A 57208-nucleotide genomic window follows, 5' to 3' on the forward strand; every position below is an offset into this window, starting at 1 on the left:
TCGTTTCGTTTAGCTTTTTACAAGCTCTAGTTGAAACACTTGAATGGAGTGATGAAATGACTAAAGATCAGTTCAAAGAGTTTCAAAATGGAATTCACATTGGAGAAGAGTACAATTTCCATTATGGAAATAATGAATATTGGATTAGCCAAGATGAAGAGAGATTTTACTTAACAAAAGTAAAAGGCTCAGTTACTCAAGAGTTTAGTACAGCGAAACAATTGTTCGAAGACGGTAAAGTGGATGGAAGATTTATCTCTGATATTTATGAAGATATTGAGTGGTGAATTCGACAGAAATAAGTTATATCTCATACTCAATTATCTCAGAACGTTTACTTAATAAAAAGTAAGTTCTCAATGTAGGTTTAGGAGATGATTCTGGAATGTTGGTAGGAGAATTAAGTCATCTTACTCCTTAGTTACTGTATTAGAAAGAAACTATAAATAATTCATTTAAAGAGGTGATACTTTGAAGTCAGATAAGCCTTTACCTTTATCTTTATTACTTGTTTACTTTTTTATAGTAATATCTACTTTCCTCGTATATTTCACAGTATCAAACCCTTATCTTAAGTCCTTTCTAATTATCGCTTTATTGGCATTAAGTACCGCATACAAATGGAAATATTTCCGAAAGAAAGAAAATTAGAATTGAGAGCAGCTTTTTCAATTTCAGTGGAGTTACTATTAGTGCATACAATAGATACTACGAGTCTTAAGCAATCTCGGAGCTATTTTGAATAACTGGAGAAACCCCAATTTGAATGGTGGTTCCCTTTTTCAACTCCAATATTAACAATAAGCTTTAACATAGCTGGAAAATTAAAAGTAGAAGTTTAATAAAACCTTTGCCTTTTATAAAATGAGTTGACTTAAAATAAACATAAGAAGTAATATTCCAATTCCTAAAGCTCTTACTCCATAAAGTTGACTTTCTGACAATGCAGTCCCTTTCATACTCCTCCAACTGGGGTAAAAGAAGCCGATCACAGGAGCCGCGATTAATCCTATAGTCATCAATATTACTGCTAAGAATTCCATAATAGCCACCCTTTTTTTATAATAACTAGTAACCAAATAATTCCCATATCAAACAACAAGAACCAGGTTATACTCATTGTAACAGTAGTTTTAGTTTTATCTTGATACTGAGTTTGCAATGTTTAGGGGCAACTCAAGAATATTGAACTGAGTCCATTGTTCCGTTAAATCGGAGCTTATCTGTAATAAGATAGGCTCTTTTAATTTGGAAAAAGATTGAGTTGCTCTAAAATATTTGAAATCATTGGTATTGAGAATTTAAGCAGCTAAATGGAATCACAGAATTGAATAGGAATTAGAGATACGTTTGGAGGATTAAAATGGATTACAATTTTACTGAAATCTCACAAGAGCAAGCAGAGAAAAATTTTAAACTGGCACTATGAAGGAGAATACTCTTTTTATGATTATAAGAATGATGAAGAGAATTTAGCTAAACTTATGAGTCCTCGTGGTGATATTTATTACATGGTTAAAAAAGGTAATGAAGAAATTGGCTTCTTCTGCTATGAAATTGAGGAAGAATCCTTGGAGATTGGCTTAGGTATGAAACCCGGGCTAACTGGTAGGGGGATGGGATTAGATTACTTGAATGCTGGAATAAACTTTGCAATCTCGAAATATAACCCTAAAAAAATCACGCTTTCGGTTGCAACTTTTAATAAAAGGGCGATAAAGGTCTATAAAAGAGCAGGTTTTGCAATTGTTAAGACCTTTATGCAAGACATCAATGGAAATCGTTTAGAGTTTTTAAAGATGGAATACGATTGGACAAATTAAATAATGAGGTGGGAACTATTTTTAAATAAAAACGTACATATAGGTATCGCTTATAGAGCGTTTCTAAATGAAGGGGTGGAGGAATGGGAAAGCATTTAAAGTTAGTACTGAAAATAGTAGGGTTAGAATTATTGATTATTGTCTTTTTTACTATAAATGGTGTTTATACCTCAATTACAAATCCTACTAATACATTAATGGAATACATTGGTCTATTACCAGTAGTATTGGGATTATGGTTTTACCTTATGAAAACTAAGAAGTGGGCTGACTTCTTTTCGAATAATCGTCTTATTTTGGATAAAGAGAGTATCCAACTCTGGTCGCCGCTATTAATAATATTAGCAATTTTATTAATCGGTAATGGGGGAATCAGGATTTCATCTGTTTCAGAATTAGTCATGATAGCAGGAACTCAAATACTTATTGTTGCTTTCATTGAAGAAATGGTTTTCCGAGGATTTATGATTAATATTCTGATCTCAAAAGGATTTAAGTTGGCCGTTTTAACATCAAGTTTACTGTTTGCTTTAACTCATTCCTTACAACTTCTCGGTGGACAATCGATTGAGGTAGTTATAGTGCAAATTACATATGCTTTCTTTATAGGGATGGTCCTTTCTTTGCTGATCGTGAATAACCAACCAATTATTATTACAATCACCTTTCACGGATTGAATAACTTTCTAATTATGACAAGTCGAACGGATGGTTCTTCCATTTATAATTATTTAATTATCTCTATCCTTGTTGTTCATTCATTATTTTTGTGGTCTAAAGCTCCCCATTTCAATAGATTGAAAACAGAGAAAGTAAGACAACCAGCCGTGTAGGAAATATTATCTAAGGGGAATAGATAGAGTTAAAACCGAAGTTAAATTGGGATATCTCGAATTTGAGATTTCCGCATAATTGGAGCGTTAGTTGAAAAAGCCTAATCAAAAAAACGGTCCCAAAAAATTGTGGAGGACCGTTTTGTATACTCTAATTTACTTACCGTTGTAAATTCGCATTTCCCTGACCCTATTCCAATATTTTCTTCTTAGCAACATGACAATTATGAAAATGAATAACTGCGCTTACCCTAACTGGCGTTTAAAGACTTTACCGGCTATGAAGTAAGCAATGGCCATGATGCCAATACACCAGGCAAGCGCAATCCAGATTCCGTTATCTACCGTTCCTTCATATAATAGAGAACGAATTGAGTTCACGATTGAAGTCACAGGCTGGTTCTCTGCAAAAACACGCACAACTTTTGGCATGGTTTCGGTGGGAACAAAAGCTGAACTGATAAAAGGTAGAAATATCAGAGGATACGAATAGGCTGTCGCCCCTTCCATGGAGTTTGCTGTTAATCCGGGAATGACCGCAAGCCAAGTCAGCGCTAGCGTAAATACGCCGAGTATTCCAATTACCGCTAGCCAATCGAGGACATTAGCGCTGGAACGGAAGCCTATCAGAAGTGCAACTAAAATAACCACCATGACTGTAAGGGCGTTGGAAACAAGCGAGGTCCACACGTTGGCCCACAAAATCGACGATCTCTTAATCGGCATAGTCACTAAACGTGCCATTAGTCCGTTCTTTGCATCTGTAAACAGCCGCAAGGAAGTGTACGCGACACCGGATGCGATAGAGATTAGTAATATTCCCGGCAATAAATAATTTACATAGTTGACTGTGCCTGTCTCTATAGCTCCGCCAAATACATAGACAAACAATAGCATCATCATAATTGGAGTAATCGCTACCGTAATAACTGTATCGGGGCTTCTCATGATATTCCGCATTAAACGCCCTAACAATACGCTTGTTCTATCTTGCATTTACATCCCCTCCTTTTTTCCAGTAATCGAAAGGAAAATTTCTTCTAATGTTAACTGCTTTTCGATGTATTCCACTTTTTGGGGCGCGAATACCTTTTTGAGTTCGGTAAGTGTACCGACTTTTAAAATCTTTCCTCGATGTAGAATCGCAATACGATCTGCCAATTGTTCGGCCTCTTCCAAGTACTGGGTCGTCAGCAAGATGGTTATGCCCCCGCCGGCAAGCTCCTTAATCGTATTCCAGACTTCAATCCTGGCTTCGGGATCGAGTCCCGTGGTTGGTTCGTCAAGAAAAATAATCTCAGGCGTTCCAATCAGACTCATGGCAATGTCCAGCCTACGCTTCATCCCACCTGAATACTTGTCGGCACGTCGGTTGGCCACATCACTCAAGCGGAACCTCACAAGCAAATTGTCTGCCACCTTAAAAGGATTAGATACCCCACGTAACTTGGCAATCATTATCATGTTTTCCCTTCCAGTAAGCATCCCATCTAGAGCTGCAAACTGACCTGTCAAACTTATGGTCTCGCGAACACGATCCGGTTGACGCTGAACGTCATAACCACAAACACTTGCCTTCCCTCCATCAGGTTTTATCAATGTTGAGAGAATGTTGATCACCGTTGTCTTACCTGCACCATTGGACCCTAGCAATGCGAAAATTTCGCCGGGCCTTATCTCCATATCCACGCCTCTTAAAACTTTCTGGTCTTTAAAGGACTTTTCTAAATTTTTTAAAGAAATCACTGAATTCGCCACAATTTTTCTCCTCCTTATAATAAGCACATACTAACTCGGAAGTAGAAACTTTGAATTCCACCTATTGAACAATCAATTAATGAACTGCTCGATCATTTGCAGCAAGAGAAATATACACATACTAGTAAGTGATACTAATATTCTGTATAACTTATTACCGGGCGAAAAGATAACTGAATAGATTAGGTAGCTATTCAGTCGGTAATATCCTATTGAATTTTTTTCACATCATCGCTTCATAATCCAAAGTCAGAGAGTTAAAAGTTCAGAACAAACTCGTAACGATACTTTTAGTTCGATAGGGTCATTAGAAGCCAGGGCTTCAGAATACTTAGTTAATCACGTCCAATTGTATCATTCAGTTTCGTACGATAACTATCTTTCCAGGTTTTTTCATCTGTCAGAAGATCGTCACAGAACGTGGCCACATCTTTACCTGTGAGGTCAGTAACTTTTTTCCCTTCCGCTGCACCTTGTTCAAACAGGTCAAGAATACCGTTAAAGATTCTACTGGTAGCTTTCCAGTCAGACAGACCGGCAGTGGTCCACATATATTTTTGAATCGCTTTGTAAGCATTATGATATTCACTCGGGAGTGCTTTCGCACGTGCCTCCATGAGCCTCCATTCACGCTTGTCATCCAAACTTCCTATAATTTTTTCGAAAATATTCATAGTACTACTCCTTTTCCATTTAGTATTTTAGTTTATTAATCGTACTTGAGACAAATTCCCATTTTTTCCAAAATACTTCAAGGTGCTCTTGCCCAGCTGGATTAAGAGTGTAAAATTTTCTTGGCGGTCCCATAGTGGACGGCTTTTTCTCAATATTCACCAGATTGTTTTTCTCAAGCCGCATGGTAATTGTATAAACTGTACCTTCAACTACATCAGTGAAGCCAAGCTCTCGCAGTTGTTGTGTGATTTCATAGCCATAGGTTTCTCCACGACTAATAATTTCAAGTACACAGCCCTCAAGTACTCCTTTCATCATTTCTCTGAAGTTACTCATCTTTACCTCCATGTTTATCTAGACGTGATTTAATAATCTGTATAACAGGTATTTTGTATTACTTACTACTGGTATATAGTATTACACAGTAGGGAGAATTGTGTCAATGTTAAATTTTATTCACGCCTTTCACCTTTAATTAATGAATGGTGGGGCGGCCGAGAAATGGCATATATGCTTCCAAAGGTGTTTTATCACATTAACACCAGTTGTTTTATTGCAGAAAAAAATGAGGAGATTGTAGGTTTTTTGATCTGGATTATGTCCCAAACTAAGTTAGATCAAGCATACATTCACTTTCGGGGAGTCCATCCAGGCTATCGAAAGAATGATATAGGCAAACAACTTCACGAAAAATATTGCGATTCTGCATGGAAAGAAGATCCATTGTTCTATTAAATCGGAGCTTATCTGTAATAAGATAAGCTCCTTTTAGCTGGAATTAAAGATTGAGTTATGCGGATTTTTTTGAAAAAATCCGCATTGTAAATTTTGGTCATTTAGTGAAACGATTTACTTGCCCATCCGTAGAATGGATATAATCAAAAGGAAAAATTGGTAGTTGGGGGGTATAAAAGGTGAAAGTTGAAGTTCTTATATTTGTAATAAGCATACTGTTAATGCCTTATTTTTTGTTCGAATTCTTTAATGACATTAGTAATCAAGCAGGAATTATATCACTAATCTCCTCAATTTTTATGTTGCTATTGTTAATTTTCTCTTCAAGTCTTATTGTAAGTTATTGGAAAGAGAAAAAAGAGACGATAAAGTAATTCTAAAAGAAAATGAAAAGTTATTAAGCAATCTCGGAGCGTTTGTTTAACAAGGAAACTTAATGAACAAAGCTATTTACGATTAATACAAAAAGCAAATGGAGCGCAATCTTTGAAAATAGATTGTGCTCCATCCCATTAATCATCAAGTATATCTTTGTTCTTCTTAAAAGATCTCTTAAGAGATGTGTAGCTTACGAAATACATAAAGAATGCTATAAAGAAAGCTGAACTTAACGGGATAAATATTTTAGTGATGTCTGAAGGAATGCCGTCAATTAGAACATAAGCAGTAATGAGAAGAATTAAGAAAATAAAACTTCGGTTAATAATTGCCTTTTTTTCTTTACTATATCTCTTTTCAGATGTCACTTCCGTATACTCGATGCCAGATAGTATGTACCTCAGTAGAATATAAGCAACTATAAATCCTAAAGAGAGTAATGCTAAAGTTCCGGTGTTTGAGCTTCCATAAAGAGAGTAGTTATTGAGTAATACGAATAGGAAAAGCAATGTTGCAAGAATAATAGCAGATTCAGCAATAAAATAAAGCATTCTTTTTTCCTTGTACTCATCCTTTGGTAAAAACTTAGAAAGCCACGAATTTTCCATTCTGTTTATTCCTCCCAAAATAAATCGTCAAGTGTTCTGTCCAATGCTTTTGCAATTGAAATACATAGTTTTAAAGTTGGGTTGTACTCTCCTTTTTCGATCAAACTGATTGTTTGTCGAGTAACACTAACCTTTTTTCCTAATTGAGCTTGAGTTAAAGATTTTTCAACTCTTGCTACCTTCATGCGATTTCTCATATTTTCACCATCCAAGTAATATATATATTACTTATTGTAATTTATATATTACATAATTGGGATAAGTAAATCAATAGATCGATTGGTATTTTTTATATTAATTCATCACTAATCTTCAATTAGATTGTGCCATATGTATGGAAATTTATAAGCAATTGAATAACGTTAGCATCTCTTCCTATATTTAGGAGTTTTTGCGTATTAAATTCTAAGCTTATATAGGCTTGGGGAAGGATGGAAGAATAAACGGGAGGACAAATAATGAAAAGAAACCTATTGAACAAGGTCATACTTTTAATATCTTTAAGCGCTTGTTCAACGAACGAATTAGAAAATGTTGAAAAAGTAAAAGCAAGCTATTGGATTGGAAATGAAAAACAATCGGAAGAAGTAGCGTTTAAAGAGAAAGATGAGGTAGATGTATTTGTTGGGGCTACCAACAATGCAAAAGAACTTAATGATCAAAAGGTTATTAAAACCCCTCCATTATTGACCTACGATCTTATTATTGAAGGAAGCAATAATAAAGCATTTCAATTATGGATTACTAAAGACGGAGAAGGATTCATTCAAAGTCTTTTAGCAGAAGATAGCGTAACATATCGATTGGATGAAAGTTCGGTAAAAGATGTATCAAATATTTTAAACAAACAAGATAATGTTACACTTCTACCAGACATCAAATTTGAAAAATAAATCATAAAAGGCTCATTTGCAGTAAATATGGAAAATGGAAATGTAGAAATAGTCGCCTATTCTAGAAAGAAAAGTTGATTGGCCTTATAGTCCTTCAATATACATTGAAAAAGGAAGATATGTGCTGTTACATATTCAGCATGTGTGTGATGGTCAACATTGAAAGGTTTGTAAGATTTGATTCCTAAAACTTGACACTACGATATACAGTAGTGAACGCTGCTATACTGGTTCATCGTACTTAGCCAAAAACGATGTGCATTGGCTAGCAATGGTATCCCCATTGACATATTGCCACAGGGTTATTACTTCCAGCCATAAAGTTCCCTTTTAATTAAGTGGCTGAAAGTATTGAAGTGACAGGGCAGTTTTACAATAGGAGATCTTGTTGTTTGTATTATAATTTCATTATAAAGTAACCAGGAGGAGAATAATGAAATTAGAAAACATCAATATGAATATTGAAGAACGGATGAAACATTATCATGTAAACGGTTTAAGTATTACATTGTTCAAAGAAGGTCAAATCATCGGTACAGAAAACCATGGTTTCCTTGAAGTTAATAGTAATAGAGAGGTAGATAATGATTCCATTTTTAGTGCTTGTTCCATTAGTAAATTCTTAACTGGAATGATAGCAATAAAGCTATTGGAAGAGGGTCAACTAAATTTAGATGAAAATGTCAATGAAAGACTTGTTACTTGGAAAGTTCTTGAAAATGAATATACAAAAAATAAAAAGATTACTCTAAGAAACTTGCTAAGTCATCAGTCTGGAATCAAGGATCCTGAAGGTAGTTTTGAAGAACTAAATTCAGATATTGGTTTTCCTTCGATGGTTGAATTGTTAGAGGGAAAATCCCATTATTGTAGAGTTCCTATCAAAGTTCAATTCGAACCAGAGAGTGAATTCCATTATTCAGATGCAGGCTATTGTATTATTCAGCAACTAATAGAAGATGTAACGGGAAAGCAGTTTAAACAAGTGGTACATGAGTTCATTTTTGAACCACTGGGAATGAAAAATAGCCAATTAGATACATCGATGTCCGAAGTGGATAGAGGTAACATTTCTTGCGGTCATAACAAAAACGGAGAATTAGTAGATGGAAAACATCTTATATATCCTTATCCAGCAGCTTCTGGACTATGGACAACTTCTTTGGATTTAGCTGAGTTAGTTCTTGAGTTGATAAATACAGTAAAAGGAGAAAGTAAGCTTGGTATTTCGGAAAGTTTAGCAAAAGAAATGATAACCCCGCAAAGAGGTAAAAGCTGGACTGGATTAGGTGTTTTTCTTGAAGGCTCCGAAAAAGAACTAGAAATAACATCACTCGGTTGGGGAGTAGGTTTTCAATGTATGCTGGTGGCAAATCCACATTTAGAAAAAGGTGCCGTTATTATGACGAATGCAGAGTTAGGCTTTCATCAATTGGAAGGGATTATTGGAGAGATATATAAATCTCTTCAACTTTAATTAATCTGGATTTTGTTAAGTCATTAATTACGCTAGTTTAGGATGAACAACCTCACTGTGAAATACAAAAGGAAATTAACAACTTACATACATTCATATGGCTTGACTTAGCTTGCTAGGTCTAGAAGTTCGCGATAGGCAGGGTTGTTTTCTCCCTGTCTTTTTTGTTTAGTGTATATTCTATCGTCAATTTTTAGAAGGTCGATGTCATCACAAACTGAAATGATTGTCTATCGTTAAAGAGGTAACTTATATGAAAAGGGAGGAAAAAGAGTAGTTTAGAATGAAATTTAGTGATGAAAAATACTTTGAATTCGAGATTTTTTAATTGCCTTTATATCACTTTACGTGTAAAGTGATGATAGGAAGGGACATGATTTTCTTGAGAAAAAATACACTTGGTTCACTGATTTGGTTGCGTATTGCTCGTTTTACACATCAAAGTAATTTACTTTCGAATGAGTTCCTAAAACAGTATGGTATAACGGTTGCACAGTTTGATGTATTAAATCAGGTTTCGTTCTATCAGCCAATCACGCAAAGTCAGCTGGCTGTAAAAGTAACCGTTTCAGAAGGTGGAATTTCACGTATGCTCACTCGACTTGAGCAAGAAGGCTATATACAGCGAAAGCAGGACTGGAAAACGAAATGGATTGCCCTTACTTCAAAGGGAGAAGATAAAATACATGAAGTTTTTGAACACCAACTTACTTTCCAAACGTCCATTGTCAATGAGTGTTTGACAGAGGAAGAGCAGAAGAAACTATATAAGCTCATGACGAAGTTACAAAAGCATACTGAAAATAGAATGGATAGTTAAGAGTCGTATTACTAATCCCTGTAACGGTTTTTTTTAACCATCACTTGAGTAGTAAACCGAAAAGGAGGAATGTTTCATGCATACCATACTAGGGCATCATCACATCTCGATGATTACAAAAAATGCAAGTCAAAATAATCACTTTTATCGGCATGTACTTGGTTTGCGGCGTGTCAAAATGACAGTAAACCAAGATGATCCATCAATGTACCACTTATTTTATGGAGATAAAACAGGTAGCCCGGGTACAGAATTATCATTTTTTGAAATCCCATTAGTAGGCAATACTTATCGCGGTACAAATGCGATAACGAGAATCGGATTACTAGTCCCTACAGAGGAAAGTCTTTTATTCTGGAAAGCACGTTTTGAGGAACATAATGTACGACATGGAGAGATCACGACTTATGCAACTCATAAAGCTTTGAAATTTGAAGATATGGAAGGTTTACAGCTGGTATTGCTAGTTTCTAATGGAGTAAAAGCAGGGCATTGGGAAGCATGGGATAAATCCGAGATTCCAGTGGAACACCAAATTCAAGGAATGGGTTCTGTGGAAATGAAGGTACGAAGATTTGATGAACTTAGGGATACACTGATAGAAATGTTCGGCTATGCAGAGATAAGTCGAACGGATCATGAAGCTATTTTTCAATCTATCAAAGGAGAGGTTTTTGGTGAAATCATTGTAAGGCAAGTAGACGGTCCAACAGAAAGGCCAGGTCGTGGAAGTATTCATCATTTGGCTATTCGTGTAAAAAACGAAGAGGAGCTTAGCTTTTGGGAAAGGCAAGTACGAGCGCGTGGCTTCCAATCTTCTGGCATAGTGGATCGCTTTTACTTTAAGAGCTTATATTTCCGTGAATCAAACGGAATTTTATTTGAAATTGCAACAGATGGTCCGGGTTTTACAGTTGACGGAGAGATCGAACATTTAGGAGACAATCTTGATTTACCACCATTCTTAGAAAAACGTCGTAAAGAAATTGAAGAAAAGCTGAACCCCATTGTGGAGCATGAATAAACCAACAGCATTACTAAAAAATTGAATGTCTTGGAGGAAAATAATATGAATCATCTTAAAGGTATGCACCATGTAACAGCTATCACAAGTAGCGCAGAAAAAAACTATGAATTTTTCACTTATGTATTAGGGATGCGTTTAGTTAAAAAAACAGTTAATCAAGACGATATTCAAACTTATCATTTATTTTTTGCCGATGATAAAGGTAGTGCAGGCACTGACATGACGTTCTTTGACTTCCCAGGTATCCCGAAAGGTACACACGGCACAAATGAAATATATAAAACGTCTTTCCGTGTCCCAACTGATGCAGCATTAGAATATTGGGTGAAACGTTTTGATAAATATGATGTAAAGCATGAAGGTATTACAAAACTATTCGACAAAAAGGTATTATCCTTCGTCGACTTTGACGACCAGCAATACATGCTTATTTCAGATGAGTACAATGAAGGAGTAGCTTCAGGAGTACCCTGGCAAAAAGGGCCAGTGCCACTTGAATTCGCGATTACAGGTCTTGGTCCCATACATGTTCGAATTGCGCAGTTCGATTATTTTAAAGAAGTATTAGAAAAAGTGATGCTGTTCCGTGAAATTGCAAAAGACAAGACCATTCACTTATTTGAAGTAGGTGAAGGTGGTAACGGTGCACAAGTGATCGTGGAGCATTGTACTGATTTGCCACAGGGACAACAGGGATATGGTACGGTCCACCATGCAGCGTTCCGAGTAGAAGATACAGCTGTATTACATGAATGGATTGAACGCATGAACAGTTTTGGTCTTCCTACATCAGGTTATGTAGATCGGTTCTTTTTTGAATCCTTATATTCTCGTGTTGCAAATGGTATATTATTCGAACTTGCAACAGATGGTCCAGGTTTCATGGGAGACGAATCTTATGAAACACTTGGAGAAAAATTATCCTTGCCTCCATTTTTAGAGCCTAAACGTGCAGAGATAGAAAAATCGGTTCGCCAAATTGATACCGTGCGAAGCACGAAGACATTCATTAAGGAATAAAGAATATGGTGAAATTTATCTAAAATGATTACGAATTTAGAAAATATGCCAGCAAAAAACAATACATTATTCTTGCAGCTCAGGTATTTGGATGATATTTGATATTTCATAGTCTCGGAGCTTTAAATGAGTAACGGAAAGAGCCATATTCTCTATTATATGAACAGAGAATTCGGCTCTTTTTATATTGTTGATTTCGCATTCACACCTTATCGAAAGGGAGCTTCCTTTTTTGTATCACGATTAAAAGATTGCGTATCGATCTTAAAGGTGAATGCATTTATATCATGTGCTTTAGGTAATGTTCTTAAATCTGGATGCACAAGCCAGACCATTGAAATGAAAAATACACCGATTCCAGTAAGAGCAAAAATCGTTGAACTGCTCACTGTTGTAGCTAAATATCCACCTTACAAGGAACCGATTGGCATAGCTACCACGCTTATGCTGTACATGACAGTGTTGACTCTACCTAAAATTTGGTTTGGTATGACCGCCTGATCAATCCCCGCAAATAATACATTGACCGCACCGATAGGTATCCAAGCAAGTCCAAATAGAACGGTAGAAATGATTGGACTCCCTATGAGAGCAGATAATGTCCATGATCCAGCACCTTATGCGAAACAGACAATGGAGATAACGCCGACACGAAACTTTCCTAATACCGATCCCAAGAGAGCACCGATTAACGTACCAGCCAAAACAGCAGTTAATAAAAAAACTCTACATTTCTACACCACCAATATTGTTAGCAAAAGAGGGTAATATTGCCATCGTTATGCCAATTGCAAAGTTCGCCACAACCGAACCAAGAATCTCTGAGCGATTCTCTTATTAGAGAATCATCTCTTTTTAAATGTATAAAAGTAGGGTTAAATTAGAATAAGGAATGCAACCATTAAATAAAGGGAGGATGAACAAACATATTAAAAAAATTAGTATTATACTAAGTGCTGTCATTCTAATCGTCATATTGGCAAATATACCAAATATATTGGCTCATGCTAAATTATATTCATTCGAAAATAACAAGAAAGTTGAAACTGAGACAAAAGTTGTAACATTTAATGAAATATTCGATATTTTGACTCAACAAAGAGAATTGGAAGGGGAGTTAAAAAACTCAACAAAATATTCTTTGATCGGCGATGAGGTAAGAAAAGGTATTGATGAGGCCTCGGGTTACGAAAGGTATTTAGCGGAGAACAAGCAAATCAAGTCTATAAAAATTAGAATTCCTATAACTACATACAAAGACAATGAGAAAACAATTGAATTTATATCAGGTAAAGGTAAAATGTTAGAAATATTCAAGAACCGTAAATGAAAAAATTTAGTTGAAAAGTATAATCTTAACATCATTTTAAGATAAGACTTTTGACTTCGATAGTTTGCAATCTTGCTTCTCCAACAATCTCGGAGCTTTTGACTAACAAGAATAAAGTAAATATAGCACCATTCTAATGAGATTTATGGGAGGATTAAATGGACATTACAATTGAAAAATTAAGAGTTGAAGATGCAGAAGCAGTACTTTACTTTGAAAAAGAAAATAGGGCTTATTTCGAAGAGATGGTACCAAGTCGAGGTGATGATTACTATAACTATGATAACTTCATCACACGTCACCAACAATTATTAAACGAACAGAGTCAAGGATTATCTAATTTTTACTTGATAAGAAGAACGAATGGTGAAATCTTAGGGAGAATTAACTTTGTAGACATAGACATCTCCCAAAACTCAGGTCACATAGGATATAGAGTGGGTGAAAAACATGTGGGGCATGGGATCGCCTACAGAGCTCTACAAACCTTAATGGTTAATTTGAATAGGGAAGGGTTCACAAGGATTTTTGCTAAAACAACAAATAATAACATTGCTTCGCAAAAAGTCCTGGAGAAGAATGGCTTTAAGAAATTAGAAGCAAGTGCCGACGAATTTGTAATGAACGGAGAAAAATTAAGATTTGTAAATTACATATGGGTTATTTAACGACAGTTGAGATTCGTTAAACTATCTCAGTACTTAGTCTTCAAGTATCTCGGAGCTTATCTGTAATGAGAATAGCCTTTGGATAACTTCGGGAAAGGATGATTAAATGTATTTAGCAATAACTTTAATATCTCTAATTCTTTTGATCCTTCTGGTGATTCTGTACCGCAAGCAGTTATTTTCTGATGAAAATAATGCTAAGCTTCTCATAGTGATTTTTGTATTTCTCCCTTTGGTGGTTATTGGAATAGTGGTAGCAGCATTTATATGACTACTATAACTTCAATATATCTTAAAATCATGTAGACAGTTACTGTTCTTACAAAAGGAGTGGATTGAATGGATATTAGAATCGATGATTTAAGCGGATCTGACGTGGCTGAATTAATGAGTGAGCACCTTCAGAGTATGAGACTACATTCTCCACCGGAAAGTAAACATGCTCTTGACCTTGAGGCATTGCGAAAACCTGAAATTACATTCTGGACTGCTAGGGAAGCAAATGATTTAGTTGGTTGTGTGGCACTTCTGGAACTTGACAGCCAGCACGGAGAGATTAAGTCAATGAAAACTGCTTCCTCTCATCTAAGGAAAGGAGTAGCAAAACAACTTCTTCAATTCATGATCAAGGAAGCCAGAGAACGTGGTTACCGACGTTTGAGCTTGGAAACGGGTTCAATGGATGTTTTTAAACCGGCTAGGAGTTTATATGTAAGCTTCGGGTTTCAATATTGTAAGCCGTTTTCAGACTACAATGAGGACCCGAACAGTGTATTTATGACAAAGGAATTATAAGGTCTTTTTACTTTGAAGTCACTGGAACAACATTATTTGAAATAATTGGTATTGGAAATCAATAAAAGTTTTAACAACATAATTCTTAGACAGTCAATAAACATGCAACTCGATTTCACATATAAGTAAGAAGGTCTTTAGAATGAAGTTACGGGTGAAGAAACTTGAAAGAATTATTGACTTTTTTTTATTAAAGAAATATAGGTAGTTTGACGAACTAAATAAAAAGAGAGTTGAGGTGGTCGTATCGTGGAAGAAAAAGTTCTAAGAGAATTTATCCTTACCCTAGATACTTCCTTTAAGAAGTTAGTAAAAGAGACGATAGAAACTTCAGGTGTCACTAATTTAAGTGTAAACCAGATTCAGTATATCGAAGCGATAGGTAGACTTGGGAGACCAACTGTAACCGAGATTGCGGAAGAGCTAAATATAACGAAGGCTTCTGCGACCGCAGGAATTAATAAATTAGTATCTTTGGGATATGCTTTCAAAAACCAATCAACCGAAGATAAAAGGATCTATCATGTGGCGCTAACTGAAGCGAGTCAGACTTTCATGCGGCTTCATCAACAGGCTTTGGGGGAGTATGTTGCCTTCATGAATCAGCTGCTTACGCCAAATGAGACTAAGCAGTTCGAACAGACATTGAAGAAACTTATTAATGGGTTCTATGAGAAACAACATTCACAATAAAGCCTTCCAAACAAAGGGTGAGACACTGCCCTTTTTTAAAAGAAAGTAAGTTAGCCTAACTAATTTAACGGGAGATGAAATGTTGAAATGAGAATATCAATCTTAACGACGGGTACTAGAGGCGATACTCAACCTTACATTGCACTAGGTAAGGATTTAAAGAAATTGGGTCATCAAGTAAAGATAGTGGGATTTGTTAATTATGAAGAGTTAGTGACCAGACATGGATTGGATTTTCATCCGCTAAAAGAGGATATAGCTAAGATATCAAAAGAGATGGCTAAGCGTTCGATTGAGTCTAACACACCCATTAAATTCTTTACGAGCTTTCAAAAAATGAAACCTTATATAAAAGATAAGCAGTTAGGCGTGCAGCGAGATCTATTCGAGGGATGCGAAGGAGCGGATGCCATTATTTATCATCCTGGCGCAGCGATTGGGCAATTTGTCGGTGAATATTATGGTGTCCCAACAATTCTTGCTTCTCCTTTTCCGATGGTACCTACAAAAGATTATCCTGCGCTTATCTTCTATAAGTATAGATGGGGAAAGATAGCTAACCTTCTCACACATCACATATTTGAAAAAGGATTTTGGCTTACGGTTAAATCGCCAATCGCGTCATTCTGGAAGGACCGATTCGGAAAGCTTCCCGAGCGCTTTATGAACCCATATGGCAGAAAAATATCGAAGAATCATACATCTGTGATGTCATTGAGCCCTTATGTGTTTCCGACATCACCAAACGGCACGAAAGCATTCGGTTCCTGGTTTCTTAATGAAGATTTGAGCGAATGGGCCCCTCCCGAAGGTCTGGAAAATTTTATTGAAAGAGGAGAGGCGCCAATCTATGTGGGATTAGGAAGTGTTTATGATGAAGACGCAGACGAAACGATAAAAATAGTGATTCAAGCACTTCGGAAATCTGGGAAAAGGGGGATTATTGGAATGGGTTGGAATCAATTCTCTAACAAAGAAGCGTATGAAGATATGTATTTCATTGAAAGTGTCCCACATACGTGGCTTTTTCCTAAAATGGCCGGGGTTATTCACCATGGCGGGGCAGGTACAACAGCCGTCACTTTTCAATCAGGGGTGCCGAGTGTTGTCATACCTCATGGAAACGATCAATTCGCCTGGGGCAAACGAACAGAGGAGTTGGGAGTTGGAACTGCTCCTATACCTAGGGAGAAAGTAACCGTGGAAAAGTTAGCGAGTGCTGTCTCTCAGATGCTTCAACCCGCCATGATCGAAAATGCTCGTAGGTTAGGAAAACAATTGCAAAATGAGAACGGAGCGCGAGATACAGCCCAATATCTTCATCGATTTCTTAAAGGATAGGTTATAGGTTTTTATAAATGTATTATCGATTAAATGGAATGAATACAAGACTCGTTAACACTATTTGGAAGTCAATATATTACAAGGCTAGTTGCCTGTTCATGTGATAAACTAGCAATCAGTTATTGCAAGGATGGGTGAAAGTTCATGAGGCAAGAAGAGAGAACGGTGCATTTTGATGTTACGTTACAAATAGAAGCTTATCGTTTCGTAGGAATTATGCAGAAATTCCCGAATCACTTTCATGAGTATTATGTCATCGGTTTTATTGAAAGTGGACAAAGACGGTTATCTTGTAAGAACAAAGAATATGAGATCGGAACTGGTGACCTGATATTCTTTAATCCTTATGATAATCATGCTTGTGAATCTATTAATAACGAAACGTTGGATTATCGTTGTTTAAATATTAAGCCTGAGGTTATGCGGAAAGTGACCAAAGAGATAACAGGACAGGATTACCTTCCTTCCTTTGTTTCACCTGTGTCCTACCGCAGTGAACATGCTAACTTGCTGCATAACCTTCACCAGATGGTGATGGATGAAATATCGGATTTAGAAAAAGAAGAAACGTTTTATTTCCTTATTCAACAGCTCATTGAAGAATATGCTGTAGCAAAAGAAGACACGCAGATCGTGACAAAACATGAAATTGAAAAGGTCTGTCGCTTTTTAGAGACTCATTATGCAGAGGATATCGGGTTAGAAGATTTAGCGACAGTAGCAAATATGAACAAATACTCATTATTACGATCATTTACTCGCTATTTAGGGATAACGCCTTATCGGTATTTACAAACGGTCCGTATCAATGAAGCAAAAGATAGATTAGAACAGGGAATGAAACCTCTTGATGTGGCAATGGAAACGGGATTTATTGATCAAAGTCATTTTAGTCATATTTTCAAAGAATTTATTGGCTTAACGCCTGGGCAATATCGAGATATTTTTATTCATAAATCAACCTCATCGAGTTAGAAGGAATTTTTAAAAGAAGGGATACATGAATGATGTTAAATGAGGAAATTCGCTTTTCCGAAAGCCTTAAATCGATCGCTAGAGATCAAAACTTAAAAGCATATATACAAAATTCAGAAGAACTTTTTCCCCTTTTGTTTAAAGGAGCAAAACGTTTTGTAGCAGGAGAAGAACGTACAGAGGGCATAAACCGCGTTCTTGATTTTAAGAATAAAGGATATGAGACTTCCATCGAGTATATCGGTGAAAATACCACTTCCGAAAAGGAATGTATTTTTGCGAAAAATGAATTTAAAGATTTAATTGAAGAATTAGGAAATCAACACATTAAGACGACTGTATCTTTTGACCTTTCTCATATTGGGATGATGATTTCTGATGAACTAGCATTTGCAAATTTAGAAGAGTTATCATCAGAAGCACAGAAGCATCATATTCAGCTGATGATCAGCATGGAGGAATCTCAAAAAACGGACCGAATTTTGTCCCTATATAAAAGAATCTCCAACTTATATCCAAACGTAGGCATAACCATACAAGTTCAGTTAAATCGCTCTTCTACTGACTTAAAGGAGCTAATTAATTATCCTGGTAAAATCCGTTTGGTGAAGGGAGCCTACCAGGAGTCAGAAGACAAATACCTTCCAAGAGGAGAAGAGTTAAATAAGCGATATATCGATTTTGTGTCACTCTGTATAGACCACCATCATCCATTATCTATAGCTACCCATGACGAAAATATTTTGAAGCAAATAGATTATCTTAATCATTCCAATGTAGAAGTAGAGATGTTAGATGGTGTTCGAGCTGACTTATTAAGCTCCTTAAATGAAAATAATGTGAAAGCAAAAGTTTATGTGACTTACGGTAGTGAATGGTATTTGTATGTCGTTCATCGACTAGCGGAATATCCGCCAAATATTTATTCGTTTATTTCAGATATTGTTGAAATAAGAACGAATAGAGAAATAAGAAATTAAATCACTTGCTCTAATGATAATTTGGTAGGAGTCTTTTTTAGAGGAAGATTCCTTTTTATCTTAGAATCAAAGCAAACGATTTTATAGAGAGAGTTGGTATAGATCCAGATGAAATTAATCTTACGTCTCTTGAAAAGTATGAAAGTTGAATTATTGCTTTTTTAATAGGAAGTCAATTACCAAAGACAGTAAAAGTTGCTGAATATGAAGTAGTAAGTCCTTAAATATATATGGGGGTAAAGAGATGATTACGATTTACAATAATTCATATAAAAAAGAAGTTATTGATTTAATATTGCACGTACAAAATGTTGAATACGGTGTAGGTATAAGTCTAGAGGAACAGCAAGACATTTTGAATATTGACTCACACTATATAAAAAATGGAGGGAATTTTTGGGTTGCTTTAAACGAGAAGAATGAGGAACAATCGGATTGGAGAAAAAGACGCATGAAGTTTGCATATTAAAGAAATTTTTCGTTTATAAAGCTTACCGAGGTAAAGAGATAGGAGTAGGAGCAGACCTTTTCGATGCGTTACTTAATGATGCAGAAAAACAAGGTTTTTCTAAAATATTATTAGACACCCCGTCAGTAGCCACTAGATCACACAGTTTTTATGAAAAGGTAGGATTTAAAAATATTGATAAAAAGGACTTGCCGATTCAATATGATTACCCTGATAGAAATTCACTTATTTATGAATTGAATTTATCGAGACTATCATAAAATATTAAATGAAGGCGGTTGAAGAAAAGTGATTACATATCGTGAAATGAAGTATTCCACTATCTCGGAGCTTATCTTTAACAAGATGAGCTTCTATTTTTTTGAAGAAAAGATTGTGTTATGTAGACTGATTTGAAATAATTGGTATTAAGTATTTAGGAAGCTCAATCTAATAAATGAAACTCTTTCACTTATTTTTGGACATATTTCGTATTAGATTGCTAGGTGCTGATTTAATTGATTGAGATTAAAAAGTTAAGATCCAATGTTGAGAAATCTAATGTAGCAAATTCTATATTAAGACAACTGCTAAATTAGTTTGGTATTGAAGCTGCACTCTTAGATTATTTGAAGGAAGTAAAAGAGACAGTTGTTTAGGTTTGCGATTCATCAGCAAAAAATAGGAACTTCCAGTTTTCTCTTAATCACTGAAGATATCTTTTATTTCATTCTTTTCTTTTTTTAATCGTTGAAAATGCCTTTCTATTCGTCTTGCGATAAAAGGTAGAAATATAACTATTAACATAAGCCAAAGCATATAATTCCTCCTTAATTTAAGAGTTGTTTCCCAGTCAAACTCCTCTAATACGTCCGTTCGTTGAAAAAAGAAATGTTAGAGATTGAACTTAGTTAATCTAAGTGTATCATAAGTTTTTGTACGAACCTTACCACCAGCCTTGGATTGTTGTATTTCAATCCCTCTTTCAGTCTTATAAGTATTAAAGGCACGCAAAGAGTCGGTGCACAAGACATTCTTACTGGAACGGAGCAATTGCTTAACAGAGCATATGATTTTATTTCATATGCTAGGACCCTCGGAGTATCGTTTTCTTACTGACATAACGGATTTAGGATAAATTTTAAAAAATGGAGGAAAAAATGGTTATTAACAAGTTTGATGAGTTTCTAAAAATCACTAAAAAGTTAAACAATATTGACATTATTCCATTACTCATGGGCTCAGTTGGCTTAGAAGTAATTACTAGTAAGAGTTGGAATGCCAAAGACTTAGATATTCATGTACCTGGTGATAAAAGAGGATGGGAAGTAGCACCGGAATTATCGATACATAACTGGATGGATATTGTGACTATCATGAACTCAATGGGATATAGGTTAATTGATTTGCATGAACATGAGTTCTTCGACGAAAGGTTATCAGTTGAATTTGGTATCATTGACACATTACCGAGCTTCGCCGGGGTACAATTAGAAGACTTAGAGATGCAGCAACATGAAGGAGTTAGGTATTATTTGCTGACCCCAGAACAATATTTATGTGTTTATAATGCCTCATCAAAAGATAGTTATAGGGCAGATCAAAACAACAATAAAGATTTAAAAAAAATAGAGTTTTTGAAAGAAGCAGGATTTAGTAACTAAATTCCTATGTTTAATCTGTACTGTTGAATGCGTGAAGGGTATATCCCTTTTTCAGTATCTCGAATTTTTGTATTACCATATCCTCGGAGCAAAAATGGAAGTTCATGAGGATTGGACTTCCATTTCAATTAATTTATTTTGAATGATTCACCTAGGAAGAGGGGGGGTGCTCGATTGTCCGAAATTGTGATTTGTGACTATGATGAACAATGGTCAAAAACATTTAGGTTATTGAAACAAGTGATTGAAATGAATTTAACAGATTTGATAACGAAGGTTGAGCACGTTGGAAGCACTGCTGTAAAAGGTCTTGGAGCGAAACCAATTTTGGACATCGATCTAGTGATAGAAAGTTATGATGTACTCCCTGCTGTTATTCTAGGTCTTGAAAAGATAGGATACTTTCACCAAGAAGAATGGAGTTTTGAAGGAAGAGAAGCATTTGGTAGAAAAGATACATTAACTCCGTGGGGTGGGAAAAATACAAAATGGATGGAGCATCATCTATACGTGTGCAACCAAGATAGTAATGAGCTAGCAAGGCACATAGCTTTTAGGGACTATCTGCGGAGCAATCCAGGAGCGGTAGCTGAGTATGACAGAATTAAAAGAAAATTAGTTAATAGGGCAAAAGGCAGAGCTGATTATACAATCGGTAAAACTGACTTTATAACAAAGGTCTTAGAAGGTGAAATTGATGAATAACTTTCCTGTTATTCCATTATATCGGAGCGATTACTTAATATAAAGAGAAAACTAACTACTGAAGGAGGTTATAAAGGGGGTGAACTAAGCAGACATTAACTATATTTGGTGATTTTGATTGATAATTGAAAAATTGTTTGTACACTTTTTATGGAGATGTAATTGAAAGGGGTATTCAACACAAATGTAGACATCCTTATAATGATAAATTAATCAAATAGAATACTAGCTTGCAAAGATAATGGGTGAAGTATATCTATTTTTAAGTCATTAACAAGGGGCGCTGGGGGTGTTAAAACCTACAAACACAAGTGGATACCTTTGTATCTGCTTTTTTTGTGTTAAATAAATTTTATATCTCTACATATCATATCATATGCCCCACTAATTCAGTAATATAATACGGAAAGGGAATAATAAATGTCTAATTACGAATCGGAAGAAAAGCTTTCAGGAGGCAACGTCTCAAACGTTTATCGTTTGCAAGGTACTGTTCGTCGAGAACTGAAGCCAGAAAGTGCTAGAATCCATAAGCTATTATTGCATTTAGAAAAGAAAGGTTTCAGCTATGTACCTAGATTTTTAGGAGTTGATGAAAAAGGTAGAGAAATTTTATCGTATATTGATGGAGAAGCTGGCAATTATCCTTTGAAAAATTATATGTGGTCGAATGATGTTTTAAAAGAGATAGCGATGATGCTTCGTCTTTACCATGATGCGGTGAGCGACTTTTCATATGGCGATAAATGGGGATCAATCGATAACACTCCAAAACCATATGAGGTACTCTGCCATAATGATTTTGCCATATACAACATTATTTTTAATGATAAAAGACCAGTTGGCATTATTGATTTTGATGTCGCTGCACCTGGCCCTAGAATATGGGACATTGCCTATACTCTTTATACTTGTGTTCCATTAAGTAGGCTTTACCATACTGAATCCGGAGAGCAAGTTTATTATGATTCTTCTTCAGATGCCCTCCGTATTAAACATAGAGTTAACTTATTTTTTGAATCTTACGATATGGAGGGGTTAAAAGAAGGTTATTTAGAAATGGTTTTGCAGCGATTAGAGGGTTTATGTAACTACATGAAAAGAAAAGCCAGTGAAGGGGAAATGGCGTTTCAAAAAATGATAGATGAGGGCCATTATGATCACTATCGAAAGGAAATTATATTTATACGCAAATATGGAAACGAGTGGGTATAAAGAGAGGGTGCAGGGCCAACATTAAGACGTTTTTAGAGTAAATTGAGTTTTGTTTTTTAGAATCTACTCTTCTTCAAAGATATTGGAGCAAGAATGGAATGTTAAAATGGTCATTAGATTTATAACAGTTATGCACCCGATGCCTTACCTATGTTTTTGTAGGATTAATTGATCTATTAGTGATTGTAGGAGGATTTTTAATTAATCATTATAGAAGAATACAATAATACACCTAACTTAAAAGCAATCTTATGAGCTTATCTCTAATTAGATAGGCTCATATTTTATGAAATAAAAGATTGTATAGTATGTCCTCTTTTGAAATAATTGGGAATATGAAGGGCGAATAAAAGACTTAATGTTAGGAGTGAAATGGGTAATGCCAATATCTAATTACTATCAAGAACTTCGCAATAAGATTAATAATGAACTTATCTTTATTCCAAGCGTTGCTGCGATTATAAGAAACGATAAAAATGAAATTCTATATCAGTATCCAGGAGATGGTGATATCTGGAGTCTTCCTGCGGGTGCGATTGAACCTAGCGAAGCTCCTGCTCAAGCTGTAGTTCGAGAGGTAAGGGAAGAGACCGGATTATCAGTAAGACCTCAAAATTTATTAGGCGTATTTGGAGGTAATGATTTCCGATTTACTTATGCTAACGGAGATAAAGTAGAATACAATGTATTTGTATTTGAATGCATTATTTTAGGAGGCGAATTAAGTCCTAATGATGGTGAATCTGTAGATCTCCAGTTTTTCAGCAGGGAGGATAAACCTAGACTTGCACTACCTTATCCAGAAGAAATATTCTATAAGACCCCTTCGAATAATGTTTACTTTCAATGGCGAGAAGATTGGCTTGAAATTAAATAATGGTAGAAGTTTTACTACACAAACTCGGAGCTTATCTGTAATAAGAATAGTTGCAAGTAGGTAAAGAGTAAACAGAACTAATATTCATTGTGATTTTGAAATTGAATCAAATATTACATTTACTATGCGAGGTAAAGATGAAACATCTTTTGAGAATCATACTGGCTATCCTTATTTCTGGTCCCATTGCAGGTATACTACTTGTTATGTGTGATTCCATCTTCATTCATAGCCATTTTTGGGGTGAAGATTATAATTTTTATAGAGTAGATGTAGCCCTCATTTATGCCATGTTCTTTTACATTTATTATTTTATATTTGGATTACCCACAACACTACTAACGGACTTAATTATAAAATTGTTTTCACCGAGAAGAAAAACAATATTATGGATCTCATTCATTATTTATACGTTAGCTGGGCTCGTATTGTGGAGAGAATTTAACGTACAAGATCCTCCATCGACATGGTTTATATTAATTCCGGTTTATACATATCTTATAGTGTTAATAAAAGTTAGAGACAAGTATGGCGGAAACGAATGTCGTTTGTAGTTTGAATAAGAGAAGAAAGCTTACTCAACAAACTCGAAGCGTTTGCCTAAAAAGAAGTCTACGCTCTTTGTAGATATCATTGTGCGTTTATAGGCAAGAAAGAGCAAAAGGAGATAGATAGAATGACAACCATAGGGCTAATTAGACATGGAATTACGGAGTGGAATGAACTTGGTAAAGTACAAGGCACGTCAGATATTCCTTTAAACGAATTAGGTAGAAAACAAGCTACAAATATTGGTGCTAGGCTGCGAGAAGAAGGAAAATGGGATGTCATTATTTCAAGCGATTTATCAAGAGCAATTGAAACTGCACAAATCATTGGGAGTAAACTAAACTTACCTATCAGTCACTATGACAAAAGAATTAGAGAAATACATTGCGGGGAAATTGAAGGAACGACAGAAGAGGTTCGCCTGGAAAAGTGGGGAAGCAATTGGCGTGACAAAGACCTAGGGATGGAAAGTTTTGAAGAAGTAGGAAAAAGAGGAGTTGAATTTATTAAGGATATCGACCGTACATATAACGGCAAGCGAATATTAGTAGTGAGTCATGGTGCTATAATCGGTTTAACATTACAACAATTAATCCCCAATAGCTTTCAAACAACGTATATAGATAATACATCGTTTACCATGTTAGAAAATATTAATGGAAATTGGGATTGTTCCTTATATAATTGCTTAAAACATTTGATGTAAGTGAATCTATAACAGGTCATATACACTTATTCCATCAAATCGGATCTTATCTGTAACAAGATAGGAGTAATGGTGAGTGGACAGACAGTCATAGCATCAAATGCTGACTTTTAATCTTTCTACTACAATTCAAGCTAAAAGGGTTAAAAAACAAAGGTATAGCTTCCAGCATTATTGAATAGGTAAAAAGACATTAAATTTTTATCTAAGAGGGAGTAATTTATGTATAACCAAATTAGTACAGTTGAAGAAGCACTTGAAAGATACAAAGAAGCTGTCAATGAGCAGGATGTTGAGAAATTTCTCTCTTCCTATTCTTCTGACATACATATCTATGATTGCTGGGGAAGTTGGGAGTGTAAAGGGGAAAACGCATGGAGAGAGAACGTGACAGAATGGTTCAGTAGTCTTAAAGAAGAAGGGGTCAAACTGCAGACAGTTTTTAACGATTTAGTTATTGAGGAAGGGGAGAGCACTGCTTTTTCTCATTGTGCTTTAACTTTCGTAGCATACAATGTTGAAAAGGAAGAGAAGCTTCGTCAAATAACCAACAGGTTTACATTTGGTTTTAAAAAAGAAAAAGGGTCCTGGGTCATTACTCATGAACATTCTTCATTGCCAATTGACATGAAAAATGGAAAGGGTATGTTCAATTTAAGGTGAATAAGCTATCTTATTCATTGCTATTTTTAAAGAAGTTCCTTTTATTCCCTATTTATTGACGAGTCTAATAAATTTTTATTCAAACATAAGCTAGTTTGCGGCTAGTAGATTTAAAGACCCATGGTCGAACGTCTCGACCATGGGTCTTCAGTTATCTTTTATAATTTTTTTAAAAGAAAACATCATGATTTCCAGGGTATTTAGCTGTATGCGATAGGCTGTTCCGCTGTATTGCGTCTTCTGTAGATGCTCAATAATAAACCGACAGCAGTCATTTCAAGTAAGATATGGGAGCCGCCAAAACTCATGAAAGGCATGGGGGAGCCGGACAAACCCGATAAACCGAGGTTTATCAGGATGCTTAGGATGAACTGAACGGAGAAGGTGGCAGCTAGACCGATAGTAAGTAGTCGTTCATAGGAATAAACCATGTTCCTGCCCATACTAATGATTCTCCAAATGAAATATGCAATCAACGCGAACAAGATGATTGCGGACAACCAACCAAATGTATAGAGGGTGTACGAAAAGATGAAGTCTGTATGGACTTCCGACATCAGTCCGGTGGTGGACTGTAAGGCACTACCTATGAAGTCCGCATCTCCCAAAGTCAAACCAGCATACGTGTTAGGTAATGGCGACGTATCTGCTTGGACGAAAAGACGAACCATCGGCAAAATGGATAAAGGTCCAGTAAAGGATAAAACTTGCTTGATGCTAGCGTTAGACACGGACATAATGGTAATAGATACGATCAGGCTGATGAATGTAGCAGCCACTGCTCCAGTCGCTGAAAGCAAAAGGATCGGTACAGCAAGGTAACCTGCTCCCATCCAGAAGTTTCGGATGTTTTTCCAATTCCAGGCGTGAAAAATTCCCGCAAAGGATACGGCCAGAAGGTATGGAGTGATTTCCGTGAAATTGATAAAAGCAAAGCCAATATTTAAAAATGGGATGCCATCGACCCATACACCGAGAAGGAGGGTCAATGAAAGAACGAATAACGTCCCAGCATAGATATGGATCGAATGCTTTGCCAGTTTTCTATAATCACATTTAAACACGACTAGCATGAGCAATAGGCCAGCTGAGTAGAATATTAGGCTTTTATTGAATACGTTCATCTTATGAAGCGCTGTGATGGTGGAATGAAATTGCAGGTAATACATCACCAGAAGTCCGAACAGAGAAACCGCGAGAACCGGAAGAATGGTTTGTAAATCTAACGGTGCTTTATGCGTCTTGTTCAACTGTTTCCCTAATACTTTCTCATCACCTATATGCGTCATAGCCTCTTTTACGGCCTCTTCTTCAGAAAGCCCCCTGCGCATGGCATCTTCTTTGAGTTCCTGAAGGTGATCACCTATCTCGAGCTTGATGTTATCATGTACATCCTTATTCCTGATCCGCTTACACAACCTATCAATATATACTTCGAATCTCTTATCTATTCCCATACGCTTTTCTCTCCATGAAGCACTTGGTCCACTGCATTTTTAAAAACGGACCATTCCTCTTTTTTCTCTTGGATGAGTTCTCTGCCCGACTCATTCAACTTGTAATATTTTCTCTTTCTCTTTCCAGTCCCTTCCCCCCAGAAGGAGGCAATAAGACCTTTTTTCTCAAGGGTGTGAAGGATAGGATAGATCGTTCCTTCCTTAAAACAGAAAATACCGTCAGATTTCAATTCCAGTTCTTTGATAATTTCATATCCATACCTTGGCTTAGTGTGCAGCAAGCTTAAAATCAGAGTGGTCGTACTCCCTTTAAGCAGTTCTTTACTCACTTTCATAGATACCTACCCTCCTTATGCATAGTAATTCTATGCATATTAATTCTATGTGTATTGTATCCTGCCTGACTAACCCTGTCAATGATCGTTTAACGGAAAAGTTTTTGCGTAGAGGAATCAAATAATAGATTATTTTGGAGATTTTAAACGGGGAACTAAGTCTGCGCTTTATATGAATCTTTTATAGGTATTTCATCGGCTTTATCTTTATATTGTATAGTTACCTTATCTTCATCCGTTAACTTCTTTTTCTTTCCATTGAACAGTACTAGTGTGTTCTCATCTGCAAATGTGAAAGAATTGAACAAATATAATGAAATCATCCTGATTACATAAAAAGCTGTCGAAGATTAAAAAAAGTATACTCAATCTATTTTATGATAATATAGGAAAAAGGGAAATTATGGAGGTAGTGAAATTGGAGTGATTACTTGGTATTGGGTTAGGTGCTGTTACAGTTATTTGGTTAGCGATGGAATAGCAACCCGTGGATGATAAAGGGAAAGGCTTTATTTTCTTATTCGTCGTAGCAGGAGTTATCTAATAGACATTCCTATTTCATCTTCGCACTATTGGTTTCGTCTATCATATTCGGAATGATGCACTCAGAGTATCGCTTTTGGGATTGTTTATAGAGTAACTAAGTCTATTGTCCCTGGTATACTCGTTCACCTTCTATGCAACTTATTTTCACTCTACTATTTTAATTATATACAGTTGTAAATATTAGGATCGACATCTTAAATGTTCAACTATATTGGAGCGCTTGCTGAATACATGATAAGGACTTTAAACAGTTCTAGGGGCAGCAAAGTGGAAGAAAGCATCTGAATGGAGGAGAAAAAGTTGGAGAGGAAGAATTTCTTGGTTCTCGTTCTTTCCATGGGAATAGCTGTTGGCGGACTCTACGCATCTATAATCTTTAATCCCCCTTTAGAAGTTGGCACGCTTGCATCAACTAAGAGTGAAAAATCTGTCGTCGTTGGTGTAGGGAATAAAGGGTTAAGGGGGTTGGAGATAGTAAGTGTGACAGTAAATAATAATGAAGCCCCTTTGCAAACAAAAGTACAAGTTAGCAATCCGTTACAGGGCTTTATTATTACGGATGATTTTTATAGCGAAGAATCAACAAACTATAGATTTACGGAAATAGAACAAGTAAATATAGAGACAGGAACGTCTCCTTCATCCAATTTTCAGAATTTAGATAAGGGTTCTGCTTCTGAAGACGATGAAGCATATGGAATTAGTGTTACTTTTTCAGAACCTATAAATGAAGTTCGGATTAAGTACAAATACCTTGGTATAACATTTGATGAAATCGCGGTATTCCATTAAATTGGAACGATTGCTGAAAATATTAAAGGTGCGTGTTGTTATTAAATCAATTATTAATGAAACTTTGAAAGTGATCATTATATCTCTAGGTCTTTTACTCGGTATTGTTTCATTTGGCTATAAAATGCTAATCTTATCAGATATCCCGATTTCGTTTACAACTTCTGAAGCCATTTTTTCACAACTGTTATTCTTTGTTTCTACTATGTTCATAACATTATCTTTAACCTCATTAAAAAGTATCGATGGGCGAAGCATTTCACTTGGTATATTAATTTTTGTGTTTTCATTCAATCTGTTAGTCTTAGGGACTGATTTAACAAATGATCCGCCCGCTGTAGCGCAATTGCAATTAGCGCCTGTATTACATTTAGCTTTCTTAGTTGTTTTGAATCTATTTTTACTTATAAAAAATTGGAACAACAAATAAGTTATTCCTTAAATCGGAGCGATCGTTCCATATAAATGAAGCTTTTATACTAAAGTGGAAGGTATATTATTTAAGGGAAGGATAGGAAAGAGGGATGAATTACTTAAAATTACTGTGCATGATTTCTATCTATTTCTTTTTATTTGGATGTTCAATAGGTAGTACTAATGAGGTAGAAATATACACAATTGGGAATGATACCGAGCCTATTCAAATAATTAAAGAAGAAGATGTTGTTAGGCAAATCAAATTATTAACCAATCATTTGAGTGAAGTCCCGATTGAAGTAGCAAATTCCAACGGTTACAAGGGGAAACCAGATGCAATCTTTAAAGTAAATGGAAGCAAGTGGTTTGTGTACTATGATTACCAAAAAACAATAATAAGAAAGAATGAAGATACCTTTTATCAAGCGACTAATGAACAAGCAAGTAAATTTAAAAAACTATTTGAAGAACATATTTCCGGAAAAGAATGACTAACCAGGATATTCAGTAATCTCGGAGCTTATCTGTGATCGGATAGGCTTTTTTTATATGAAAGAAAAGTTTGAGTTGTTCTGACTGATTTGAAACAATTGGTATTAAAGATCTGGGAAGGTTTGTTGATGACTCAGTTTTGAGATAGTTTGGATTATGAAACGGATTTTTTATTCAATCGTATTTAGAAGGGAAGGTAAAAAGTTACCAATTAAGAATTTTATCATTTTATCGAGAGGATGGATACTTATCATTGGCGATAAGTTTATTTGCAAAAATTGCGGAAGAAAAGTAGAAAAAGATGAGAAGATCGCAATTATAGCTACACCCAAAAAGTTAAATGGGTGGACACTTTTAAATGCTTGGGGTCCTGAACAAGTTATATATTGTTCAAGATGCTTTAGTGAATTGGAATAAAAAAACTAGTTATTTCAATAAAAAATCTAAGATGAGGGTGGTGTTACTAACAGTGGCCGATGTAGTAATGTGTCCTGAATGTGGTAACCAGTTGATGCAAGGATATATTTTTTCTCCTCGAAGAATTTGCTGGTCAGACTCGCCTGATTCCATCTTTGCGGATTTTGGAAGTGAGACATTAATAGGTGATGCATGGTTAAAAGTCAAAAAAGTTCCAGCGTTAAGGTGTAAAGAGTGTAGTGTAGTTATTTTCAAACATGGGGAAAACAAAGATATAAAATAACAGTAAAGTAATTTTGAACTTAACTTATTTAACAAACTCGGAGCAAAAGCTGGAGATCGCTAAATAGATTTCGGCTCCTCTTAATAGGGGGAAATACTTAAGAAATTGAAATAAGGTAAAGAAGGGATTATTAATGGAAAAGCACAATCCAGTAATTGAAACGAATAGATTAATATTAAGAGAAGTATGTACAGAGGATGCTTTGGATATGTACCACTATTTATCCGATGAAGAAGTCGTAAAACATATGGGGTTAGCACCGGCCAAAAATATAGAAGATGTATTGGATGAAATCGAATGGTATCATTCAATAATAACGCAAGGTACAGGTATTAGGTGGGGAATTACTTTGAAAGATTCAGGTAAAGTTATAGGTAGTTGCGGGTATTTAAATATGCACCACCAACATTATAGAGCAGAAGTTGGATTTGAATTAAGTAAAAACTATTGGGGAAAAGGAATAGCATCTGAAGCACTAGGAACAATTATCAGGTATGGATTTAACCACTATCAGTTAGAACGGATAGAGGCCTTGATAGAGCCAGGTAATATTCAATCACAAAGATTGGTTAGCAAACTAGGTTTCATAAAAGAAGGCTTACTCAGACATTATGAGTATACTCTTGATAAATTTGATGATTTATATATGTATTCCATTATTAAAAGTGATTTTATCAAATAATAGAAGAATCATTATGGTGTTAAAGAAAAAGATATATAGATACTGAGTCTTCCTTTAACTAGAATTGAAGATTGCATAGGTATGATTCTCTCTTTCTTTAAGAGGAAATCAAATTAGTAGATGATGAATGTATGGGATATATCGTTCCTGCCTGAGTCATTTAATAGGTTTTAATATGAATTCAAGGGTTTTCTCATCTAAAGGAAAGTTACATCACGATTAGTACCATCATTTCAACTTAGTGATGGTATTTTTTAGGTGGAATTACATTGCATTACGATGTAAGTAGTTATACAATGTAATTACCAATATTAGGAGGATAAATGATGGATAGAGAGTTGTTAAAAGGTAGTATTGAGATCTTATTGCTTTCACTAATAGCTGAAAAAGATTGCTACGGCTATGAAATGACTAAAAAACTAAGGGCTTTAAGCCAAGATTCCTACCATATGAATGAAGGAACGCTTTACCCTGCTTTAAAAAGACTTGAAAAAAAGGAATGTGTGACTTCCTATTGGAATTTGGAATCTGAGGGAGGGAGGAGAAAATATTACTCGATAACGGAAACTGGACGTACTGTATTGGCAGAAAAACTTAAGAGTTGGAAACAAATTAATTCGTTAATCGAAAATACAGTGGAGGAATGATCATGAAGGAGATTGAGAAGTATGTAAAGGAAATCATCATAGACTTACCCGAGGATGAAAAGAAGGAATTAATAGAGGAAATTTATGGACACCTTCAGGACCATGTGCAAGATCTTTTAATAAAAGGACATTCTGAAGATGAAGCGATTCGTTTGGCCATTGAAGCATTTGGGAATCAAAGTAAACTAAATTTGGAGTTTAAGAGGTCGCTGTTTCCGTTTTATAAAATAGTGAGGTTTTTATGGAGTGTCACATGTGTAACTGCATGTTTAAGCGTTTTTTCCTATTCTGCTATGGAGTACTATAATCCGCAATTTGATAATAGCCTACCACTTTATAGTGTGATAATGGGATTTTTGATCATAGCCACTATTGCAGGTTTTGCTGAGGGAATCTATGAAGCGCTAAGTAGTCACTTTAAATCGTCTTGGCTACTAAATCCCTGGCTATTCTTTTTATTACCAATCTTAATCATGGCTGGAATTCAAACAAGATTTCTATTACTGAATCCAGGACAGTATCAGAATGGTTTTTGGTTGGATTTATACGCTATTCCGATTGGTACCCTTCCTTACATTATTTCAAGGCAACTATTCACGATTCTTTTTGTGAGCAAGAAAAAAACGAAAAGAAGTATGGTGAAGTAAGTCTCTAATCACCGGATTAAAGAATATCTAGCAAGATAAGGTGATTAAGTAACTAGTTTGGGAGGGGGTTGAGTTTTTTAGTAAACACATTTAGACATATGAATTATCAAGTCTCCCATAATCTTGGAGGAGTTTTTCGATATCATAGCAATGACAACTTTAATGAACTACTTTCAATAAATGGCGTCATTCTGAACTATGGAATGGCGTTTTTAAATTAGAAAAAGAATGAAAAAACCATTACTTCTTTCTATTCTAAATTTATATACCAATTGTTAAGGATAACTTGCTCAATTATCATGATATCAAGTGTACAGTTAAAGCGGAGCTTATCTGAAATAAGATAGGCTCTTTTCATTTGAAATTAGAGATTGAGTTATGGTGAGTTATTTGAAATAATTGGTATTAACGAAATAAATAGATGGAGGGTTATTTAGTGAAAATTGAATTTACTGGCCATGAATTAAACCCAGGACACGATATGAAGAAATTAGAAATAGTGACGGCACAATGCTTAATAGAAGAAATGCAAAGTGGAATTGAGGATCATAGGAAGATTCAAATTACTACATCTAACTCTTTGATTATTGCAGATAAAATCAATACGGAAGAGCCAAACGAGAGTAAGATGACTTTACTCGATAAGGCGTTATTACAATCAGAAGATACAATTTTTCCAATAATGAAAGAAGGTAATGTAACCAACATGTATGGCATGATTGTTTTGAGCAATGTGAAAATTGTTCCGTTTGCTAACCCGGACAATGTAATTAAGTATGAAAGTTATGCTCTCTATACTGACCACATTATGGGGTTTGGATTAACAGAGTAACTACTATTACTGCTTTGTTGGGTAAGATCTCCCGTTTCTTCTTCCACAAACCGGAAGGCAGAAGAATTCTAGAAAGGAGATAATAGGAATGCAAACAAAAAAATTCCCTTATGTAATGTATTGGATTTTAATTGGCATCGGGATTTTGTCTTTTACTATACCTATTTTCCAAGAGTATGGAATTATTACTACCCTAATCCTCACGCTTCTATGTAGTTTATTTAGTTGGGCTATAGCAATGGGGCTTAGGAAACGAAAATTTATGTATCTAAGCGTTCTGCTCTTAATTAGTCCTTGGCTACTCTTGTTATCTAGATATTTAATAAACTAGTTTATTTATTTAACCATTCGTTAAACTATCTCAGTACTGAGTTTTCAAGTATCTCCGAGCAAATCTGGAACAATGGGTGTAAACACTCTATGTAAATTCAGAGGAGTTGAAAAAATTGTTAAGAAAGGATTGGTTATGATTGGGTTTTCAATAGTGTTTTTGATGGTTTTAGGATCCATTGCAATTTTTACTTTACTCTTTACTCCAATTATAGCTGTTAGAAAAAATGAAAAAGGAAAACCCCCTCGAACATTCTCTTATATAATATTAGGGCTGTTGCTTTCGCATTGGGTATTTTTCTTATCAAGTGGTTATACTTTATTTCCAACGAATATTTCAGATGCCATCTTTATGCCTGTATGGGTAGTGTTAGGTGTAGCAGGTTTATTAATAGCTATATATGAATTTAAAAACAACAAAGCATTTGCCATCCCAGTTGCTGGCTTAACAACAATCTGTTTATTATTTAGCATTTTCATTAACGGTATATCGAATATGTAACTATCTCTTTCTATTCTATAAATCGGAGCTTATCATTCATAAGATAAGCTACTTTGATTAATTATGGGAAGATACAAAGAAACCCTAAAATATACTGGGGATACAGCGATAATACATATCTACTTAATGCCATCCAGAGCTTCAGTCATTTGGTTACTTACCACTAGGTTAGGCACGGCTTATCAAGCGGATATACATGGAGCGATATTACTAATTGAGGAAGTTGCAGAACCTGCGTTTCGTTTTGATTTGATGCTTACTCATCTCAAGCAAGCAGGAATATTTTAAGATGCCACTGGGAGTGAACGTAAAACTCACTACATCACCGCCACGATTGGAGATAGATTCAGGCGTGTGGTGTAAAATGGAAGAATAATTACATATGTGCATTTCGAGTCTACTATTATCTCGGAGCTTATCCATAGTGAGGATTAGCTTCTTGAAATGTTAATAAAACTGGAGTGTGGACAATATTTCCATAAGGAGTGAAATCCATGTCAAAGCCTTATTTAATAATTGTCACTGGTCGACCAGGTTCAGGGAAAACAACATTTTCTAAGGAACTTGGAAATGAGATCTTTATGCCAGTAATCAGCAGAGATCAAATTAAGGAAGGGTATGTGCATACTTTCGGTAAAAGCCATAACGAGCTTCCTCCAGAAGCCAATTTAGCAGCAACAGAAATCTTCTTTAGTACGCTCATGGGGTTGATCTCAAACAATGTGTCAGTGATCGCTGAAGCAGCATTCCAGCATCGTCTATGGTCATCGATGCTTGAACAGTTCAGAGGGAAAGCAAAGCTCTATCTGTTGATTTGCAAGGTTGACGAAAAGATAGCGCTTGACAGGTTTGTTCGTCGAGGACTGGATAACCGGCTTCGAGAGTACTTCCATGGGGATAAGGAAGTGGACATGGCTAGAAAAGGAATTAAACTTAGCATTAGCCCTTACGACGAACCAAGGATCAACGTCCCCAACTTCCATATTGACACCTCAGGGGGATACACCCCCTCCATTAAGGAACTAAGCAAGAAAATTTTCGACGAATAGGATGCCTGAAAGGCAATTCTATCGATAAAAGCTAAATTCAGATATATATTATTTAGTGGGAGAGTAATATGAACATAAAAACAAACAGATTAATTATACGTGATTTTGAATTAGAAGATTGGGAAGAAGTATATAAATATACTTCCCAAAAGAATTCCGCATGGGGATGATTGGTGGGATGAATATTCTTATGGCATTCTAGATGAAGAGTGGAAAAACTAAAACATTTAAAAGATTTGCAGGTTAATGTTTAGCTAATAATAAATGATTTATCTAGAAATAAAGTCTTCATTTAACGCGGAGTTTTTTATAAATGATGGATTTATAAAAAGTATTTTGAAATAATTGGTATTGACGAATAGAGCAAGATTTTTAAGTGTGTTGTATCTTTTTGAACAACCATCGGGACATTTACTAGAGGGTGATATTTATGATTGGTTTATTAGAGATCGTGTTTCAAGTATCAGGAGGGGTATTGCTCTTATGTGCAATATATTATTATTTTCATTTTAAGAAAATCAAACGGGGAAGGGGACTGACTTCAGTTGAGTTAACTGTTTACGTTGTAACTCAATTCGCATTTCTTCTTTTAGGATGTAGTTATTTACTACTACTTTTGGATGGAAATTATTAAACAAATTCTGAGCGATTGCTTAATAAATGTAAGCGCTAAATTCAGGTTTAGAAGGAAGGTCTGGAATGTTAGGAGGATAACTTAGTTACTCCAACTTTAAATCACTATATGTAAGAAGACTATAAAAGAGTTGACACTACGAAGAGGTGATAATTTGAATTCAAATAAAACGTTTCCTTTATTACTTTTTACTTGTTTGTAGTAATATCAACTTTTTTCGTTACTTTTACGGTAACTAAACCTTATCTAAAGTCGTTTCTAATTATCGTTTTATTAGCAATATGTACTGCATACAAATGGATATATTTCCGAAAGAAAGAAAATTAGACTGGGTCATTAAGAAGTTTACAAGATGATGTGATTAGGGTGTGGAGGTTTTTATTATCAACGTAATTAGAGAGATCTTTTCTTCTAAGTGGTTTGGTTATCCTTTGCTTTTTGGTTTACTTTTTGGGAATTATTCTAAATATGGCCTAATTAGAATCGTGTTATCTACTCTTCTGATCGCCTTATTAATTTCTATGTTGGCTTACAATTATAAGCACAACAGCTTATATCATTTAGTTGCGAAAAATAAAAAAAACTCTAAGTAGATGGTTGTAATCTTGAGGTAATTGTATTCATATTCTATTATCTCTTAACTTATCTTTTCAGAAGTAAGCAGGGATTTGGATATAGCACAATGAATACGACAACTTGGACAGGTTTTGCAATTGGGATAATTTTAATATTGGCTTCTTACTTTTTATGTTTTGGAGGATATTATGAAAAAACTACTCATTATTGGTGCCAGCGGGCTTATTGGGAAAGCTATCTTGGAGGAATGTAAAAACGATTTTGAAGTGTATGGTACATATTTTTCGAATAAAATTGAACTACCGGGTGAAAAGCAATTCCAGTTGGGATTGCACCAATATGACAAACTAAAAGGGATCATTAGAACAGTTCAGCCTGATATTATTGTATCGTGCTTAAGGGGAGAATTTGATCAACAATTGGAATTTCATAGCCAATTGGCATTGGAATTACGAAACACCCAGAGTCTGCTTTATTATTTTTCTACTGCAAATGTATTTGATGGTGACTTTTCAAAGCATCATATAGAAACGGATCATCCTGTTGCTCAATCAGACTATGGAAATTTCAAGATCAAATGTGAGAATACATTAAAACAGATTCTAAATGATAGGGCAATTGTTATTAGGATCCCCGCAATTTGGGGTAAGGAGTCTCCAAGAATGAATTTGATTATGGAAAGTATTGAAGGCAACCAGACTATCGAGGTATATAGTAATTTGGAATGTAATAACCTTTTGGATACTCAGCTTGCAAAGCAATTACGGTATATAATCGAAAAAGATTTGAAAGGAATCTTTCATTTAGGTTCAGTGGATATGATGACACAAGAAAACTTTTTTGGAGCATTAATAGAGGCGCTTTCAGGTGAAAGGGAACTACTGAGATCTAAGTTATTTGACGATAAAGAAAGTACTTTTTATTTTGGATTGCAATCAAGCCGAAATGATCTTCCTTTCACATCAAAAAACACGAATCCTAATATTATCTCTGGGCTTGTGTCAGGTGGCGCGTATTTGGAGGAATAATCTTGAGGTTATTTATAGTTATTCCACTTATTTTAGTTGGTGGTTTTTTAGTCGGCTTGAAAATTAATGACATAGGAAATTCAGGAAATATTATTATGAATATAGTAGGTCTTTGGTTTCTCTTCATTGCTATATTAATGGGTCGAAAAGGTAAAAGTAATGGTTAGAAAGAGTCTTAACTTCCTTACGAGAATTTCCTACTTTACTTTGTGGTTAACTTTTAAAGGGAATTCTCCTGCTAGTCGATAGGTGGAGTTTAGTAAAGAAGTGAATGAGTTTACGAAATCATTCAATGAAAATCAATAATCCATCCTACACATTCTCAACTCTTGGAACGTTCTGATGATATAAGTGTAGTGGTAAATTTACATTTAATAGTCTAGTAGAAGGGGTGTAGCCATGATAAAACCGAATGTCATTTTGAATGAGTATACGATTGAATGGGAAAGGCAATTCGAATATGAAAAAAATCGTATTATGGCTGCTATTGGTAATCAAATCGATGGAATTGAACATATTGGAAGCACTTCTATAAGAGGATTAATGGCTAAGCCTATTATTGATATTATGGTAGGGGTAAGAAGTTTAGAAAGGACATCAGCTTTTGTAAAACCATTAAGCGAAGTAGATTATGAATATGTTCCAAAGCCAGAGGTTACAGAAAGAAAATTCTTCAGAAAAGGGTTATGGGGCAATGGGACTTGTCACTTACATATATGTGTAATACATAGTACAGAATGGATTGAAAAAACAGTATTTCGTGATTATCTTAGAAAGCACCCTGAATCTGTTGAAGAATATGCTTTGCTAAAATGTAAACTCGCTATTAAATATAAGTATGACAGACCAGCGTACACCCAACAAAAAGAACCATTCATTAAAAACATTATCAAACATGCCAGGATTGAATTTCAGAGATGAATTTCACTCCATTATCTTTGAGCAAAAGCTGAAGAGCGATAAAAGTTTTCTTGATAGGAAAGTCTATTTTTTAATATCAAATAGGATTCGCTTCGTCATATGAGAGGGGTTTTTTTATTTGAAGAATACAACTTCTATTCTCTCTTTCTTGTTGCTGTTATTAGTAGGGTGTAGTCAAGGGGATCGTAATAAAGACTTAGAGAATTCGATTCATACTATCTTGGCAGATCAAAGCCAGAGTGAGATAAGAGTTAACTCGCTTACGAATTTCGAGTGGGAAAAAGCGTTTCTTTTCACGCCTTACTCTTCACAAAATAGTATAGAACAACAATTAGGGTTTTATTTTAAAGACTCAAGCAATATTGAAATAAGAGATGATATTTATCTTATGGTTTTTGTGAACGGTAGCAAAGTTGTTCAATATGTCGAATTAGATCGCCGAATGGGTGAACTTTCACTTGGAGAAAAGGATCATCTTACTCCCAAAAAAGACTTCATTCGTATTATAAGGAATAGATAGATGCTTCTTCTTTAATGAACCGGGTACTTGGTAGTGGGTTAGAGGTCATGTTAGGAAGCATTTTTGGGATTGTTTATAGATTAGCTAAGTCTCTTGTTTCCGGGATACTCCTTCACTTTCTATGGAACTTATTTTCATTCTACTATTTTCATTCCATAGAGCAGGCAAGGTGGAATCAACGATTAAATGTCTAATTAAACCGGAGCTTAACGCTTTGAATATATTATTCGAAGACGGAATAGGAAAGTCTAAAAAGGAGAAGTAAAATGTATAATGTTGAGAAAGCTAATATTACAAACTTAGATGAAATCGTTCGCATTGACAGTGAAATAACCGGAAACCCAAACAGACGTAACTTTATTAAAAATACCATTGAGAGCAGAAGGTGTATCATAGTTCAGGAATCAAAGAATATTGTGGGATGTTTAACCTATGATACTAATTTTTTTGACTGTACATTTATCTCCCTCATTATCGTATCTCCTTCAAAAAGACGGAAAGGTTATGCAAGTTTGCTGCTGGAATATATGATCAACCATTCTCCTACTTCAAAAGTATTTTCTTCTACTAATCGTTCTAACGTTAGGATGCAGAAAGTATTTGAATCGAATGGATTTATTCAAAGTGGTAAAATAGAGAATTTGGATGAGGGCGATCCAGAGCTTATCTTTTTTAAACCAACTTACTAGATCTCCCATTATTGAGTCCTAGATGTTAAAAACAAGCAAGAAGATGGGAGTGAGTTTAAGGGTGATAATGAAATTAATTCCAAGTGAATGGGAGACTTCAAGACTAACCATTCAAGATCTTAAAGAAAGTGAAATTCCTATTGTTCAAGAGATCTATGAACAAGGGGATTACGTACATCAATGGGACGGGGGTAACCTAGATCATGAGTATGCTTATCGCTGTTTTACTGATGGCGACTTACCTCCTAATGGTACTAAAGAGCGCTATAAAATTCAGGTCTTAGCACTAAAGGGAACGGGAACTATTGTGGGGATTCTTACCACTTATCATGGATATCCGAAGGCTGAAACATTTTATATTAACTTTCTATACATCGACAAGGTATATCATAAACAAGGACTAGGGAAAGAAGTCATTAATGAATTACTCAAGGTTTTAAGAGAGTGCAATTTTGGAGAAGTCCGAGCAAGTGTAGCCATAAAAAATTGGCCAGCTCTTAGATTTTGGACTGGACTTGGACTAAATACAGTTAATGGATTTTATGGGGATAAGGTATATGGGGCAGATCAATACGCTAACATCGAATTAATTAAGAAATTTTAATCCCATTTCTTTGACAATTTTGAGCTTGTTTGTAATAAGATATACTGCAAAAATTCAAAGAAGGTACCCATTATCTTCAGAAAAATCGTTCTCGAGTGACGATGTTGGTTGGACGGCAGTCATCGTATTCTGGAAAGTGAAATGTGGATATGATTGTTCTTCTTATTGTAGTGGGATTTGGTATATTACTTTGGCAACTCTGTTTAGCTTTTTATCAATTTAGGTTTTTCAATGTTCGAACATTTATTCGTGATTTTCTTCTGATTGATAATGGGAAAGGATGAGAAGTATGGCAGTATTTTTAATTAGTTTCTTCTCGGCAGTAATCATATACATGACTGTTCATTCGATCATCAAGGCATTAAAGATAGCCTTAAATAGAAATGAGATATCAGAACGAAAATATAGACTTATTATGGCTGTTTCAATTTTTATAGGTACTTTCGTAGCAGTAGTTTTACCTTTTGGCTATGAGAGACTTTTTGATGTTATTCTGTAAAGTCTTTTTTAGCGTTTGTTTCATAATAAGTAAGTGCTTCATGTAGTTTATTGAAGGTTATCTATTAATAACCAATGGTTGAAGATCATAGTGGCAAATTACATTTGTAGGGTGATAAGTCAATGATAGGAATAAGCATAGCAACGAAGTGGGAATACGAAGCAACTTTAGAATACTTTGGCATAAAAGATAAGAAACGTATTGATTATCCTTATGGGGAGTATTTCATAAGAACCATTAATGATATTGAACTAGTATTTTATAGTACAGGTGTAAGAAAGGTAAATGGCGTTGGTGGTACTCAATTTATGATTTCTAAATTTAATTTAACTAAAGTCATCGTGGTTGGAACTTGTGCAGGAATAGATGATAAGTTTAGTAATTTAGATATTTTTGTACCTAATAAAGCCGTTCAATATGATTGCACAGTAAAAGATATTGAGCCTCTTATTAAACAATCTTTTTTAGTTAATATTGATTTATCTAACTATGGAAATGATTTTTATAAAGGAACAATTGGCACCGCTGATAAAGCAGTAGTTATGTGGAAGGACTATTTAGAACTTAAAGATAACGAAATAACAATAGCCGATACAGAAGCGGGGGCAATCGCTTATATCTGTAAGAAAAATGATGTGGAATGCATTATTATTAAAGGGATATCTGATTTTCCAACAGATGAAAGAACCTCTGATAAGTTCGAATCCAACATTGAACAAATGAATGTTTATATAGAAAATACGCCCAAAGTTATGAACAAAATATTTGACGAATATTTAATAAGATTTATATAAATAACGTTGAAGCAGATGAGTCACTCCATATAAGTCAGTAGTATTAGAAAAAATATTACCATGCACATAGTTAGAGCCTTTGGTTAATACGGAGCAATTAATTTCGAACCATAATAAAATCATGTACATAAAAAGAAGCATTCTGTTCAAATTGAATGGCGTGCTTCTTTTTTATACCTCTATTTTTAATTATTTTAAAATAACTTAATATTTTCAATTTAAACAATTTTTGTTCTTTGTTAACGCTTTCTAAGATTTCTTTGACTTTATTAAAATACTAAAATATTATAGTAAAGGAATAGGGGAGGTAGTAACATGTCATCTATGAATAAACAGAAAATTGTGGATAGTGTTCCTCAAAAAGGTTTCTTTGGACATCCGAAGGGGTTATTCACTTTATTTTTCACAGAATTTTGGGAGCGCTTTTCTTATTATGGAATGCGAGCTATCCTCGTATTTTATATGTACTATGAGGTTTCAGAAGGTGGTCTGGGGCTAGAGCAAAATACGGCATTAGCCATCATGTCGATTTATGGTTCACTTGTCTATATGTCCGGAGTAATCGGTGGCTGGTTAGCAGATCGAATATTCGGAAATTCAAAAGCCGTCTTCTATGGTGGAATATTCATCATGTTTGGTCATATTGCTTTATCATTTCCAGGAAGTTTAGCCATGTTTTTTGTCTCCATGGTATTGATTGTTATCGGAACTGGATTATTAAAACCGAATGTTTCAACGGTTGTCGGTGAATTGTACAGTGAAAGCGATACGCGTCGCGATGCGGCTTTCAGTATTTTCTATATGGGTATCAACCTTGGTGCATTCATTGCGCCGCTAATCGTCGGTAAACTTATGGAAACAAAAGGATTCCATTGGGGATTTGCGGTTGCAGCCATCGGTATGTTCTTAGGACTTGTGGTCTTTATGATTACAAAGAAAAAGAATCTTGGTCTTGCTGGTACCTATGTTCCAAACCCACTGACACTAACTGAGAAGAAGAAATATGGATTAATTGCAGGATTAGTAGTGGTTGGTCTTGCTATTATTTTAGGTATTACGATTCCTGCAGGCTTATTTACCTTAAACGTATTTATTAACTTAGTTGGTATCTTCGGTATCGTCGTTCCAACCATATATTTTATCGTGATGTACTATAGTCCGAAAACAACGAAAACGGAGCGTTCCAGAGTGGTCGCTTATATTCCCTTGTTTATTGCAGCGGTTATGTTCTGGGCAATTCAAGAGCAGGGTTCAACCATTCTAGCAGTTTACGCAGATAAGCGAACGGATTTAGAATTCATGGGAATCAGTATATCGCCAGCTTGGTTCCAATCGTTAAACCCGTTATTCATCATTCTACTAGCTCCAGTATTCGCTTGGATGTGGATGAAACTTGGCCATCGTCAGCCATCGATTCCGAAGAAGTTTTCGTTCGGTCTATTGTTTGCCGGTTTATCATTCTTAGTGATCTTACTGCCTGCCTACTTCGGTGGAGAAGATTCATTAGTAAGCCCATTGTGGCTTATGCTTAGCTATTTAATTGTTGTACTTGGTGAGCTATGCATATCACCTGTAGGTCTTTCTGCCACAACCAAATTAGCTCCAGAAGCTTTCTCTGCTCAAACGATGAGTCTTTGGTTCTTAGCTTCAGCTGCGGCGCAGGCGTTGAATGCACAACTTGTGCGTTTCTATACACCAGAAACAGAAACGCTGTACTTCGGAGCAATTGGAGGTATGGCGATCGTATTAGGTATTGCTCTATTCCTGCTTTCACCTAAGATTCAGGAATTTATGAAAGGTGTAAAGTAATTGATTAACTCTCCGAAGGTTTTCGGAGAGTTTTTATATACATGACTGGTGGGGAATGGCTTCCTTTCTGAGTTTAAAAAGGCTATATTTAAAGTTAATTGACAATGATAGTTGATACTGCTTTTAGAAATGAAAATTGATTAAAATGGAGCATGTGAAATGGAATCATTACAAATCATAATATCGATTGCTAAAAAACTTGTCCAAACAAGAACTCCCGATTGTGAGGCTGCTTTTCTAGCTGGAAGCGTTGTTCGGGGGGAGGCAACAGCTACATCTGATCTCGACATCGTCGTGTTTGATTCGTCCGTTACTGCTTCATATCGGGAAAGCTTTTTCTATGAAGGATGGCCGATCGAATGGTATGTTCATAATTTAGATAGCTATCATGCTTTTTATGAAAGTGACTGTGCCCGGGCGAAACCGTCTCTTCCTAAAATGGTTTCAGAAGGAATTGTTCTTTATGATAAAGGGAAGGCATCGGTATTACAGTATGAGGCGAAAAGCCTTCTAAAAAAAGGCCCGTCACGATGGGGAGAGAAAGAAATTGACCTGAAACGCTACTTCCTAACAGATGTTTTAGAAGATTTTATTGGCGCTACTGATCGTGGGGAAGAAATGTGCTGTGCAGCTTCGCTTGTCGAACAAGTTCACGAATTTATTTTACGCACAAACGGTCAGTGGGTTGGCTCCTCCAAATGGATCGTCCGCGCACTTCATAATTATGACACTAACCTAGCAGCAAAGTTTGTCCACGCCTTTGATCATTATTACAAAACAAATGAAAAGGAAAGTATCATTTCGTTTGTTGATGACGCTTTACAACCATATGGTGGTCGACTATTTGATGGGTTTTCATTAGGAAAGTAGTCCTTGCGTCAATATCAATCGCCTCCTATGTTATGATCAACTTAATAGATTCATCATGTAGGAGGTTACGATTTGAAAGGGTTTAATTTTATAACCTACCTTTTTATTATAGGAATTGGATTTCTGATTATTCATTTTAAGGACGATCTTGAAGGAATGTTTATTCAAAAAGATGTTCCATTACCTACAGAGCTTCATCCAACAGTAAACGAAGCAAAAGATACGTTAATAAAAAAGGCAGCCGATAAGGACATCGAGATTGTAATTACGGACGGACACCGAACAAAAGAGGAACAAAATGCACTTTATGAAAAAGGAAGATCAACAGAAGGAAAAGTGGTCACAAATGTTACCGGAGGTGGATCTTATCATAATTATGGTCTCGCGATCGATTTTGCATTGAAGTTAGATGATGGAAATGTGGTGTGGGATATGGAACGAGATGATAACGAGAATGGGAAAGCAGATTGGATGGAAGTTGTAGCGATTGCAAAAAACCTTGGTTTTGATTGGGGCGGAGACTGGAGTAGTTTTAAAGATTACCCTCATTTGCAAATGGATTTTGGCTTAACAATGCGACAATTAAAAAATGGTCAAAGACCTGATAAAAGTGAATATGCGACAAACTAGTTTGAAAGGATTCTAATATGAAAACTAGAAAAGCTGTAGGAGCCATTGTGACACACAATCAGCGGTTTCTCATCGTTCGCAAAGTTACAATTAAAACGAGGATGGGGGCAGAGTTCCAGAATGGGTCATGGGATTTTGTAAAAGGCGGGATAGAGGACCAAGATGAAACGGTCGAAGCGGCTATTAGAAGAGAATTACTAGAAGAAACGGGGTCCGTCGCTTACTCGTTAAAGAAGCGATATGTTGACACCATCTCATTTTCCTTTCCAGAATCGATTCAAAAGAAAATTGGTTATCATCGCCAAACCACCGCCATGTTTCATTTCGAATATGTTGGTGACGGAAATGATCTTGATTCGAATGATAAAGAAATTGATAGGGTCGATTTTGTCGATGGAACAGAGTTATTAAACCTTTTAGAGCACGACGAATCAAAAGAATTTTTCATTAGAAATGGTAGCCAGATCATACATGAAAAATAAATAAAGTTTTTTAAAAAAGTGGTTTACTTATTTTAAAAAGGGGTAAATTTAAACTAACATAATTTTCCCCCTTTTGTACCGCCCGTTAAATCGGGCGGTACTTTTTTTACATAGAACCATAGTGAGAGAATAGTATCATTTTGAATAAAAGGATATGTTCTTTGAATTCTTGAAAATTTAAACAGTTATCGATAGGATAAGAGCAGCAAACCAACAACGGGGAAGTAGACGAACGTATTCGATTTTCTTTTCGTTCGCCTATTGGATAGGAGAAGAACATGTGGAATACTAGACTGTTTCAGCATATTTACATCTTTTATTTATTCATTTTTTTGTTAGATGTTATCAACCTTTTTTGGCCAAATGATTCTCTTTATATGACGATTGGCCTATTAGCCATGTTCATGATCGCAATTAATTTCAGAGAAGCGGATCGTGTTTTTAAAATACTTGGCGTGCTTCTGTTAAGTGCAGGATGCTTTTTTTATTTTTCAAGTGACGTCCCTATCATGAAGATTCCAACTTTTTTTGCCGGTAATATCGGTTTGCTTTTTCTTTTATCCATGCTCCCCTGGATGAATAGTGTTGTGAAAGCAGGGAGATATAATCAGTTGTTGCAAACATTACTTGGGGGCAATGTGAAGAGAATGGGAGATTTGTATGTAAGAGGGGAAGCTACGATGGTATCTCTTGCTGCCTTTTTAAATTTATCGTCTGCTACCATTTCTCAAGATTTATTAAAAAAACAATTGAAAAAATCCAAAACAAGCGTAAGAAATCGTTTTATTGCTATGGCGACTTTAAGAGGTTATTCCCTTGCATTATTATGGAGCCCTTTAGAGATTTTACTTGCTACATCCATATTTATTACCAACGCTAATTATTTAGAAGTGTTGCCCTGGATGCTCCTGATCGCCTTATTAGGTTTTGGGTTTGATTCTATTATTGGAAAAATCACCTTTCGAAATGAGATGGTAAAAGAAGTAGGTACGCCTTCAAAGTTAGGAAAAGGTAGTAAAAAGAAGTTACTAGAATTTATCGTGGCGCTGGTTTTGTTTTTAATAGTTGTTGTTTTTCTTACGAATGTGCTTCAGTTTAATTTTTTGTTCGCCGTAACGATCGCTCTATTTCCTTTTGCTTTTGTTTGGGCATTGTTGTTGAAACGAAGAAAAAGTTTCTTTCAAATTGGTTTATCCAACTGGAAAAGACAAACAAACCATTTACATAATTTCATCGTATTGCTTTTAACACTTTCCTTTTTTACTGAAACGTTAAATGCTTCTCCATACCTGCGTTACCTTCAGGATCCCTTAGTGGCACTTGAAGGACATCAAGTCTTCATTATGTTTTTTATTCAGGCTACCTTTTTAATCATGACATTGTTAGGTGTCCATCCTATCGCTACAATGGGGATTTTCGGAGGCGTGAGCGGGCTCTTGTTGGGTATGTTTCCTTCCGTTACGTTAACGATCCTTCTTGCTAGTTGCGCAATCGCAACTGTTCCATCAGCACCTTATGGGCTTATCGTTACATTAACTTCAGTAAGTTTGAAAATGAATCCTTATAAAATTGTGTGGAGAAACATTCCCTTTAGCTTGATGTGTGGTTTTATTGGTATTTTAATTGCTTATTGTACGTTATTTCTTTATTAAAAAGTGGAAGGAAGAGGGCATAAGATGAAGTTGCAAGAGCAGTTTGTTCAATCAGTTTGCTTTTATTTCAAGGAAGAGGGAAAAGCGTGGCTACAGAAATTACCAGATATAATCAAATATTGTGAACAAAAATGGATGCTGAAAGTTGGAGAGCCTTATCATCTTTCGATCAACTATGTTGCTCCGGCTAAATTAGAAAGTGGAAAAGAAGTAGTGGTGAAATTTAGTATACCTGGAGTAGCGTTTCTTGATGAAGTGGAATCTTTACGCTTATTTAATCATCATGGAATGGTTCAAATTATTGACTTTGATCGTGAGAGAGGCATCATCATACTAGAAAAATTAACTCCTGGTTATACGCTTGCAACTGTGAAAAATGACGAGCTAGCATGTCGTTTCGCTGCTGAAGTGCTTAAAAAGTTATCGATTTCTTCTCCCAATAATAACAGGCTTCAAACAACAGCTATAAGAGAGAAGTCGCTGCAAGCTACTGTAGCTGAGAATGAGGATGGATATGGGCCACTTTCTTCTCATACCCTAAAGACTGCACTTACACTTTTTACAAAATTGAATCAATCCATCACTCATTACAAGTTGCTACACGGAGATTTTCATCACTATAATGTGCTTGCTTCGGGGGAGGCTGACTGGGTTGCGATTGATCCAAAAGGGTTGTTGGGGGAAACGGAGTATGATGTGATTCAGTTTCTTTTAAATTGCTTACCGGAGAAAGAAGTCTATGAAGTAACTAGTAAACGGGTAGATATCTTTACGAAGGGTCTTCAACTTAATAAGGAGCGCTTACTCCTTTGGGGTTATTGTCATACTGTACTGGCGACATCATGGAGTGTAGAAGGGAGTAACTATAGTAAACCTTTTTATCAAATGATTGAGATCTTTGAGAGGATGTATAAGGAGACATATGATAAAGAAATAGCTCAGTATACGATATAAACTAAAAAAATCTCGGAGCGCTGAATCATGTGCACCGAGATTTTTTTATTAGAAGTCTATCTTTTTTTAGGTTTAAATGGCCACCAGATGCCATTTCCAAATGAAACGACAACTGCAGGAATGAGAAGAGGGAGAACGATTAGACCATATAGTAGCAAACCTGTAATGACAATGGTAGCAATTTGCATTAGGCTTAGGACACCAGAAGGCATCATAGCACCAAATGTTCCTGCTAATATAATAGCCGCGGTAATCACAACTGTTCCCATTTTTGCCATAGACCGATGCATGGCTTCCATAATACCAATCGAAGCTTCTTCGTTAAAGCGGTCGAGTAGAAAGATGGAATAATCCACGCCAAGTGCAATGAGCATAACAAATCCAAAGAATGGAACAGCCCATGTAATGCCATCATAGCCTAGTAGATTAATAAAGATTAACTCCGAAATGGCGATTGATGTAAAGTACGTAAGTAGCAGTGAACCTATCATCACAATTGGCATAATCATGGAGCGGAAAAGAAGGGTTAAGATAATAAACAAACCGACAAGCATGATGATCACGGTTCTTGTGAAATCACTCGTTGAAATATCAGATAAGTCGCTATTAATACTTGAAACCCCGCTATAAGCAACCGTTGCTTCTTCAAGTGGTGTTCCGTCAATTGAGCGGGAGACAGTCTCTTTTATTTCACGTACGGTTTGAATGGCCTCAGTTGAATAAGGATCTTCTTTTAAAATTACTTCAAGTGTAACGGCCTTTTGATCATCGAACGCATACCGTTCAATAGCTGGTGCAAACTCATCGTTATCAAGTGTACCTTTTGGAATGAAAACGCCCGTGTCTCGAAGTGCGTTCGAATCCCCCATATTGGATACCAAATCTGCGGCGTCCTGTAAGCCGTTCTTTATTTCATTCAGTCCATCAATCGATGACCCAACACCTTTTGATAAATCCGAAATGCCACCACTTAATTCAGAAACTTGACCTGACTGACTTTGTAGATCGGAAGAGGCACCTGCTAGCCCCTGTTGAATTTGGCCAAGCTGCTGTTGAACCTGACCGAGCTGTTCTGAAGCTGCAGCTACATTTTGAGATTGTTGAAGTCCTTGTGAAATGGAACCAAGCTGATCATTCACTTGCCCCAATCCGTTTACTGCATCTTCAAGCCCTCCGGCATTACCGCCAGACGGAATTTGACCGCTAATTTGATCTAATCCATTTTGTACTTCCGTTAATCCATTCTGTACGTCATTGATACCGTTCGCAGCATCATTTAAGCCGTCACCAACCTGTGAAAGTTGTGAATCAACATAGAAGTCATCAATCACATCTCCTGCTGGTCTAGTAATGGACCTAACAGAAGCTACCTCTTCGTTCTTCTCAATGTCTTTGCTAATTGTTTCGATATAAGGAAGCAATTCTTCCGTTACAATCGCATCATCTTGCTGAATAATGACTTTAACAGGAAGCGAATCCCCTTTACCGAAACCTTCTTCAATCGCATCTAGCCCTTTAACAGATTCATAGTCACTACCAATCTCGTTGACAGTATTAAACGACAGTTGATCGTCATAAGTGAAAAGGAGTGGAACCATGATAACGGCCACAACGACCATCGACCAAATTGGTTTGTTAATAGAGAAACGACCAAAACTGGTCCATAGTTTACTATCTTTGTGAGACGCTGATTTTTTTGAAGGCCAAAACAGTTTCTCTTTCAACAGCGCCATAAAGAATGGAACGATGGTAAACAAAACAAGCATTAAGACGGCAATCCCAACAGCAACTCCAACAGCTGATTTAAAGATAGGGAAGTCAGCAAAGCCAATCGCCGCAAAACCAATGAAGACGGCTAATCCACTTATTAATAACGTTCGTCCTGCTGTTTTATACGTATTTACGATCGCATCTTCTACTGAATGTCCTTCTGTTAATTCTTCTTTATACCTGCTTAAAAGAAGAATACAGTAGTCTGTTCCTATTCCAAATAAGACGGCAACTAAGAAGATTTGTGTATAGTTGGACACTGGGAAGCCAATCCAATCAATCAAAAACGCAACAATTGACTGGCTAAGAAGATACGTTACACCTACAGCGAGCAATGGAATAAAAGGTGTCGTAATGGAACGGAAAACAGCGAGTAGAAGTATAAAAATTAATGCGACAGTAATGATTTCAGTGCGTTCAAGTCCTTTTTGAGCACTTTCATTCACATCATGATTAATGATGGCCTCTCCTGTAAGATAAGCTGTTGTATCAGAAGGTACGACATCTTCTCGAATGTGATTGGCGAGGTCATTCACTTCTTCATCCGTTCCATCTACTGTAATTGGTAGAAGAACCGTTTCTTTATCTTCAGAAACAAGTTGCTCCGTCATTTCTTCACTTTCGAAAGGATCGAGCACATCTTTAATGATGGACTCTTCTTCTTTAAGCTCTTGTGCAATAGAAGAAACCGTTTGTTTTGCTTGATCTTCAACGGGTTGATCATAAGTAAACACTAGAGAAATCGTTTCATCTCCTGCCCCGGCTTCCTCAAGTATGTCCGCAGCTACTTTTGAATCAGCGTTTTCAGGGAGTTGAAATGTCCCTGCATCCTCGGCCTGCTTGGAAAGGTTTGGAGATAAGATAAATAATGTGATAGTTAGCGCGATAAGTGCCAATGCAATTGGCCATTTAAATTTTAAAATTTGTCTCATTTTGCATCTCCTTCTGTTTTTAAAATTGAACTTAACTTACGAAAAATCCGTAAGAATTCATCTATTTCTTCTTCATGAAAATCATTTAATACAATTTTTTCAACATGTTCATAAATGACTTCATTAAACAAAGTAACAACATCATTTCCTTTTTGGGTAAGTGTGATGGATTTGCCTCTTAAATCCTCTTTAGAATCAACAGTCCTTACAAGTCCTTTCGTCTCAAGTTTTTTGTAACGATTGGAAATCGCGCTCTTGTGTACGCCTTGTAAAGAAGCGAGTTTACCTGGAGAGATACATCCAGATTTTGAAATGATCTGAAGCATCTGAAGCTGTTCAGAAGAATACTCTTCAAATAGTTGATGCTCAAAAGAACGAATAATTCGTTCAGTTCCATACATGATCACTTCTTCAAAAAGCTCAACGGCTTCACACAACTTCTTTTTCATTCATATACCTCCGTTAGTTTATCCTCTAAACATTATTAGTTTACCCCCTAAACGATGAGGAATGCAAAGATTAACTATTATGAAATAGGTGAAGAATTTCGGTGAATGGATGAACACTTTGTGGAAAGTTTTGTGAAATGGGAAGAAATAATGAAAATTTACAGAATTTTGGAACAATAATGATTGCGTATTTGTCTTGTTGATATTATGATAAAAGAAATAGAGAGATGTTCGCTAAAACGAAAGGGAGGAATGAGGGTGAAGAGCACTGGTGTTGTAAGAAAAATTGATGAACTAGGCCGAATTGTCATTCCTAAAGAACTCCGCCGTACGTTAGACATCAATGTGAAAGATCCAATTGAAATTTTTACAAGTGAAAACAAAGTGATATTACAGAAGTATCAAGCAGACATGGCCTGCATGATCACAGGTGAGATCCTAGATGATAACCAGACGTTTGGTAATGGAAACATAGTGCTCAGTAAAGAGGGAATGCTTCTTCTCCAAGAAGAATTGGAGAAGAAGTTAGGAAAAAAAGAAGAGGAAATGATAAATGCGGAATAATGAATCTTCCCTTCCATCCACATGGGAGGGTATTTTTTTTGGAGAATGTGTCGATTGGGAAAGTAGGGTGCAGGGCAAATCAATACCTTAACTTTAGAAGGACATCCCGAATATGGGGATCTTCCATCATCGTGGAACCGAACTTTCTTGTAATTTCTGTTAAGGCAATGTCGTGGTAAAAGAATTCAGTAAAAAAAGTAACGAGTGGTTTTGATTTCGTGTGGATCGCCTGCCAGTTCGTATCTTCAATACCTGCAAATAAAACTTCTTCATGATCAATAATCACGATCCGACTTCGCTCAAGTTTCTGGTGATCTGTATCTGGAATGAGGGTTATTACATGACTAAGGTTAGAGTCAATTTCCCCAATTGTATGTATTTCAACTGCAATTCCCTCCGCTTCTTTTTCCTCAAGTAAAGGAAGGTGTTGGACAATATCATCCGCCCAACCGGAGAAAATAATTGAACAAGTTGAAAGGTGAAGGAGTTCAGATACAAGGGAGTGAATCGACTGTTCTTCTTTTAGTGTCCAAACGCGGTCATCAATCTTTTTTTTGCGAGATTGTATGGTTTTTAGTTGGTTAATATTATCGTTAAAGTCATGCTGAAGTTTCGTAATCGCTGAATCCAGTGGAAGTGGAGCATAAAGGCGCTTTTTTTCAGTAGTTGATTCTAATATCATTCCTTTCTCGCTCATACGCCGAAGAACATCATAAACTTTTGATCTAGGAACGCCAGAGCGTTTAACAATTGACGTGGCATCAAGAGCTTCGTCGATTGTAATAAGAGCTTCATAGACCTGACTTTCATATTGCGTAAATCCAAACTCTTGCAGCATGTATCCATTCTCCTTACTTCGTCAGTTCATTTCTTATTATGATAGCACAACCGATTGAGACGGGAAAAGCGACCTTCATTTTCCTATTGATTAATCTTTGCATTAAAGTTACTCTTTTAGTGGTAACTTTATAAAAGGAGTGCGAGGATGAATGAATAAACGAGTATATTTACTAACAATCGTTTCGTTTGTAGTCGGGATGGTTGAGTTAATCATTGGAGGGATTCTTGACCTTGTTGCAGAAGATCTCCAAATTAGTCTCGGGAAAACGGGACTTTTGATTAGTGTTTTCTCTATCGTGTTTGCGGTAATGGGGCCGATCCTATTATCCCTCACTGCAAAAGTAGAACGTAAAAAACTGACGCTCTACTCGCTAGTCGTTTTTCTTGTAGGTAACTTAATCGCTGTATGGAGTTCAACATTTTCATTATTAATGGTAGCCAGAATCATTGCTGCAGCCAGCGGCTCCCTTTTAGTTGTTTTATGCGTTACAATGGCATCAAACATTGTTAAAAAGGAATATCGCGCTAGAGCGATTGGTGTTGTATTTATGGGAATCAGTGCATCGCTTGTTTTAGGTGTTCCTATTGGCTTGATGTTAGGAAATGCTTTTGGATGGAAAGCTCCATTTATCCTTATTATTGGTCTTACGCTATTATCAATGGCAGGCGTAGCGTTGTTTATGGAAAAAATTCAACCAAAGCCAGCAATCCCTATTCTTAGCCAAATCAAAACATTAAAAGATAAACGTATTTTAACTGCTCAACTTACATCATTTTTGTTTTTAACAGGTCACTTAACGCTTTACGGCTATTTGACACCATTTCTAAAAACAACGCTTGGATTATCCGGTAATTGGGTAAGTATTGTTTATCTCATCTTTGGAGTAGCTGCAGTTGCCGGTGGAGGGTTAGGAGGAGTGGCTTCTGATCGTTTTGGTACAAAATCAACCATTTTGACAACGATTCTGGTTTTTGCAATAGCCATGTTCGTGATTCCATGGTCAACGTTCTCTTTCCCGCTATTTCTGATAATCATGGTGCTCTGGAGTATGTTAAGTTGGGGAATTACACCTGCTCAACAAAGCTATTTAATCGAATTGGCTCCAGAATCATCGGACATTCAACAAAGTTTAAATAACTCAGCTCTTCATCTTGGCATTGCCCTCGGCTCTTCTGTTGGAGCTTTTGTAATTGAAAAGTATTCAGTCGAAATGAATGCAACTGTTGGTGGTATGTTTATACTATTTGCCCTGGCAACAGCGATTTTTTCTATTTCTAAAAATCGTGAAGTATTATCTGTCCTGAAGAAGAAAGCTAGTTAGTTGCGAGAGCAAAAAGGGTTTGAAATAATAGTCGTATGATGATCGGAAGGAGCGTTTTATGATGAATGTATTCGTGATTGGAGCAAACGGTCAGGTTGGTCAAAACATTGTAAATTTACTTCATACTAAGGAAGAACATTCTGTGAAGGCAATGGTCCGAAAAGAAGAGCAGGCAGATGAATTAGCTAGCAGAGGAATAGAAGCAGCAGTAGTCAGTCTTGAAGACTCGGTTGAAGCTATTTCTAAAGCTATGAAAGGAAGCGAGGCCGTCATATTTGCTGCAGGTTCAGGAGGGAATACAGGGTCAGATAAAACATTATTAGTGGATTTAGATGGAGCGGTCAAAACGATTGAAGCCGCTGAAAAGTTAGGAGTAAAACGTTATGTAATGGTCAGTGCACTTCAAGCGCATAACCGAGAAAACTGGCACGAAGCCCTTCTTCCTTATTATGCTGCGAAACATTATGCGGATAAGTGGTTAGAAGCAAGTCAATTAGACTACACAATTGTTCGTCCTGGCGGACTGTTAAATGAACCTGGAAGTGGTAAAGTTTCGATCGCTGAAAATCTTGGTAGTGGGTCAATTTCACGTGAAGATGTAGCGGAAGTAGTTGTCTCTACTTTGAAGAAGGAAAACACGATCCGTCGTTCGTTTGACTTGCTATCAGGTAACAAGGAAATTAAACAGGCTCTTGATTCATATTAAAGAAGAGCTCGGATTCCCTATGCAGGAGGCTCCGTTTCCTGACTTTTCTTGTTAGAATCATACGAAATAATATTGAGTTTATACGAAGAGATCTTTACAATATGTAGTGTACATAAATTTTTTCATCTAAAAGGAGCGGAATTATGGAAAAAGTATTGATTTTTGGACATAAAAATCCTGACACAGATACGATTACATCTGCGCTTGTCTATGCAGATTTAAAAAGAAAACTAGGTATGGATGTTGAGCCAGTTCGCCTTGGGGCAGTTAACGGTGAAACACAGTATGCGTTAGATCAATTTAATGTAGAAGCTCCTCGCATGGTTCAAACGGTTTCGAACGAAGCGAGTGCTGTTATTCTTGTAGACCATAATGAACGTCAACAAAGTGCTGAAGACATCGAAAACGTACGAATTCTAGAAGTTATTGATCATCATCGCATCGCAAACTTTGAAACAGCTGACCCTGTTTATTACAGAGCAGAACCAGTTGGTTGTACGGCAACTATCCTTAATAAACTTTATAAAGAAAAGAATGTTCAGATGGATAAAAAAATAGCAGGTCTCATGCTTTCTGCAATCATCTCTGATTCTCTTCTTTTTAAATCACCTACGTGTACGGAAGAGGACATTGCAGCAGCTCGCGAGTTAGCTGAGATTGCAGGCGTGGATGCAGAGACATATGGACTTGAAATGCTGAAGGCTGGTGCAGACATGAGCAGTAAGACGCCTGCAGAACTCATTTCCCTTGATGCTAAAGAATTTGGGATGGGGTCTTCTAAAGTTGAAGTTGCTCAAGTAAATGTAGTAGATACTCTTGATGTTCTTGCGCGTCAGGATGTTGTGGAAGAAGAAATGAGAAAAACCATCGAAGCAAAAGAACTCGATCTTTTCCTTCTTGTGGTCACAGATATTTTAACAAATAATTCTACAGTTCTTGCATTAGGGAAACAAGCCGGTCAAGTAGAGAAGGCATTTAACGTCACGTTAATGGAAAACATGGCAGTGCTTGAAGGTGTTGTTTCTCGAAAAAAACAAATTGTACCTGTTCTAACAGAGACGTTTACAGCGTAATAGTCATGCCAAACTCGGACAGATTCTATAAGGAATCTGTCCTTATTCATAAGTGTTCGTGTAAATATAATCCATATAAGGGAATTGCCAATTGAGGAACCAATTAGAGTTGTTTTCTAATAGGTTCATAATCAAATAGTTTTCCCTCATATAGGAGGGTAAGCTGTTCGCATTTTCGGAAATCGTCAGGTGTCACGAGGGCAGGAAGCTTATCCCATAGTTCAATGCCTGATCGATGAAGAACTTCAGCTACAAATTGTGAGCAGAAGTAAGAATTACTAAATTCAATCGGTTCATTCATTGAAACCCCTAGAACACCGAGAATGTTATATAGAAATCGTTGTTTATTTTTAATGAAGATGGTTAACAACCGCTTCATTTTTATAACATCACGTTCGGTAACATCTAGTTCATAAATCACACATGTTGTATTTGGATAACGGCGGTATGTTCCTGTTAGGACATTTTCCTTTACAAAGCCACCACTCATAGGGTTACTCGGTTTTTTTCTTCCGAAGCTATACATATCATTTAATTGCTTATCAAAAGCAAGGGAGGCATGGTTGTAAGGTGCTTTTGTGTATTTTTGTATTGATTTTGTAAACAGCGTACCAGTATCTGAGAGTAAAATATATATTTTTTGAGTCATGATCCAATCCTCATTCTTTTGACGTTTAATGTCATTATACATAAAATGATGCATGATAAGGAGGTGCCTTTCTGGAAAGTACAGTATGGACCTTGTCGATTATTCTACTTGCTTTATTATCTGCCCAAGTGATTTTTAGCATTGTGAAACACAACCAGCCTAATAAGGATTTTACGGGGCTACTAGTAAAAGTGAAAACGTGGTGGGGGATGTTTGGGGTATTCTGTCTTGCCACTTTATTTAATCCGTTCGTGTCATTATTTTCTTTGATGGTTCTTAGTTTCTTTGCGTTAAAAGAATACTTTTCTATGATGAAAACAAGAAAAGCTGATCGCAGGCTATTTCTTTGGTCTTATATTGCGATCCCAATTCAATTCTATTGGATTTTCATTGATTGGTATGGGATGTTCATTGTTTTTATTCCTGTATACGTTTTCTTATTACTACCACTTCCACGTATAGTAGGAAAAGGTACGCTGGGTTTTTTAAGATCAGTAAGTTCGACTCAATGGGGCTTAATGTTGATGGTTTTTGGTTTAAGTCATCTTGCCTATTTTCAAATTGCATCTCCTATGTATGGCGCAAACCTTGTCTTATTTCTAGTCGTACTAACTCAAGTGAATGATGTGGTGCACTATGTGGTATCCCTATATGTCGGAAAGAGAAAAGTCGTTCCGTCTTCCAATCCTTTTATCACAATAGAAGGTTTTTTCTGTTCGTTATTAGCAACAGCAGCGCTTGCTTATACGTTATATCCATATTTAACGCCATTTAACTCTTTATTTGGCGTATTGTCAGGAGTATTAATTAGTGTAGCTGGTTTCCTAGGAAGCTTAACCATTTCCGTTCTGAGACGAGATCTTTTGCTTGGGGATCGTAAAAAATTAAAGGCTCTAGAAGAGAGTTACTTGAGTCGTGTCGATAGTCTAGCTTATACTTCGCCTGTTTTCTTTCATGTGATTCGTTACTTTTTTGATTTTATGTGACGAGAAATAGCCGTTAATGAAAAAGACAGCGGAATGACCGCTGTCTTTCTAATGTTTATTCACCTAGTAAGGATAAACCACCATCGACAATAATGGTTTGCCCCCTGATCATACTCGCTGCTGGAGTAGTTAAGAAATAGGCAGTATCAGCCATGTCTGTTGGTTCTA

70 protein-coding genes and 1 pseudogene (1 of these 71 cut by a window edge) are annotated in these 57208 nt (G+C 36.0%); 58 read left to right on the top strand and 13 right to left on the bottom strand.

Features of this window, described 5'->3' with window-relative positions:
• The 3 genes and pseudogenes from PQ511_RS11720 to PQ511_RS11730 all read left to right on the top strand — a co-directional run.
• The coding region (locus tag PQ511_RS11720; protein WP_337957763.1) for a hypothetical protein at positions 1-287 on the top strand (287 nt) is incomplete at its 5' end.
• A 1076-nt stretch (positions 288-1363) separates the two neighbouring features.
• A pseudogene (locus tag PQ511_RS11725) lies at positions 1364-1823 on the top strand (GNAT family N-acetyltransferase).
• An 83-nt stretch (positions 1824-1906) separates the two neighbouring features.
• Positions 1907-2656, top strand: a complete 750-nt coding sequence (locus tag PQ511_RS11730) for a CPBP family intramembrane glutamic endopeptidase (RefSeq protein WP_273852098.1) — start codon at positions 1907-1909, stop codon at positions 2654-2656.
• Between the two features lie 246 nt (positions 2657-2902).
• Here PQ511_RS11730 and PQ511_RS11735 read toward each other — a convergent pair whose 3' ends face one another.
• The 4 genes from PQ511_RS11735 to PQ511_RS11750 all read right to left on the bottom strand — a co-directional run bounded on the left by PQ511_RS11735 (position 2903) and on the right by PQ511_RS11750 (position 5425).
• Positions 2903-3652, bottom strand: a complete 750-nt coding sequence (locus PQ511_RS11735; protein WP_273852099.1) for an ABC transporter permease — start codon at positions 3650-3652, stop codon at positions 2903-2905.
• A complete protein-coding gene (locus PQ511_RS11740; RefSeq protein WP_273852101.1) occupies positions 3653-4414 on the bottom strand; it encodes an ABC transporter ATP-binding protein in 762 nt (253 codons plus the stop codon).
• A 335-nt stretch (positions 4415-4749) separates the two neighbouring features.
• Positions 4750-5088, bottom strand: a complete 339-nt coding sequence (locus PQ511_RS11745; RefSeq protein WP_273852102.1) for a DUF1048 domain-containing protein — start codon at positions 5086-5088, stop codon at positions 4750-4752.
• Between the two features lie 19 nt (positions 5089-5107).
• The gene (locus tag PQ511_RS11750; RefSeq protein ID WP_273852103.1) at positions 5108-5425 is read right to left on the bottom strand and encodes a PadR family transcriptional regulator; all 318 of its coding nucleotides are present in this window, start codon (positions 5423-5425) and stop codon (positions 5108-5110) included.
• Between the two features lie 138 nt (positions 5426-5563).
• Here PQ511_RS11750 and PQ511_RS23740 point away from each other — a divergent pair, with 138 nt between their 5' ends.
• Positions 5564-5824 carry a GNAT family N-acetyltransferase gene (locus PQ511_RS23740; RefSeq protein ID WP_420541700.1) on the top strand — a complete coding sequence of 87 codons (261 nt, stop codon included), beginning with the start codon at positions 5564-5566 and terminating at the stop codon, positions 5822-5824.
• Between the two features lie 512 nt (positions 5825-6336).
• Here the strand turns inward: PQ511_RS23740 and PQ511_RS11755 are convergent.
• Positions 6337-6810, bottom strand: coding sequence for a DUF3278 domain-containing protein (locus PQ511_RS11755; protein ID WP_273852104.1), 474 nt, complete (start codon positions 6808-6810; stop codon positions 6337-6339).
• A 5-nt stretch (positions 6811-6815) separates the two neighbouring features.
• Positions 6816-7007, bottom strand: a complete 192-nt coding sequence (locus tag PQ511_RS11760; protein WP_160920857.1) for a helix-turn-helix transcriptional regulator — start codon at positions 7005-7007, stop codon at positions 6816-6818.
• A gap of 261 nt (positions 7008-7268) precedes the next feature.
• Between PQ511_RS11760 and PQ511_RS11765 the strand changes: the two genes are divergently transcribed.
• The 21 genes from PQ511_RS11765 (at position 7269) to PQ511_RS11870 (ending at position 25659) form a co-directional block, all read left to right on the top strand.
• The gene (locus PQ511_RS11765; RefSeq protein ID WP_273852105.1) at positions 7269-7703 is read left to right on the top strand and encodes a YhfM domain-containing protein; all 435 of its coding nucleotides are present in this window, start codon (positions 7269-7271) and stop codon (positions 7701-7703) included.
• A gap of 433 nt (positions 7704-8136) precedes the next feature.
• Positions 8137-9180 (top strand): serine hydrolase domain-containing protein, encoded by a 1044-nt coding sequence (locus PQ511_RS11770; protein ID WP_273852106.1) that lies wholly within the window; start codon positions 8137-8139, stop codon positions 9178-9180.
• A gap of 382 nt (positions 9181-9562) precedes the next feature.
• The gene (locus PQ511_RS11775) at positions 9563-10000 is read left to right on the top strand and encodes a MarR family winged helix-turn-helix transcriptional regulator (protein WP_273852107.1); all 438 of its coding nucleotides are present in this window, start codon (positions 9563-9565) and stop codon (positions 9998-10000) included.
• A 76-nt stretch (positions 10001-10076) separates the two neighbouring features.
• Positions 10077-11024, top strand: a complete 948-nt coding sequence (locus PQ511_RS11780; protein ID WP_273852108.1) for a ring-cleaving dioxygenase — start codon at positions 10077-10079, stop codon at positions 11022-11024.
• Between the two features lie 45 nt (positions 11025-11069).
• Positions 11070-12047: a ring-cleaving dioxygenase gene (locus PQ511_RS11785; RefSeq protein ID WP_273852109.1), complete on the top strand. Its 978-nt coding sequence runs from the start codon at positions 11070-11072 to the stop codon at positions 12045-12047.
• Positions 12048-12173: 126 nt separating this feature from the next.
• On the top strand, positions 12174-12548 hold the full coding sequence (locus tag PQ511_RS11790; protein ID WP_273852110.1) for a hypothetical protein: 375 nt from the start codon (positions 12174-12176) through the stop codon (positions 12546-12548).
• Between the two features lie 415 nt (positions 12549-12963).
• Positions 12964-13377 (top strand): hypothetical protein, encoded by a 414-nt coding sequence (locus PQ511_RS11795; RefSeq protein ID WP_273852111.1) that lies wholly within the window; start codon positions 12964-12966, stop codon positions 13375-13377.
• Positions 13378-13535: 158 nt separating this feature from the next.
• Positions 13536-14045 (top strand): GNAT family N-acetyltransferase, encoded by a 510-nt coding sequence (locus PQ511_RS11800; RefSeq protein WP_273852112.1) that lies wholly within the window; start codon positions 13536-13538, stop codon positions 14043-14045.
• Positions 14046-14384: 339 nt separating this feature from the next.
• The gene (locus PQ511_RS11805; protein WP_273852114.1) at positions 14385-14840 is read left to right on the top strand and encodes a GNAT family N-acetyltransferase; all 456 of its coding nucleotides are present in this window, start codon (positions 14385-14387) and stop codon (positions 14838-14840) included.
• Positions 14841-15089: 249 nt separating this feature from the next.
• Positions 15090-15533 (top strand): MarR family winged helix-turn-helix transcriptional regulator, encoded by a 444-nt coding sequence (locus PQ511_RS11810; RefSeq protein WP_273852115.1) that lies wholly within the window; start codon positions 15090-15092, stop codon positions 15531-15533.
• A gap of 87 nt (positions 15534-15620) precedes the next feature.
• A complete protein-coding gene (locus PQ511_RS11815; protein WP_273852116.1) occupies positions 15621-16874 on the top strand; it encodes a glycosyltransferase in 1254 nt (417 codons plus the stop codon).
• A gap of 147 nt (positions 16875-17021) precedes the next feature.
• Entirely contained in the window at positions 17022-17852 is an 831-nt protein-coding gene (locus tag PQ511_RS11820) for an AraC family transcriptional regulator (RefSeq protein ID WP_273852117.1), read from the top strand.
• A gap of 32 nt (positions 17853-17884) precedes the next feature.
• A complete protein-coding gene (locus tag PQ511_RS11825) occupies positions 17885-18832 on the top strand; it encodes a proline dehydrogenase family protein (protein WP_273852334.1) in 948 nt (315 codons plus the stop codon).
• A 244-nt stretch (positions 18833-19076) separates the two neighbouring features.
• Positions 19077-19301, top strand: a complete 225-nt coding sequence (locus tag PQ511_RS11830) for a hypothetical protein (RefSeq protein WP_273852118.1) — start codon at positions 19077-19079, stop codon at positions 19299-19301.
• The gene (locus tag PQ511_RS11835; protein ID WP_273852119.1) at positions 19268-19561 is read left to right on the top strand and encodes a GNAT family N-acetyltransferase; all 294 of its coding nucleotides are present in this window, start codon (positions 19268-19270) and stop codon (positions 19559-19561) included. Before PQ511_RS11830 ends, PQ511_RS11835 begins: the two co-directional genes overlap by 34 nt.
• A gap of 879 nt (positions 19562-20440) precedes the next feature.
• Positions 20441-20944: a phosphoribosylanthranilate isomerase gene (locus tag PQ511_RS11845; RefSeq protein ID WP_273852120.1), complete on the top strand. Its 504-nt coding sequence runs from the start codon at positions 20441-20443 to the stop codon at positions 20942-20944.
• Between the two features lie 174 nt (positions 20945-21118).
• Positions 21119-21649, top strand: coding sequence for a GrpB family protein (locus tag PQ511_RS11850; RefSeq protein ID WP_273852121.1), 531 nt, complete (start codon positions 21119-21121; stop codon positions 21647-21649).
• Between the two features lie 420 nt (positions 21650-22069).
• Positions 22070-22864 (top strand): aminoglycoside phosphotransferase family protein, encoded by a 795-nt coding sequence (locus tag PQ511_RS11855; protein WP_273852122.1) that lies wholly within the window; start codon positions 22070-22072, stop codon positions 22862-22864.
• A gap of 379 nt (positions 22865-23243) precedes the next feature.
• Positions 23244-23741, top strand: coding sequence for an NUDIX hydrolase (locus PQ511_RS11860; protein ID WP_273852123.1), 498 nt, complete (start codon positions 23244-23246; stop codon positions 23739-23741).
• Between the two features lie 676 nt (positions 23742-24417).
• The gene (locus PQ511_RS11865) at positions 24418-24996 is read left to right on the top strand and encodes a histidine phosphatase family protein (RefSeq protein WP_273852124.1); all 579 of its coding nucleotides are present in this window, start codon (positions 24418-24420) and stop codon (positions 24994-24996) included.
• Positions 24997-25218: 222 nt separating this feature from the next.
• Positions 25219-25659 (top strand): YybH family protein, encoded by a 441-nt coding sequence (locus tag PQ511_RS11870; RefSeq protein ID WP_273852125.1) that lies wholly within the window; start codon positions 25219-25221, stop codon positions 25657-25659.
• A gap of 200 nt (positions 25660-25859) precedes the next feature.
• On the opposite strand, the gene PQ511_RS11875 is transcribed toward PQ511_RS11870, so the two are convergent.
• Complete coding sequence (locus PQ511_RS11875) at positions 25860-27116, bottom strand: FtsW/RodA/SpoVE family cell cycle protein (RefSeq protein ID WP_273852126.1); 1257 nt, start codon at positions 27114-27116, stop codon at positions 25860-25862.
• A complete protein-coding gene (locus PQ511_RS11880) occupies positions 27107-27451 on the bottom strand; it encodes a PadR family transcriptional regulator (RefSeq protein ID WP_273852127.1) in 345 nt (114 codons plus the stop codon). Before PQ511_RS11880 ends, PQ511_RS11875 begins: the two co-directional genes overlap by 10 nt.
• A gap of 612 nt (positions 27452-28063) precedes the next feature.
• Here PQ511_RS11880 and PQ511_RS23745 point away from each other — a divergent pair.
• The 28 genes from PQ511_RS23745 (at position 28064) to PQ511_RS12010 (ending at position 47749) form a co-directional block, all read left to right on the top strand.
• Positions 28064-28174, top strand: a complete 111-nt coding sequence (locus tag PQ511_RS23745; RefSeq protein ID WP_420541701.1) for a hypothetical protein — start codon at positions 28064-28066, stop codon at positions 28172-28174.
• Between the two features lie 123 nt (positions 28175-28297).
• On the top strand, positions 28298-28789 hold the full coding sequence (locus PQ511_RS11885) for a hypothetical protein (protein ID WP_273852128.1): 492 nt from the start codon (positions 28298-28300) through the stop codon (positions 28787-28789).
• Position 28790: 1 nt separating this feature from the next.
• On the top strand, positions 28791-29219 hold the full coding sequence (locus tag PQ511_RS11890; protein WP_273852129.1) for a hypothetical protein: 429 nt from the start codon (positions 28791-28793) through the stop codon (positions 29217-29219).
• A gap of 94 nt (positions 29220-29313) precedes the next feature.
• On the top strand, positions 29314-29697 hold the full coding sequence (locus tag PQ511_RS11895; RefSeq protein WP_273852130.1) for a hypothetical protein: 384 nt from the start codon (positions 29314-29316) through the stop codon (positions 29695-29697).
• A 359-nt stretch (positions 29698-30056) separates the two neighbouring features.
• Positions 30057-30398 (top strand): PF20097 family protein, encoded by a 342-nt coding sequence (locus PQ511_RS11900; protein ID WP_273852131.1) that lies wholly within the window; start codon positions 30057-30059, stop codon positions 30396-30398.
• Positions 30399-30531: 133 nt separating this feature from the next.
• Positions 30532-31080 carry a GNAT family N-acetyltransferase gene (locus PQ511_RS11905; RefSeq protein WP_273852132.1) on the top strand — a complete coding sequence of 183 codons (549 nt, stop codon included), beginning with the start codon at positions 30532-30534 and terminating at the stop codon, positions 31078-31080.
• Between the two features lie 326 nt (positions 31081-31406).
• Entirely contained in the window at positions 31407-31727 is a 321-nt protein-coding gene (locus PQ511_RS11910) for a PadR family transcriptional regulator (RefSeq protein WP_273852133.1), read from the top strand.
• A gap of 2 nt (positions 31728-31729) precedes the next feature.
• Positions 31730-32374: a permease prefix domain 1-containing protein gene (locus tag PQ511_RS11915; protein WP_273852134.1), complete on the top strand. Its 645-nt coding sequence runs from the start codon at positions 31730-31732 to the stop codon at positions 32372-32374.
• Between the two features lie 436 nt (positions 32375-32810).
• The gene (locus PQ511_RS11920) at positions 32811-33206 is read left to right on the top strand and encodes a hypothetical protein (RefSeq protein WP_273852135.1); all 396 of its coding nucleotides are present in this window, start codon (positions 32811-32813) and stop codon (positions 33204-33206) included.
• A gap of 403 nt (positions 33207-33609) precedes the next feature.
• A complete protein-coding gene (locus PQ511_RS11925; protein WP_273852136.1) occupies positions 33610-34038 on the top strand; it encodes a hypothetical protein in 429 nt (142 codons plus the stop codon).
• Positions 34039-34091: 53 nt separating this feature from the next.
• The gene (locus PQ511_RS11930; RefSeq protein WP_273852137.1) at positions 34092-34205 is read left to right on the top strand and encodes an LD-carboxypeptidase; all 114 of its coding nucleotides are present in this window, start codon (positions 34092-34094) and stop codon (positions 34203-34205) included.
• Positions 34165-34326 carry a hypothetical protein gene (locus tag PQ511_RS11935; protein WP_273852138.1) on the top strand — a complete coding sequence of 54 codons (162 nt, stop codon included), beginning with the start codon at positions 34165-34167 and terminating at the stop codon, positions 34324-34326. The genes PQ511_RS11930 and PQ511_RS11935 overlap by 41 nt, the downstream gene beginning before the upstream one ends.
• Positions 34327-34532: 206 nt before the next feature.
• A complete protein-coding gene (locus PQ511_RS11940) occupies positions 34533-35087 on the top strand; it encodes an AAA family ATPase (RefSeq protein ID WP_273852139.1) in 555 nt (184 codons plus the stop codon).
• Positions 35088-36485: 1398 nt separating this feature from the next.
• The gene (locus tag PQ511_RS11945; RefSeq protein WP_273852140.1) at positions 36486-37325 is read left to right on the top strand and encodes a sugar nucleotide-binding protein; all 840 of its coding nucleotides are present in this window, start codon (positions 36486-36488) and stop codon (positions 37323-37325) included.
• 2 nt (positions 37326-37327) lie between these two features.
• Entirely contained in the window at positions 37328-37492 is a 165-nt protein-coding gene (locus PQ511_RS11950) for a serine kinase (RefSeq protein WP_273852141.1), read from the top strand.
• A 232-nt stretch (positions 37493-37724) separates the two neighbouring features.
• Positions 37725-38246 carry a GrpB family protein gene (locus PQ511_RS11955; protein ID WP_273852142.1) on the top strand — a complete coding sequence of 174 codons (522 nt, stop codon included), beginning with the start codon at positions 37725-37727 and terminating at the stop codon, positions 38244-38246.
• 118 nt (positions 38247-38364) lie between these two features.
• Entirely contained in the window at positions 38365-38766 is a 402-nt protein-coding gene (locus tag PQ511_RS11960; protein WP_273852143.1) for a hypothetical protein, read from the top strand.
• Between the two features lie 47 nt (positions 38767-38813).
• Positions 38814-38960 carry a hypothetical protein gene (locus PQ511_RS23750; RefSeq protein WP_420541693.1) on the top strand — a complete coding sequence of 49 codons (147 nt, stop codon included), beginning with the start codon at positions 38814-38816 and terminating at the stop codon, positions 38958-38960.
• A gap of 72 nt (positions 38961-39032) precedes the next feature.
• Positions 39033-39455, top strand: a complete 423-nt coding sequence (locus PQ511_RS11965) for a GNAT family N-acetyltransferase (protein ID WP_273852144.1) — start codon at positions 39033-39035, stop codon at positions 39453-39455.
• 67 nt (positions 39456-39522) lie between these two features.
• Positions 39523-40059, top strand: coding sequence for a GNAT family N-acetyltransferase (locus PQ511_RS11970; RefSeq protein WP_273852336.1), 537 nt, complete (start codon positions 39523-39525; stop codon positions 40057-40059).
• A 289-nt stretch (positions 40060-40348) separates the two neighbouring features.
• Entirely contained in the window at positions 40349-40558 is a 210-nt protein-coding gene (locus PQ511_RS11975; protein WP_273852145.1) for a hypothetical protein, read from the top strand.
• Between the two features lie 122 nt (positions 40559-40680).
• Entirely contained in the window at positions 40681-41352 is a 672-nt protein-coding gene (locus tag PQ511_RS11980) for a 5'-methylthioadenosine/S-adenosylhomocysteine nucleosidase family protein (protein ID WP_273852146.1), read from the top strand.
• Between the two features lie 315 nt (positions 41353-41667).
• Positions 41668-43161 carry a peptide MFS transporter gene (locus tag PQ511_RS11985; RefSeq protein WP_273852147.1) on the top strand — a complete coding sequence of 498 codons (1494 nt, stop codon included), beginning with the start codon at positions 41668-41670 and terminating at the stop codon, positions 43159-43161.
• Between the two features lie 159 nt (positions 43162-43320).
• Positions 43321-44031, top strand: a complete 711-nt coding sequence (locus PQ511_RS11990; protein WP_273852148.1) for a nucleotidyltransferase domain-containing protein — start codon at positions 43321-43323, stop codon at positions 44029-44031.
• 72 nt (positions 44032-44103) lie between these two features.
• Positions 44104-44661 (top strand): M15 family metallopeptidase, encoded by a 558-nt coding sequence (locus PQ511_RS11995; protein WP_420541694.1) that lies wholly within the window; start codon positions 44104-44106, stop codon positions 44659-44661.
• Between the two features lie 17 nt (positions 44662-44678).
• Positions 44679-45143 carry an NUDIX domain-containing protein gene (locus PQ511_RS12000; protein ID WP_273852149.1) on the top strand — a complete coding sequence of 155 codons (465 nt, stop codon included), beginning with the start codon at positions 44679-44681 and terminating at the stop codon, positions 45141-45143.
• A gap of 278 nt (positions 45144-45421) precedes the next feature.
• Positions 45422-46795 (top strand): hypothetical protein, encoded by a 1374-nt coding sequence (locus PQ511_RS12005; RefSeq protein ID WP_273852150.1) that lies wholly within the window; start codon positions 45422-45424, stop codon positions 46793-46795.
• A gap of 24 nt (positions 46796-46819) precedes the next feature.
• Positions 46820-47749: an aminoglycoside phosphotransferase family protein gene (locus tag PQ511_RS12010; protein ID WP_273852151.1), complete on the top strand. Its 930-nt coding sequence runs from the start codon at positions 46820-46822 to the stop codon at positions 47747-47749.
• Between the two features lie 56 nt (positions 47750-47805).
• Here the strand turns inward: PQ511_RS12010 and PQ511_RS12015 are convergent, their stop codons facing one another.
• On the bottom strand, positions 47806-50451 hold the full coding sequence (locus tag PQ511_RS12015; RefSeq protein WP_273852152.1) for an MMPL family transporter: 2646 nt from the start codon (positions 50449-50451) through the stop codon (positions 47806-47808).
• A complete protein-coding gene (locus PQ511_RS12020) occupies positions 50448-50900 on the bottom strand; it encodes a MarR family winged helix-turn-helix transcriptional regulator (protein ID WP_273852153.1) in 453 nt (150 codons plus the stop codon). Before PQ511_RS12020 ends, PQ511_RS12015 begins: the two co-directional genes overlap by 4 nt.
• A gap of 252 nt (positions 50901-51152) precedes the next feature.
• Here PQ511_RS12020 and PQ511_RS12025 point away from each other — a divergent pair, with 252 nt between their 5' ends.
• On the top strand, positions 51153-51464 hold the full coding sequence (locus PQ511_RS12025; protein ID WP_273852154.1) for an AbrB/MazE/SpoVT family DNA-binding domain-containing protein: 312 nt from the start codon (positions 51153-51155) through the stop codon (positions 51462-51464).
• A gap of 79 nt (positions 51465-51543) precedes the next feature.
• On the opposite strand, the gene PQ511_RS12030 is transcribed toward PQ511_RS12025, so the two are convergent.
• Positions 51544-52302, bottom strand: a complete 759-nt coding sequence (locus PQ511_RS12030) for a TrmB family transcriptional regulator (RefSeq protein WP_273852155.1) — start codon at positions 52300-52302, stop codon at positions 51544-51546.
• A gap of 151 nt (positions 52303-52453) precedes the next feature.
• On the opposite strand from PQ511_RS12030, the gene PQ511_RS12035 reads away from it, so the two are divergent.
• The 3 genes from PQ511_RS12035 (at position 52454) to PQ511_RS12045 (ending at position 55405) form a co-directional block, all read left to right on the top strand.
• A complete protein-coding gene (locus tag PQ511_RS12035; protein WP_273852156.1) occupies positions 52454-53626 on the top strand; it encodes an MFS transporter in 1173 nt (390 codons plus the stop codon).
• 61 nt (positions 53627-53687) lie between these two features.
• Positions 53688-54332: an SDR family oxidoreductase gene (locus PQ511_RS12040; RefSeq protein WP_273852157.1), complete on the top strand. Its 645-nt coding sequence runs from the start codon at positions 53688-53690 to the stop codon at positions 54330-54332.
• A 143-nt stretch (positions 54333-54475) separates the two neighbouring features.
• Positions 54476-55405 carry a manganese-dependent inorganic pyrophosphatase gene (locus tag PQ511_RS12045; protein ID WP_273852158.1) on the top strand — a complete coding sequence of 310 codons (930 nt, stop codon included), beginning with the start codon at positions 54476-54478 and terminating at the stop codon, positions 55403-55405.
• 103 nt (positions 55406-55508) lie between these two features.
• On the opposite strand, the gene PQ511_RS12050 is transcribed toward PQ511_RS12045, so the two are convergent.
• Positions 55509-56054 carry a hypothetical protein gene (locus PQ511_RS12050; RefSeq protein WP_273852159.1) on the bottom strand — a complete coding sequence of 182 codons (546 nt, stop codon included), beginning with the start codon at positions 56052-56054 and terminating at the stop codon, positions 55509-55511.
• Positions 56055-56125: 71 nt separating this feature from the next.
• Between PQ511_RS12050 and PQ511_RS12055 the strand changes: the two genes are divergently transcribed.
• Positions 56126-57040: a phosphatidate cytidylyltransferase gene (locus PQ511_RS12055; protein WP_273852338.1), complete on the top strand. Its 915-nt coding sequence runs from the start codon at positions 56126-56128 to the stop codon at positions 57038-57040.
• Between the two features lie 55 nt (positions 57041-57095).
• Here the strand turns inward: PQ511_RS12055 and fabL are convergent, their stop codons facing one another.
• Positions 57096-57208: the end of an enoyl-[acyl-carrier-protein] reductase FabL gene (gene fabL / locus PQ511_RS12060; RefSeq protein WP_273852160.1), read on the bottom strand. 643 nt of this gene lie beyond the right edge of the window; the window shows 113 of its 756 coding nt (coding positions 644-756); the start codon falls outside the window, past its right edge — the gene reads right to left on this strand; the stop codon is at positions 57096-57098.

Source organism: Guptibacillus spartinae, assembly GCF_028610625.1.
GTDB classification, from domain to species: domain Bacteria; phylum Bacillota; class Bacilli; order Bacillales; family Guptibacillaceae; genus Guptibacillus; species Guptibacillus spartinae.

Bases quoted from the DNA above. Each gene is read 5' to 3' on its own strand.
- PQ511_RS11730 (WP_273852098.1), top strand. From the start codon at position 1,907: ATGGGAAAGCATTTAAAGTTAGTACTGAAAATAGTAGGGTTAGAATTA.
- PQ511_RS11735 (WP_273852099.1), bottom strand. From the start codon at position 3,652: ATGCAAGATAGAACAAGCGTATTGTTAGGGCGTTTAATGCGGAATATC.
- PQ511_RS11745 (WP_273852102.1), bottom strand. From the start codon at position 5,088: ATGAATATTTTCGAAAAAATTATAGGAAGTTTGGATGACAAGCGTGAA.
- PQ511_RS11750 (WP_273852103.1), bottom strand. From the start codon at position 5,425: ATGAGTAACTTCAGAGAAATGATGAAAGGAGTACTTGAGGGCTGTGTA.
- PQ511_RS11755 (WP_273852104.1), bottom strand. From the start codon at position 6,810: ATGGAAAATTCGTGGCTTTCTAAGTTTTTACCAAAGGATGAGTACAAG.
- PQ511_RS11760 (WP_160920857.1), bottom strand. From the start codon at position 7,007: ATGAGAAATCGCATGAAGGTAGCAAGAGTTGAAAAATCTTTAACTCAA.
- PQ511_RS11765 (WP_273852105.1), top strand. From the start codon at position 7,269: ATGAAAAGAAACCTATTGAACAAGGTCATACTTTTAATATCTTTAAGC.
- PQ511_RS11770 (WP_273852106.1), top strand. From the start codon at position 8,137: ATGAAATTAGAAAACATCAATATGAATATTGAAGAACGGATGAAACAT.
- PQ511_RS11780 (WP_273852108.1), top strand. From the start codon at position 10,077: ATGCATACCATACTAGGGCATCATCACATCTCGATGATTACAAAAAAT.
- PQ511_RS11785 (WP_273852109.1), top strand. From the start codon at position 11,070: ATGAATCATCTTAAAGGTATGCACCATGTAACAGCTATCACAAGTAGC.
- PQ511_RS11790 (WP_273852110.1), top strand. From the start codon at position 12,174: ATGAGTAACGGAAAGAGCCATATTCTCTATTATATGAACAGAGAATTC.
- PQ511_RS11795 (WP_273852111.1), top strand. From the start codon at position 12,964: ATGAACAAACATATTAAAAAAATTAGTATTATACTAAGTGCTGTCATT.
- PQ511_RS11800 (WP_273852112.1), top strand. From the start codon at position 13,536: ATGGACATTACAATTGAAAAATTAAGAGTTGAAGATGCAGAAGCAGTA.
- PQ511_RS11805 (WP_273852114.1), top strand. From the start codon at position 14,385: ATGGATATTAGAATCGATGATTTAAGCGGATCTGACGTGGCTGAATTA.
- PQ511_RS11815 (WP_273852116.1), top strand. From the start codon at position 15,621: ATGAGAATATCAATCTTAACGACGGGTACTAGAGGCGATACTCAACCT.
- PQ511_RS11820 (WP_273852117.1), top strand. From the start codon at position 17,022: ATGAGGCAAGAAGAGAGAACGGTGCATTTTGATGTTACGTTACAAATA.
- PQ511_RS11825 (WP_273852334.1), top strand. From the start codon at position 17,885: ATGTTAAATGAGGAAATTCGCTTTTCCGAAAGCCTTAAATCGATCGCT.
- PQ511_RS11830 (WP_273852118.1), top strand. From the start codon at position 19,077: ATGATTACGATTTACAATAATTCATATAAAAAAGAAGTTATTGATTTA.
- PQ511_RS11845 (WP_273852120.1), top strand. From the start codon at position 20,441: ATGGTTATTAACAAGTTTGATGAGTTTCTAAAAATCACTAAAAAGTTA.
- PQ511_RS11855 (WP_273852122.1), top strand. From the start codon at position 22,070: ATGTCTAATTACGAATCGGAAGAAAAGCTTTCAGGAGGCAACGTCTCA.
- PQ511_RS11860 (WP_273852123.1), top strand. From the start codon at position 23,244: ATGCCAATATCTAATTACTATCAAGAACTTCGCAATAAGATTAATAAT.
- PQ511_RS11865 (WP_273852124.1), top strand. From the start codon at position 24,418: ATGACAACCATAGGGCTAATTAGACATGGAATTACGGAGTGGAATGAA.
- PQ511_RS11870 (WP_273852125.1), top strand. From the start codon at position 25,219: ATGTATAACCAAATTAGTACAGTTGAAGAAGCACTTGAAAGATACAAA.
- PQ511_RS11875 (WP_273852126.1), bottom strand. From the start codon at position 27,116: ATGGGAATAGATAAGAGATTCGAAGTATATATTGATAGGTTGTGTAAG.
- PQ511_RS11880 (WP_273852127.1), bottom strand. From the start codon at position 27,451: ATGAAAGTGAGTAAAGAACTGCTTAAAGGGAGTACGACCACTCTGATT.
- PQ511_RS11895 (WP_273852130.1), top strand. From the start codon at position 29,314: ATGAATTACTTAAAATTACTGTGCATGATTTCTATCTATTTCTTTTTA.
- PQ511_RS11900 (WP_273852131.1), top strand. From the start codon at position 30,057: ATGCTTGGGGTCCTGAACAAGTTATATATTGTTCAAGATGCTTTAGTG.
- PQ511_RS11905 (WP_273852132.1), top strand. From the start codon at position 30,532: ATGGAAAAGCACAATCCAGTAATTGAAACGAATAGATTAATATTAAGA.
- PQ511_RS11910 (WP_273852133.1), top strand. From the start codon at position 31,407: ATGGATAGAGAGTTGTTAAAAGGTAGTATTGAGATCTTATTGCTTTCA.
- PQ511_RS11915 (WP_273852134.1), top strand. From the start codon at position 31,730: ATGAAGGAGATTGAGAAGTATGTAAAGGAAATCATCATAGACTTACCC.
- PQ511_RS11925 (WP_273852136.1), top strand. From the start codon at position 33,610: ATGGGTGTAAACACTCTATGTAAATTCAGAGGAGTTGAAAAAATTGTT.
- PQ511_RS11935 (WP_273852138.1), top strand. From the start codon at position 34,165: ATGCCATCCAGAGCTTCAGTCATTTGGTTACTTACCACTAGGTTAGGC.
- PQ511_RS11940 (WP_273852139.1), top strand. From the start codon at position 34,533: ATGTCAAAGCCTTATTTAATAATTGTCACTGGTCGACCAGGTTCAGGG.
- PQ511_RS11945 (WP_273852140.1), top strand. From the start codon at position 36,486: ATGAAAAAACTACTCATTATTGGTGCCAGCGGGCTTATTGGGAAAGCT.
- PQ511_RS11955 (WP_273852142.1), top strand. From the start codon at position 37,725: ATGATAAAACCGAATGTCATTTTGAATGAGTATACGATTGAATGGGAA.
- PQ511_RS23750 (WP_420541693.1), top strand. From the start codon at position 38,814: ATGTTAGGAAGCATTTTTGGGATTGTTTATAGATTAGCTAAGTCTCTT.
- PQ511_RS11965 (WP_273852144.1), top strand. From the start codon at position 39,033: ATGTATAATGTTGAGAAAGCTAATATTACAAACTTAGATGAAATCGTT.
- PQ511_RS11970 (WP_273852336.1), top strand. From the start codon at position 39,523: ATGAAATTAATTCCAAGTGAATGGGAGACTTCAAGACTAACCATTCAA.
- PQ511_RS11975 (WP_273852145.1), top strand. From the start codon at position 40,349: ATGGCAGTATTTTTAATTAGTTTCTTCTCGGCAGTAATCATATACATG.
- PQ511_RS11980 (WP_273852146.1), top strand. From the start codon at position 40,681: ATGATAGGAATAAGCATAGCAACGAAGTGGGAATACGAAGCAACTTTA.
- PQ511_RS11985 (WP_273852147.1), top strand. From the start codon at position 41,668: ATGTCATCTATGAATAAACAGAAAATTGTGGATAGTGTTCCTCAAAAA.
- PQ511_RS11990 (WP_273852148.1), top strand. From the start codon at position 43,321: ATGGAATCATTACAAATCATAATATCGATTGCTAAAAAACTTGTCCAA.
- PQ511_RS12000 (WP_273852149.1), top strand. From the start codon at position 44,679: ATGAAAACTAGAAAAGCTGTAGGAGCCATTGTGACACACAATCAGCGG.
- PQ511_RS12005 (WP_273852150.1), top strand. From the start codon at position 45,422: ATGTGGAATACTAGACTGTTTCAGCATATTTACATCTTTTATTTATTC.
- PQ511_RS12010 (WP_273852151.1), top strand. From the start codon at position 46,820: ATGAAGTTGCAAGAGCAGTTTGTTCAATCAGTTTGCTTTTATTTCAAG.
- PQ511_RS12015 (WP_273852152.1), bottom strand. From the start codon at position 50,451: ATGAGACAAATTTTAAAATTTAAATGGCCAATTGCATTGGCACTTATC.
- PQ511_RS12020 (WP_273852153.1), bottom strand. From the start codon at position 50,900: ATGAAAAAGAAGTTGTGTGAAGCCGTTGAGCTTTTTGAAGAAGTGATC.
- PQ511_RS12025 (WP_273852154.1), top strand. From the start codon at position 51,153: ATGAGGGTGAAGAGCACTGGTGTTGTAAGAAAAATTGATGAACTAGGC.
- PQ511_RS12030 (WP_273852155.1), bottom strand. From the start codon at position 52,302: ATGCTGCAAGAGTTTGGATTTACGCAATATGAAAGTCAGGTCTATGAA.
- PQ511_RS12035 (WP_273852156.1), top strand. From the start codon at position 52,454: ATGAATAAACGAGTATATTTACTAACAATCGTTTCGTTTGTAGTCGGG.
- PQ511_RS12040 (WP_273852157.1), top strand. From the start codon at position 53,688: ATGAATGTATTCGTGATTGGAGCAAACGGTCAGGTTGGTCAAAACATT.
- PQ511_RS12045 (WP_273852158.1), top strand. From the start codon at position 54,476: ATGGAAAAAGTATTGATTTTTGGACATAAAAATCCTGACACAGATACG.
- PQ511_RS12050 (WP_273852159.1), bottom strand. From the start codon at position 56,054: ATGACTCAAAAAATATATATTTTACTCTCAGATACTGGTACGCTGTTT.